Below are 55,088 nucleotides of genomic sequence, written 5' to 3'. Positions count from 1 at the left end.
GCGCCGTCGATCGCGGCGGCCTCGTCGAGGCTCGCTGGCAGGTTGTCGGTGTAGCCCTTCATGAGCCACGTGTTGTACGGCAGGGCGGCGGCGATGCTCACCAAGGCGAGGCCGGTGAGCGAGTCGAGCAGCCCGAAGTTGAGGAACAGCATGTAGACGGCGATGGCGGTGAGGAAGGTCGGGAACATCTGGAGGATGAGGATCCCCAGGAGCCCGGCCTTGCGGCCCCTGAACTTGATGCGGGAGAACACGTAGCCGCACAGGGCGGACAGGACGACCGAGCCGACCATGTTGAGGGTGGCGACGTACAGCGAGTTGAGGTACCAGCGGCCGTAGTCGGTCTCGGTGAAGAGGCTGACGTAGTGGTCGAGGGTCGCGTCCTCGGGGATGGGGCTGGCGTTGGCCAGGCCGGTGCCGGGGCTGAACGAGGCGCCGACGATCCACATCAGCGGGAACACCACGATGACGGCGACGACCAGCAGTTCCAGGTGGAGGAAGGCGCTGGCGACGCGTTCGCCGCGCGGCGGGCGGTGCCGGCGCTTGCGGGCCGCGCGGGCCCGCCCGGTTGCTTCGAGTGTTGCGGTCATTGGTTCACAGCTCCCGAATCGCCTTGGAGCGGTTGAGGTTCCACACGGAGATGGTGCCGACGATGACGAAGATGAGCATGCTCATCACCGCGCCGATGTTGTAGAGGCGGTTGTCCAGGGTGAGGTTGAACAGCCACGTGATGAGCAGGTCGGTGCTCCCGGCGAACCGGTAGTCGGCGTTGTCGGGGCCGCCCTGGGTGAGGAAGTAGATGACGCCGAAGTTGTTGAAGTTGGAGACGAACGCCAGGATCAGGAGCGGCGAGACGGTCCGGTGCACCACCGGGAAGGTGATGTGGCGCAGCTGCTGGAGCGGTCCGGCCCCGTCCATGCGGGCGGCCTCGTAGTAGCTGTCGGGGATGTTGGTGAGGACGCCGCCGACCAGGGCCATGAAGAACGGGAAGCCGAGCCACAGGTTGACCAGGAGCGCGACGGCGCGGGCGAGGTTGGGGTGGGACGGGTCGGTGAACCAGTAGATCCGCTCGTCGGTGAGGCCGACGTCCACGAGCCATTGGCTGATCGGTCCGAACTGGCCGTTGAACATGGAGCGGAACACCAGGGCCGAGACGATGCCCGGGACGGCCCACGGCAGCAGGAAGACCGAGCGCCACACGCGCGGGTACTTGACCTTGCGGTTGGCGAGCAGCACGGCCTGGAGGAATCCGGCGGCGTAGGTGGTCGCGGTGGCGAGGATCGCCCACACGAAGGTCCAGCCGAGGACGCCGATGAACGTGGCGGTCCAGGAGGGGACGGCGAAGATGGTCGCGAAGTTCTCGAAGCCGACCCAGTGGACGAGGTTCTTCGGCGGGAGGTTGTCGCGGTTGTAGTCGGTGAACGCGACGAGGATGCCGAAGAGCACCGGCAGGACCGACATGAAGACGATCAGGACCAGGCCCGGCGAGAGCACGATGTACGCGAACGCGCCGTCCCAGATGCGCCGCAGGTACTGGCGGGTGGTCTCGCGCGGCGCGCCGGCCTCGAGCCGGCGGCGGTAGCCGACGGCGTCGCGGATGTTCCAGATCCACACGACCGCCATGAGCGCGAGCGTGAGCAGGGCGATGAGGCCGTTGGCCATGAGGACGATCGAGTTGTCGCCCTCGGTCAGGCCGGTGACGGTCATCTGGCGCGGCTGCGTGCCGAGGGTGAACAGGCCCCACAGGCCCTTGACGAAGAACCCGCCGTTGGAGCGCGGCGTGAAATCCATCCCGGCGTAGTAGTTGCCGGATCCGACCTCCCAGCCGATGAGGGCGGCGTAGAAGGCGAAGAAGAAGGCGGCCTTGCCGGCCTGGCGGTTGAGGAGCTGGCCCGAACCCCACACCAGTGCCGAGGCGAGGCCCGGCACCGGTGCGGGTGGCCCTTGGTGAGCGGTGCTCATCAGCGGCGTCTTTCCTTCGGACACGGGACCTCAGAGTCCGGCGAGCTCGTCGTAGCCGGCGACCGCCGCGGCGGCGGCGTCAGCCGAGGACGACAGGTCGTCCCAGACGGCGACGGTCATCTCGTTGGCGGTGGACCAGAAGTACTCGGGCAGCTGCGGGAAGAGGTCGGCCTGCGAGGACTGGGCGACGACGCCAGCGACGTGCGGGTCCTCGGCGAGGCCCGCGATGTTCGCGAGGAGGTCGGTGTTCAGGGCCGGGATCTGGCCGGTGGTGGCGTAGAGGGCGGCGGCGCCGGCGTCGGAGGCCATGAAGTTCGCGAAGACGCGGGCCGCGGCCGGGTACTTCGTGTACGCGGAGACGGCGATGACGTGCATGCCCGCGAAGGAGGAGGCCGGGTCGCCGGAGGCGGCGGCCGGGATGGTGGTGACGCCGTACTCGAAGCCGTTCTCGGCCGCGCCGGCGTCGAACGCGGAGAACGCCCACGGGCCGGTGATGATGTACGGCGTGTTGCCGGCGGCGAACTCGGCCTCGACGGTCTCGGGGGTCGCGTCGGCGGAGGGGACGTTCCAGATCTCCCGGAGTCCCTTGTAGTACTCGAGGGCCTCGGCCAGCGCCGGGTCGTCGAAGCCGGGCTCGGCGACGTCGCCGCCGGGGTAGGCCTGCCAGCCCATGGAGGACAGCACCGAGTAGGAGTAGTAGATCTCGCCCGGGACCCAGCGGATCGTCCACTTGTTGGCGGACGGGTCGTTGTAGGCGCCGGCGAGGGTCTTGATGTCCTCCCACGTGGCGGCCGGCTGGTCGGAGCCGGTCTCGGCGGCGAGGAGGGTCTTGTTGTACATGAGCGCGATGGACTCGGTGGTGACGGGCACGGCGTACATCTGGCCGTCCTCGCCGGTGACGACGCCGGTGAAGGTGTCGCTCATGCGGCTCTTGAGGACGGACTCGTACTCGCCGAGGGGCGCGGCGGTGCCCTCTTCGATCGCGCGGGCGACCTGGTCGTAGAAGGTCATGAAGACGTCGCCGCCGTTGCCGGCCTCGCCGGCGAGGGACATCTCGGCGACGGCGTCGTTCTGGGCCACGAGCTCGTACTCGAACGCGATGTCGGGGTAGACGTCCTTGAACGCCTCCTTGAACGCGGCGATCTGCGCCTTGGCCAGGTCCTCGTTCTCGAACCAGAGCTTGAGCGGGACCTCGCCGGAGGCGATCTCCTCTTCGATGACGTACTGCTGGGCGTCGGCGTCCCATTCGAGGCCGCCGGAGGTCTCCTCCTCCTCGGGGCCGCCGCAGGCGGCGAGGGCTCCGGCCGCGGCGACACCGCCGCCCGCGGCGAGGAGGTGGCGCCGGTTCATCGAGGATCCCGCGAAAGCACCTTTGCTGCGCATGTCAAGTCCTTGTCTCGGTGAGAGGGGTCCGGTGGGAGCGTCGCCCGAGAAGGTGCGCCACCGAACTGTGAACGTTTACACGAATCTAGCGACTCACGCCTCACTTAGCAACATGCATATGTCCTTCAGCATCCTTTTCAGGAGGATCGTGCTTCATGAAACGATCACAATTTCGAAACGGGAGCCGAGCAGATCACAGGTTGCGCGTGCATGCCGCGTGGAGTACTGTGCACGTTCACAGGCTTTGTTGCAAGGAACCTCACAGGAGACCGCGTGCAGACCATTCGCTACGGAGGCGACTACAACCCCGAACAGTGGCCCGAGGAGACCTGGCGGGAGGACGTGCGCCTCATGCGGGAGGCGGGCGTCAACCTCGTCAGCCTCGGCGTCTTCAACTGGGGGATCATCGAACCCGCCCCGGGCGAATACGACTGGAGCGGCCTCGACGAGGTCATCGGGCTCCTGCACGAGGGCGGCATCGGCGTCGACCTCGGCACCCCGACCTCCTCCCCGCCCGCGTGGCTGCGCAAGGCGCACCCCGAGATCCGCCTCGTCGACCGCGAGGGCCGGACCCTGGCCGGGGGCTCGCGCCACGGGGTGTGCCCCTCGGCGCCGGCCTACCGCGACGCCTGCGCGTCCATCGTGGAGCAGCTCGCGGCCCGGTACGGCGGGCACCCGGCCGTCGAGCTGTGGCACGTGCACAACGAGTACGGCTGGGCCAATGTGGAGTGCTACTGCGAGGCCTCCACCGCGGCGTTCCAGGCGTGGCTGGCCGCGAAGTACGGCGACGTCGACCGCCTCAACGCCGCGTGGGGCACCGCGTTCTGGGGCCTGGTGTACCGCTCCTTCGACCAGATCGAGGCCCCCGCGGTCGCGCCCCCCGGCGTCAACCCCGCGCTCCAGCTCGACTGGAAGCGGTTCTCCAACGACGAGCACATCGCCAACTACCGGCTCCAGCGCGAGATCATCGCCCGCCGCTCGAAGGCCCCGGCGACCACCAACTTCATGATCCCCAACTGCGAGGGCATGGACTACTGGCGCTGGGCGGGCGAGGTCGACGTGGTCGCGAACAACCACTACCTCATCGCCGAACGCGAGGACCACCAGATCGAGCTGTCCATGAGCGCCGACCTCACCCGGGCCGTCGCGGGCGGGCCGTGGATGATCATGGAGCACTCCACGTCCGCGGTGAACTGGCAGCCGCGCAACATCGCCAAGACCCCCGGCGAGATGCGCCGCAACTCGCTCGCGCACGTCGCCCGCGGCGCCGACGGCCTCATGTTCTTCCAGTGGCGGGCCTCGCGGGCCGGCGCCGAGAAGTTCCACTCCGCGATGGTCCCCCACGGCGGCACCGACACCCAGGTGTGGCGCGACGTGGCCGCCCTCGGCAGGGACCTCGAGCGCCTGTCCGGCGTGGTCGGCACCGACGTCGCCGCCGACGTGGCGATGCTGTGGGACTGGGAGTCGTGGTGGGCGCTCGAACTCGAGTGGCGCCCCTCGGTCGACCTGAAGTACCGCGAGCGCGTCGAGGCGTACTACGCGGCCCTGTGGCGCCAGCACGTCACCGTCGACTTCGCCCACCCGGAGGCCGACCTCTCGGGGTACCGGCTCGTCGTCGCACCCTCGTCCTATGTGCTCACCGACGCGGCCTCGAAGAACCTGCGCGGGTACGTCGAGAACGGCGGCCACCTGGTCGTCTCGTACTTCTCCGGCATCGTCGACGAGCACGACACCGTCCACCCCGGCGCCCACCCCGGTGCGCTCCGGGAGACCCTCGGCCTGTGGATCGAGGAGTTCCACCCGCTCCGCGAAGGCGAGGAGCTCGGCCTGGACTCCGCCTCCGGCGCCGGCATCGGCGGCGGCGCCGCAGGGCGGATCTGGTCCGAGCACGTGCGCCTCGACGGCGCCCGCGCCGTGGCGCACTTCGCCGCGGGCCCCGACCGGGGGCGCCCGGCGCTCACCAGGCACGACCTCGGCCGCGGCACCGCCTGGTACGCGGCCACCGCGCTCGACGGGCCGACCGGCCTGAACGACCTCCTCGCGACCGCGATGGAGGCCGCCGGGGTCGAACGGCCGCAAGGGATCCCCGCGAACGTCGAAGTGGTGCGCCGGGGCGGCCACCGATTCCTCATCAACCACACCGCGCAGGACGTCCAGGTGCCCGGCGGCGGCGTCGACGCCCTCGACGGGACCGCCTACGACGGCCCCGTCCCCGTCCCCGCCGGCGGGGTCGTGATCCTCGCTGACGCATGAGCCTTCGCGGCCCCGCAACCCCGCGGGGCCGCCACCCCCCGAAGAAATCACCATAGGGAGTGAGATCTCAATGAAGAGAAGAACCGCCCTCACGGCCGCAGTGGCTGCCCCGGCACTCGCCGTCCTCGGCGGCGGCACCGCGGCTTCGGCGCAGACCTCGTTCGCGCGCGGCGCCGACATCTCCAGCCTCGCCAAGTCCGAAGCCAAAGGCGGCGTGTACATGTGGGCCGACGGCTGGCGGGAGGACGCCGTCTGGATCCTCCAGAAGAGCGGCGTCAACTGGATCCGGCTCAAGGTCTGGGTCGACCCGGCCGACGGCTACAACAACAAGACCCACGTCGTGAACGTCGCCAGGCGCGCCCGGGCGGCGGGCATGAACGTGCTCGTCGACTTCCACTACTCCGACACCTGGGCCGACCCCGGCGCCCAGACCAAGCCCGCCGCATGGGCGAACTACAGCGTCGCGCAGCTCAAGACCGCCGTCTACGACCACACCCGGGACGTCCTCGGCGCCATGGTCGCCGCGGGCGCCGCCCCGCAGATGGTCCAGGTCGGCAACGAGCTCAACGGCGGGATGCTGTGGCCCACCGGCCGCTACGACCAGCTCGACAACCTCGCGCAGTTCCTCATCTCGGGCGCCGGTGCCGTCCGCGCGACCGTGCCCGCCGCGAAGGTCATGCTGCACCTCGCCGAAGGCGGCAACAACTCGCTGTTCCGCTGGTTCTTCGACGCCATGAAGGCCCGCGGCGTCGCCTGGGACGCCATCGGCGCCTCGTACTACCCGTACTGGCACGGCTCGCTCTCCGGACTCCAGTCGAACCTCAACGACATGGCGTCCCGGTACGGCAAGCCGGTGTACGTGGTCGAGACCGCGTACCCGTTCAACCCGGGCGACCGGGACGGGTTCGGCAACATCATCAGCGCCGCGACCCCGGTGTCCGGCTACCCGGCGAGCTACACCGGGCAGCAGAACATGCTCACCGCGATCGCGAACGTCGTCAAGAACGTCCCGAACGGGCGCGGCGCCGGCGTGTTCTGGTGGGAGGCCACCTGGACCGCCGTCGCCGGCAACGGCTGGGACCCGTACGACCCGAACAGCAAGAACGGCTGGGAGAACCAGGCCCTGTTCGACTTCGCGTGGAAGGCCACCCCGGCCCTGCGGACCCTCGGCACCCTGTAGGCCCGCCCCGCCCCCGGTGGGTCCGGTCCCCCGGCCGCGCGCCGAGGGGCCGGACCCCGAATCCCCCGAATCCCTCACGACAGAAAGCGACCGTCCACATGAAACGTAGAACCGCCATCGGGGCCGCCGGGCTCGGCGCCCTCGGCGTCGCCGCCGCATCGGCCACGCCGGCCCTCGCCGAAGCGCTCGGCGACAAGGGCGGGCCCCGGCCCGACACGTTCGTCCGCGGCGCGGACATCTCCGGCCTGATCAAGAACGAGGACTACGGCGCGGTCTACCGCAAGGCCAACGGCCGCACCGGCGACGCGGTGAAGATCCTCGCCTCCAGCGGCGTCGACCTCGTCCGGGCGAAGGTCTGGGTCGACCCCGCCGACGGCTACAACACCGCGACCCAGGTGGTCGAACTCGGCACGCGCGCCAAACGCGCCGGCATGGACCTCATGGTCGACTTCCACTACTCGGACGCCTGGGCCGACCCGGGCAAGCAGTTCAAGCCCGCGGCCTGGGCGGAACTGCCCTTCGAGGACCTCGTGAGCGCGGTGTACGACCACACCGCGGACGTGCTCGGGGCGCTCGCGGACGCCGGCGTCGAGCCCGCGCTCGTCCAGGTCGGCAACGAGACCAACGGCGGCCTCCTGTGGCCCGACGGCCGCTGGGACCAGCTCGAGCAGATGGCCCGGCTGCTGACCGCCGGGTGCGACGCCGTGCACGACACCGCCCCCGGCGCGAAGGCGATGCTGCACCTCGCCGAGGGCGGCGACAACGGGGCGTTCCGGTGGTTCTTCGACAACGCCGTCGCGAACGGCGTGCCGTTCGACGCCATCGGCGCCTCGTACTACCCGTACTGGCACGGGCCGCTGTCGGGCCTCGAGGCCAACCTGAACGACCTCGCGGTCCGGTACGGGAAGCCGATCTACGTGGTCGAGACCGCGTACCCGTTCACGACCGGGGACTCGGACGGGTTCGCGAACATCATCACCGACCCCGAGCCCGTCGCCGGGTACCCGGCGAGCCCGGAGAACCAGTCGTACTGGCTCGAGGCCGTGGCCGAGGTCGTCAGGAACGTCCCGGACGGGCTCGGCAGGGGCGTGATCTGGTGGGAGGCCACCTGGACCGGCGTCGAAGGCGCCGGCTGGGACCCGGCCGACCCCGCGAGCGGGAACGGCTGGGAGAACCAGGCGCTGTTCGACTTCGACGGCAAGGCGCTGCCTGGGTTGCGGACCTTGGGCAAGCTGTAAGGACCTCGAACCCCCGCCCGGCCCTCGGCCGGGCGCTCTCCAAGGGCGGCCGCGCCGTCCGACCGACCGCTCCAGTGGGGTCAAGCACCGGAGCCGGCAGGCCGGGCGGCGCGGTTCACTGCGTCCCGGGGGCGTGTGTCCGAGTACCCGCTGGGCGGCGTCGCGGCGCCGGTCGCGGCACACGGTCGCGGTCAGCCCGCGGCGAGTTTCGCGGCGAAGCCGATCATGACCGCGCCCACGAGGCCGTTGCCGGCGGCGGCGAGTCGCCGGCGCCTGCGGAACGTCTGGGCGAGCCCGTCTCCGGCGAGGATCAGCGTGGTCAGGTAGGTCATGGAGATGGCCTGGATGATCACGAAGAGGACGCCGTAGCTGAGGACCGGGTAGGCGTAGTTCGGGTCGACGAACTGCACGAAGAACGAGACGAAGAACAGGATCGCCTTGGGGTTGAGCAGGCTCGCGATGAGCGCGCGGGTGAAGGGCCGCTCGTTCGCGGCGATCGCGGGGGCCGGGGCGTCCTCGACGGCGTCGCCGCGGCGGGCGGCGCGCCAGGACCTGATCCCGCCGCGGATGAGGCCGAACGCGAGGTAGGCGAGGTACACGACGCCGGCCCAGCGGACCAGGTTGTAGATGAGCGGGGAGGTGGCGAACACCGACGCGAGGCCGGCGGCGGTGGCGATCATGATGACCGAGTCGCCGCAGAAGACCGCGCCGGCGGCTTTGAAGCCGTCGCGGCGGCCGCGCCGCGAGGCCACGGAGAGCACGTACAGCGAGTTGGGTCCCGGCAGCAGGATGACGAGGACCGAGGCGACGACGTAGGTCCACAGGTCGACGGTGCCGAACACGGGCGCTTCCTCTCAGCACGGGGACGGGGGTGCGAGCCGCGCTCACGCGGCCAAACGGTCCCAGCGTACGGCTCGAACGGCGGCGCGGGCAATGCCGTTCCGAACCGCAGGACCCGCGGGGGTCCGCCGACCGCGGATCAGGGACCCGGCGGCCCCGGGTGGGGGCCGCGGCGGATCCGTCCGGTCGGCCGCCGAAGCGGGGCGCCGGGTCAGCGCTTCGGTTCGTAGCGCGTCACCACGGCGCCGCAGGCGAGGTCGAACCGCGAGGTGGGGACGAGGTCGATGTGGGCGGCCAGGCCCGCGAAGGGGGTGGGCCCGCGGCCGGCCAGCCGGGGGTGGATGACGAACTCGTACTCGTCGATGAGGTCGAGTTCGGCGAGCGCGAGCGGGAGGGTCACGCCGCCGGTGTAGAGGCTCCCGTACTCGTTCTTGAGAGCGCGGACGGCCGCGGCGAGGTCGCCTTCCACGAGCTGCGCGTTCCAGTCGACGCTCTCGAGGGTGCTGGAGACGACGTACTTCGGCTTGGCGTCGATGGTCCGGGCGAACGGGACCATCCACGGCTCCATCCACTCCGGCGGCTCACCGGACTCGGGGAGCCGCCAGGCCTCCTCCATCATCCCGTAGATCACGCGCCCGAAGAGGAGTGCCTCCGCACGCCCGATGGTCTCGGTCGCGTGCCGGTGCAGGGATTCGTCGGGAGTGACGGCCTCGTGGTCGCAGCAGCCGTCCAGAGTGGTGTTGATCGAGTATCGAAGCAGGCCCATGGGCCGAGCTTAGCGGTGCCCGGCATGCCGTGGCGGCATCTGCCCGCGACGCCGGCCGGCGGCTCGGGCAGGCGTCCCCGGCTGGAGACCGGCCGCTAGGGCCAGCGCGGGACCTCTTGGCAGGGGTGGAGGTCGGTGTCGCCTTCGGCGTGGGAGTTGACCTGGGCGACCTCGGTGCCGAACTCGAGGTAGTCGTGGACGGACCGCAGGAGCGCCTCGTCGCCGGTGAGGGCCTGCTCGCGTGCGGCGGTGTCGAAGAGCTCGACGAACCGGGCGCGCTGCTCGTCGGTGATGGCCAGGCCGCGGTGGGCCGCGAGGAGGGTGGCGAAGCCGCCGAGTTCCTCGGTGTACCGGGCGGGGCCGCCGAAGACCTCGGCGAGGAACGCGGTGAGGTGGTCGACGTGGTGGGGAGCGCCCTCGCCGAAGAGCGGCTGGAGGAGCGGGTCTTTGAGGACGGAGGAGTAGAACGCGTCGACGGTGCGGCGCAGATTCGCCTCGCCGCCGAGCTGCTCGTAGTGGGTCGCGGTGCGGGGTTCGGCCATCATGCTTCCTCAGGGGTGGTCGGAGTCGTTGGCGTCCAAGGGCTTCGGTTCGACGATAGCCGGTCCGGACCGGTGGCGGCGGTCGCGCCGGGTGCTTCGGCGGGGCGCGCGGGCCCGGGCTTGCGCGGGGCTCTTATGCTGGGAGCGAAGACGGGGCCGGTGGCGCGTGCGGGTATGCGCCACCGGCCCCGCCCCGTGTCGGGAATCCGGAGTGGATCCGGGTGTCAGGAGTTGTCGAGGCGCGGGAGGACGAGTTCCTTGCCGATGAGGCGGATCGCCGCGTAGATCGGGACCGACAGGACGATGCCGACGACGCCGAAGAGGGTGCCGCCGACCAGGACCGCGACGATCGCGGCCAGGTTGGAGACCTTGACGGCGCTGCGCATGACCGTCGGGTAGATGACCCAGTTCTCGAGCTGCTGGTAGGCCAGGAAGAAGATCGCGGAGGCGACGGCGGTCATCGGCGAGATGGCGAGTGCCACCAGGGTGACGACGACGGCGCCGATGGTGGCGCCGATCTGCGGGATCAGGTCGAGCAGGGCCACCAGGAGCGCGAGGAGCGCGCCGTAGGGGATGCCGGCGATCGCCATGAAGATCCACGAGGAGATCCCGGCGAAGAGTCCGATCGCGAGCGCGCCGATGAGGTAGGCGCCGACCTGCTTGAGGATGCCGTCGAGGATGCGGCCGGTCTGCTCGCGCTTGGAGGCGGCGACCAGGCGCAGCGAGCCCTGGCGGAGCTGGGTGTAGGACGCGAGGATGAAGATCGTCAGCAGGATCGTGGTGATGGTCCAGACGAGCCCGTTGGCGGCGGAGGCCGCGCCGCCCGCGACGCCGCCGAGGGCCTTGGTGACGTTGCCGGCGGTGAGGACGTCCTGGGCGCGTTCGAGCAGGCCCGATTCGCCGCCGAACTGCTTGGCGAGGTCGCTGGCCATGACGGTCTCGTAGTACCCGGGGACGTTGTCGACGAACTGCGCGGTCTCGCGGACGAGCGCGGGAATGATCGCGGCGATGCCGCCGCAGAACACCAGGACCAGCCCGAGGAAGAGGATGGTCATGGCGAGCCAGCGCGGCATGCCGCGGTTGGTCATGGTGCTGATGATCCGCTCGAGGCCGACCGCGAGGAACGCCGCCACGACCAGCGCCGTGATGACCGTGCTGAGCTCCTGGAGCGACCAGACCACGCCGTACGCGACGGCGAGGCCGAGGCCGAAGAGGAGCCCCGCGGCGATGGGCGGGCTCTGGGCGAGAGTTCTGCGCAGGGGCAGTCCGGGTTTGTCAGCCATGGGCAATGTCTAGCAGATTCCACGCAGTGGCGTCACTCTCGGTGCGCCGGCGTGCGAGTCGGATCCTTCGGCGGCGCACCGGCCCGGTGCTTGGGACGCGGTCGGGTCGGATGCGGTCCGCGCGAGGGGGCAGCCCCGGCCCGCGGCCGGGGGCTGCCCCTGTGGTTCCGTTGCGTCAGAAGCAGAACCGGCGGGTGTTCTGGAACGAGGCCGCCGTGCTCGCGGACGAGGGGGTGCCGGCCGTCCCCGTGGTCGGCGCCGGCCCGAGACCGGCGGGGTACCGGCGGATCGCAGGTCATCCCCCGGTATGACCGGGGCGTCCCCACGCGCGGGCGCCCATGAGCGCCAGCGCCGCCGGGAGGAGCACGCCTCGGACGAGGGTGGCGTCGATGAGGATCGCCAGCGCCATCCCCAGGCCGAGCATCTTGTACTCGATCGCCGAGAGCGTCACGAACACCGAGAACACGCCGGTCATGATGAGCGCCGCGCTGGAGACGACCCCGGCGCTGGCGGCGGTGCCGCCGACGATCGCGTCGCGGTTCGCCGCCCCGGCGCGGCGGCGCTCTTGGACGCGGCTGAGCACGAAGATGTGGTAGTCCATGCTCAGTCCGAAGAGGATCACGAACATGAACAGGGGGATCCAGGAGACGACGCCGCCGTAGGAGGTGAAGCCGAGGAGCCCTTCGAGGTGCCCGTCCTGGAAGACCCAGATGAGGACCCCGCAGGCGGCGCCGATCGACAGGAGGTTGAGGGCGATCGAGGCGAGCGGGATCGTCCAGGACCGGAAGGCGGCGGCGAGCAGGGCGAACGCGAGCAGGAGGATGAGCGCGACCGTGTAGGGGGTGCGGGCCTGGAGCTGCCGCGTGAAGTCGTGCGGGAGGGCGGTCTTGCCGGTGACGGCGGTGTCGGCGGTTCCGAAGGCGGCCGGGAGGGCCGTCTCCCGCAGGTGGGCGAGGGCGTCGTCGGCTTCGGGGCCGGTGACCGCGCCGGCGAGGGGGACGCGGACGACGGCGGCGCCGTCGAGTTCGGTGACGGTGATCGGCTCCAGCAGGCGCCCTTCGGAAGCGGCCGCGGCGGCGTGGAGGCGGTCGAGCGCGGCGTCGAGTTCGGGGCCGTCGAGGCCGGTGACGGCGACGCGGGCGGCGGTGGCGGACCCGGGGAAGTGCCGCTGCATCTCGGTGGCGGCGTCGACGGCCGCGGAGGTGCCGGGCGGGAGGCTGGCGGTGACGGCGGCGTCCTGGAGGCGGAGCCCGAGCATCGGGACGGCGGCGAGGAGCAGTGCGACCGCGGCGAGGCCGCCGGTGGCGAGCGGACGGCGGACGGCGGCCGCGGCGACGCGGCCCCAGAAGCGGGAGGGTCCGGGGTCGATGCGGCGCTTGCCGATCCACGGGAGGCGGGCGGCGTCGACCCGGTGGCGCAGGGTCGCGAGGAGCGCGGGGAGGACGGTCACCGAGCCGAGGACGGCGAGTCCGACGACGAGGACCGTGCCGAGCGCGAGTCCCTTCAGGACGTCGATGCCGGTGACGAGGAGTCCGGTCATGCAGGCCATGACGGTGAGGCCGGAGGCGGCGATGACGTGACCGGAGGTGGCGGCCGTGGCGCGGAGGGCGTCGCGGGAGCCGCGCCCGGCCGACCGCTCCTCTCTGAAGCGGCGCAGGTAGAACAGCGAGTAGTCGATGCCGACGGCCATGCCGATGAGGAGCACGATGGCCGAGGCGGCGCTGTTGAACGGGACCCAGTGGCCGAGGAGCCCGAGGAGGCCGAAGGCGCCGGCGACGCTGGTGGCAGCCAGGAGCAGCGGGATCCCGGCGGCGACGAGTGAGCCGAAGACGGCGAGGAGGACGAGGACCGTCAGCGGCAGCGAGGTGGTCTCGGCGCGTTTCATGTCGTCCTTGATGCCGTCGTCGACCGCGCCCGAGAGTGTCGCGTCGCCGGCTTGGAGGACGTCGGTGCCGGGGTGCTCGGCGCGGACGCCGGCGACGGCGTCGAGGGCGGCGTCGGCGTTGGCCTCGTAGGCCGCGTCCGGGCCGCGGATCGCGAACGTGACGAGGGCGGCCGAGCCGTCCTCGGCGATCCAGCGGTCGCCGTCCTCGCTCAGCGGCGAGCCGATGTCCTCGACGGCGTCGGGGAGGGCGGCCAGCGCGGCGACGAGGTCGCCGACGGCGTCGCGGGCCGCCGGGTCGTCGGCGTAGTCGCCGTCGGCGGGTCTGATGAGGACGTTCTCGCGGACGGCGTAGCCGCCGCGGGCGTCGATGACGGCTTCGGCGGTGCCGGCTTCGCCGGGGTCGCGGGCGTCGGCGCCGTCGCCGAGCGGGAGGGCGCCGGAGAGGACGGCGAGGGCGATGAGGGCGAGCCAGCCGCCGATGGCGAGGGTCCGGTGGCGCGCGGACCAGTCGGCGACGGCGGCCACGGCGCCGCGCCGGGCCTTGGGACGATGCGGGGCGCGGGGGCCTGCGGTGATGTCGGACAGCACGGTCTGCTTTCCTGTTCTCGTGGGGGCGGTCCTTGGGATCTCGCGCATGCGAGGAGGGTCCGTCTCCCTGGGTGAGTGCCGCCGGGTTGCCGCTCGGCGGTCAGTGCCGGGCCCGGCCGCCGAGTTGCCGCTCGGCGGCCGGGCCGCTGTTCGATGAAGGCGCCGTTCACGGGCGCCGCGGAAAAGGCGCCGCTGCGGGCGCCGGTCGCCTACTCGACGACCTTGAGGGTCTGCTCGATCGAGGCGCTGCTGGACTCGAGGCGGGCCAGGCGCTCGTCGAGCGCCTGGAGCCGGTCGTGGAGCCTCGCCTGCTGCTCGTCGGCGCGTTCGGCGAGCTTGAGATACCGGTCGTCCTGCTCGTGCTGCATGCGGGTGCGCTTGAGGAACGCGTTCCGCCAGATCAGCGACAGGACGACGGTGATGAGCAGGACGAACATCCCGATCGAGCCGATGATCTCCTGCCAGTCGTAGGCGCTGTCCATTCCGGTCCTTTCACTGCGAGAGGGTCGCCGAGGCGCGCTTGACGGCCTCGGGGGTGAGGTGGACCGAGAAGGGGACCACCTCGTAGTAGTTCATGGCCTTGCCGTCCTCGGAGACCTCCAGGGAGGAGGTCACGAGTCCGGCCGATTCGAGCTTCTTCAGGTGGACCTGGAGGAGCGCTCGGCTGATGCCGAGTTCTCGTGCGAGTCGGCTGACGTAGTTGCGGCCGCCCGAGAGGGCGGCCACGACCCGCATGCGGTGCGGGCTGGCGAGAGTCGCCAGGATCTCGACCAGGTCGTCCCCGTCAGGGGCGCCTGCTTCCATACGGCCTCCAAACACGTGCAAGTGAATGTTAGCAGGTGCCAGATTCTGTTTGCATCGGACGAGGCGGGCACGGTCGAGGGCCGGTGGCGAGGCCACCGGCCCTCGTGTCGTGTCGGGCGGGTTGAGCAGTGGAGTTCCAGCAGGGCGGCCGGGCAAGGCCGCCGGCCAGGGGCCGCAGGGCAGTGCGGCCGGGCGGTTCAGGCGGTCTTCTTGAGGCCGTCGGAGAAGAGGCGCCGGGTCTCGTAGCGGCGGCCCCACGCGATGACCGCGAAGAGCACCAGCAGGATCAGCGGCGTGTAGACCGGGAAGTCCAGGATGGTGGCGTTGAAGATCGCGGCGCCGATCATCAGCAGCCCAAGGCAGGTCGCGGCCAGACCGGACAGGCGCGGGATCAGCAGGCCCACACCGCCGGCGAGCTCGCAGGCGCCGATGAAGTACATGAACCAGTCGCCCCAGCCGATGAGGTCGAACCCGGCGGCGGCCGACTCGTGGCCGACCAGCTTCGGGGCGGCGGACGCGATGATCATGAACGCGGCGAGCAGGGCCTGCAGGACCCAGAGGGCGACGTGCGGTCCGCGCCCGGGGCGCTCGGCGTCGACGGTCTTCTCAGTGGTGATGTCGTTGGTGCTCATGGGGTTTCGTTCCTTCCGGGAGTATCGGGCTCTCGTGTATGAAGACGACGGGTCCGCCGCGGATTCATCGCCGGCGCGAAGGTTCTTTTCGGCGCGGGTGTCGGTGCGCGCGGCTACCGTGAAGGCATGATCGACAGCCGCCGCGTGGTCCGGTACCGCACGCACGTCCAGCAGCTCGACCGCGAGCGGGGCTCACTCGCCGACACGGCGGTCCTCGACCTCGGCGTGCAGGAGACCGGCCCTGACGGGGCGATGTGGGCGCTCGCGATCCGCGGCGCCGAGCCGGACGAGGCGGACCTGGTGTGGCTGTGGACGCTTCGCGGCGCGCCGCACGCGTACCGGCGCTCCGACGCCGCCGCCGTCGCGGCCGCGGTGGCCCCGTGGTCGGACGCCGACGCGGCCAAGCGGATCTTCGACGCCTCCAAGCCGCTCAAGGCGGCGGGGATCCCGATCCTGGAGGCGCTCGACACCGTCGCCGCGGAGATGCGGTCGACGGTGACGGCGCCGATGGCCAAGGGCGAGGTGTCCACCCGGCTCCACGAGGCGCTGCCGGAGGCGTACCAGCGGTTCTGCCGCTCCTGCAACGCGGTGCACCTGTACGAGATGCCGTTCCGGCTCTCGGCGGTCCGCGCCGGGCTGGAGCTGGAGCCGCACACCTCGCCGCCGGTCCTCAAGCGCATCAAGGGGTTCAAGGCGGTGTCCGCGTTCCCCGAGCGGCTCGACCCGGTCCGCGCGTACCTGCACCTGTGCGGGCCGGCCACGGTCAAGGAGGCCGCCGAGTACCTCGACTCCCCCGTCAAGGAGGTCAAGGCGCACTGGCCCCATGACGCCGTCGAGATCGACGTCGCCGGCGAGCGCCGCTGGATCCTCGCCGGGGACGAGGCGGCACTGCGCGAGGCCGACGCCGCGCCCGTCCGGCTCCTCGGCCCCTACGACCTGCTGCTCCAGTCGCGGGACCGGGGGCTCCTCGTCGACGACCCCGCGAAGGCGAAGGCGCTGTGGCCGGTCCTGGGCCGCCCCGGCGCCGTGCTCGCGGACGGCCGGATCGCGGGGCTGTGGCGGCCCCGCAAGTCCGGCAGGAAGTTCACCGTCAACGTCGAGCCGTGGGGCAGGCTGACCGCGGCCGAGCGCAAGGCCGTCGAGGCGGAGGCCGAGCGGCTGGCCGGGTTCCGGGGCGTCGCGCTCACCGCCGTGGACGTCGCCGGCTGAGGCCGGCCGGGCGCGGCTACTCCCCCGTCTGCCCGTCGATCGATTCGCGGATGAGGTCGGCGTGGCCGTTGTGGCGCGCGTACTCCTCGATCATGTGGACGAGGATCCACCGCAGCGACGGGGTACGGCCGTCCGCCCAGGCGCGGGCGGCGGGGCGGTCGAGGCCGCCGTCCGCGAGGGCCTCGGCGGTGAGGGCGCGGGCGCGCTCGACCTCGCGCTCCCAGAGGCCGACCAGCGCCTCCGCGGAGTCGTCGGCGGCCGAGTGCCACTCCCAGTCGCGGTCGGCCTTCCAGTCCACCGAGTCCCACGGCTCACCGAGCGGGCGGTCGAACAGGCTGCCGGAGAACCAGCTCACCTCGACGAGGGCGAGGTGCTTGAGCATCCCGCCGAGGGTCATCGCGGAGGCGCCCACGGTCTTCTGGAGGCCGCCGGCGTCGAGGCCGCGGACCTTCCAGGCGAGGGTGGCGCGGTGGAAGTCGAGGAAGCCGAGCAGCGTCGCCGTCTCGTCGCCGTCGACCGGGGGCTCCGGGCGGCCCTGCGCATCGATGATCGTCATGAACGGACTGTATCGGTCCGTGCCGGCGGACCCGGCCGCACGGCCGCGCCCGAAACTTCCGGCGCCGGCCACAGCGGTGCGAGCTATTTACATGCCTCGATGTTTATCGGTAACCTGGTCCTGCGGTGCGGGCCATACCGGAAATCCCTGAAACTTTCGGACCCGGGCCGCGAATGCGATGTACCGCAACGAGAGAGGCGAACCATGGCAATTCCGATCCGATCACGGCTCAAGGCGGTGCGCGTCGCGCTGCTGGCGGCCGCCCTCGCCGCCACGATGGCGGCCGCCGCCCTCAGCGCCAGTGCCCAATCGGCGGACTCGACCGACCCGGTGCAGGCCGAGGCGCTGCCGACCAGCTTCGCGTGGAGCTCGAGCGGCATCCTCGCGGGTCCGAAACCCGATGCGGCCCACCCGAACATCGCCGGGCTGAAGGACCCGTCGGTGGTCTTCCACAACGGCAGATGGCACGTCTTCGCGAGCATCGCCAGCTCGGCCGGGTACAACCTGGTGTACTTCAACTTCACGGACTGGTCGCAGGCGGCGAGCGCGACCCACCACTACCTCGACCGGTCCGCGATCGGCACCGGCTACCGGGCCGCGCCGCAGGTGTTCTACTACGAGCCGCAGGGCCTGTGGTACCTGGTCTACCAGACGGGGAACGCCTCATACTCGACGAACCGCGACATCGCCGATCCGAACGGGTGGACGGCGCCGAAGCACTTCTACTCGGGCATGCCGCAGATCATCGAGGACAACATCGGCTCGGGCTACTGGGTCGACATGTGGGTCACCTGCGACGACGTCAACTGCCACCTGTTCTCCTCCGACGACAACGGGCACCTGTACCGGTCGCAGACCTCGGTCGCGAACTTCCCCAGCGGCATGAGCGAACCGGTCATCGCCATGCAGGAGTCGAACAAGTACGACCTGTGGGAGGCCGCGAACGTCTACAAGATCCAAGGCGAGAACCGGTACCTGCTCCTGGTCGAGGCGTTCGGCGACGGCGGCCGGCGCTACTTCCGGTCCTGGACGGCGCCCAGCATCGCCGGCCCCTATACGCCGCTGGCCGCCGACCTCGGCAACCCGTTCGCCGCGCAGTCCAATGTGACCTTCCCCGGCGGGCAGTGGACCCGGGACATCAGCCACGGCGAGATGATCCGCAGCGGCGTGAACCAGAAGCTGGAGATCAGCTCCTGCAATATGCGCTACCTCTACCAGGGGGTGGATCCGAACGCCGGCGGCGACTACAACAACCTCCCCTGGCGGCTCGGGCTGCTGACGCAGACCAACCAGAGCCCCGGCTGCGGGGGCGGCGAGGAGACCACCCCGCCTGAGACCACGCCGCCGCCGACCGGCGCGTGCAGCGCGACCGTGTCGGTCGTCGGGAGCTGGAGCGGCGGCTGGCAGGGGAAGGTCACGGTGACCGCCGGGCAGGCCGCGATCGGCTCGTGGAAGGTGACGTGGACCTGGCCGGGATCGCAGACGATCGGCTCGGCGTGGAACGCCTCCTGGTCGCAGACGGGAGCGGCGGTGACGGCGTCCGATGTGGGCTGGAACGGCACGGTCGCGGCCGGCCAGTCCCGTGAGGCGTTCGGCTTCATAGCGAACGGCGCCACCGCGACTCCGCAGGCGACCTGCACGACCGCCTGAGACGCGGCGCCCGCCCCCGTCCCGGGGCGGGCGCCGCCGATGGCCCTGCGGCCGTGTCGCGAAGGGAGCGCGGCCGGTCGGGACCCCGCCGACCGGCCCGGGCCACTGCACGACCCGCGGTTGCGCACAAGTGGTTGAATCTCGGGGTGACCCCCGAACCGGCCCCCGCGCGCGACCTCCGACGCCTGCGCCTCTACACGTTCTTCACCGTGATCGGCTCCGGGCCGCTCGCCCTCTTCGTCGCCGCCATGTTCCTGGCCGGCAGCCGCGAAGCGGTGCTGCCCCTGACCGCCGGCGCGGTCACCGCCTCGGTCGTGCTGTGCACCGCGGGACTCGCACTCCACTGGCACGGGCAGGGCCCCTGGCGGCGCCGCCTCCTGTGGTTCGCCTCGCTCGCCGTCCTCCTGGGCGGCGCCGCCGCCGAAGCCGCGGCGGGCCCGGTCAGCGCGGCGTGGGCGGCCCCCGCCGGCCTGCTCGTCGCCGAGGCGGCCCTGCTGTGGTCGCGGCCCGGCCGGCGGACGCTGGCGCTCCTCGCCGGCACCGGCGCAGCGGTCGCATCGGCGGCGCTGGCCGCACGGCTGGGGTACATGGAGCCGGGCATCGTGTTCATGACGGCGGTCCTCGTGCCCTCGATGGCAGCGGGCATCGTGTGCCAGCTGTGGCACTACCGGGTCGCGCAGGAGCTCGAACAGGCCCGGGGGCTCGCGGCGGACCTCGCGGTCGCCGAGGAGCGGCTGCGCTTCGCGGGCGAGCTGCACGACATCCAGGGCGGCCACCTCCAGGCGATCATGCTCAAGGCCCAGGTGGCGCGCCGGTACCGGGAGAGCGACCCCGACCTGGCGGCCGAGGAGATCCGGGCGGTCGAGGAGCTCGCACGGGAGGCGCTGCGCGACATGCGCGCCGTCGTCGGCGGCTACCGCAAGACCGCGCTCGCCGACGAGATCGGCTCGGCCGCGAGGATCCTCAAGTCGGCCGGGGTCGAGGCGAGCGTGCCCGACGCCGCGCCGAGCCTGGACGAGGACACCGAGCGGCTCCTGGGGCTGCTCGTGCGCGAGGCGACCACGAACCTGATCCGCCACGCCGAGCCGACCTCCGCGAACGTCTCCATCGTGGAAGTCGACGCGGAGGTCACCGTGACGGTGGTGAACGACGGCGCCGCCGAGCCCGCCGAGGGCGGCAACGGCCTGTCGATGCTCGCCCAGCGGTTCGGCGAGGCCGGCGGCCGCGTCGAGCACGCCCTCGACGGCGACCGGTGGACCATCAAGGGGACCCTGCCGAAGCCGGCGCCCCGCCCGCACCGGCAGCCCCGCACCCGCACCAGGCGGGCCCGGCGCTGACCGGCGGCCGGCGGGGCACCGGTGCGGCCGTCAGGCCCCGAACGTGTAGGACTCGAGGTGGTCCAGGAGGATCCACTCCGACTCCGGGCTCGCCTCGGCGACCAGCTCACCCAGCTTCGCCGCGCCGAACAGGTCGACGGCCGGCTCCTCCAGCGGCGCCTCGTAGTCGTCCCAGTGGGTCGGCACGATGTACGGCGGATGGCCGGTGGCCGCGAGCATCCGCTCCACGTAGTTCGGGTAGTTCGGGTTCGGGCCCTGCATGAACAGCACCGTCGGCCGCACGCCCTCGACCTCGCGCTCGTGGAAGGACGGCAGGCCGTTGAAGAACAGCGAGGTCTCCCCGAACGTCACCAGGTAGGCGAGGCTGCCGCCTTCGACGAGGTCGCGGATGACCTCGGGCCGCTCGGGGACCGGACCCGGCCGGGTGCCGGGGAACAGGAGCGTCTTGTGCTTGCCCGAGACGCCGTGCGAGGAGCGGAAGACCTCGACGGTGTAGCCGTCGAACTGGTACAGCTCGCCGCCGGCGACCTGCGAGAGCTGCTCGTCCGGGGTGTCCATGGCGCGCAGCAGGTTCAGGTGGGTCTCGGTGCCCAGCACCGTGGCGCCGGTGCGCTGGGCGACGAGCGGGACGTCCGCGATGTGGTCGAAGTGGGCGTGCGTGACCAGGATCGTGTCGGCGGCGCCGATGTACGTCTCCACGGCGGCTTCGTCGACCGTGATCGGCGTGTCCGGGTCGAACTCCCCGGGGACGGTGGCGCCGGTGTACGTGCGCGAGACGTACGGGTCGACCAGGACCGTCGCCCCGGCGCCGGTGATCTCCCAGGCGTTGGTGCCCAGCCAGCGGACGGTGACCTCAGAACTCATGGCTCTCCAGGTGGTCGATGAGCAGGAACTCGGTGTCGGGGCTCGCGGCCGCCACGCGGTCGCGCAGGGCCTCCCAGTCGCCGCCCTTGACGGCCGGCTCGGTCAGCGGCCGGTCGAAGTCGTCCCAGTGCGAGGCGACCACGTACGGCGGGAAGCCGGTGGCCTCGAGGGCGCGCTCGACGAACCGGGGCGTGTGGCCGCCGCCGGGCTGGAGGAACAGCACCGTCGGGCGGATGCCCGCGATCTCGTGCTCGTGGAAGCTCGCCGACCCCATGTTGAAGAACGAGACGCCGCCGAAGTCGATCAGGTAGGTGAGGCTGCCGCCCTCGACGAGGTCCTTGATCTTCTTGGGGCGCTGGGGGACCTCGCCGGGGAGGGTGCCGCCGAAGGTGATCCGCTTGTGCTCGCCGCTGGCCGAGTGGGAGGAGCGGAAGACCTCGACGGTGTAGCCGTCGAACTGGTACAGCTCGCCGCCGGCGACCTGCGAGAGCTGGCCTTCGGGGGCGCCCATGGCGCGCATGAGGTTCAGGTGGGTCTCGGTGCCCAGTACCGTGGCGCCGGTGCGCCCGGCGAGGTAGGGCACGTCGGCGATGTGGTCCCAGTGCCCGTGCGTGACGAGGATGGTGTCGGCCTTCGGCAGGTGCTCGTCGATGACGTCCTCGTGGACCTCGATGCGGGTCTCGGGGTCGGCGCCCCCGTCGGTGTAGGCGCCGGTCGGGAAGCGGCTCACCCACGGGTCGATGAGGACCGTCGCGGTCTCGGTGGTGAACTCCCAGGCGTTCGTGCCGAGCCAGCGCAGCGTCACGCCGGCGGTGTCGTTCTGGGCCGCGGCCACGCCGCCCCCGGCGGCCGCGGCCGCGACGGCGGCGACGCCGGTGCCTTTCAGGAGGTTCCGGCGGCGGAGCGCCGGGGTCCGGTCTCGTTGCTCGTTCATGGCGAACAGTCAAGCCCGAGGCGTCCGCGCTGTCCAATATCAACGCGCTCATCGCCTCATACGCGCATTGATATCGTGGCTCGGTGGACATCATGCGGCATCTGGAGTGCTTCCTGGCGGTAGGTGAAGAACGTCACTTCGGCAGGGCCGCCGAGCGGCTGGGGATGGAGCAGCCGCCGCTGAGCCAGCGGATCCGCCGGCTCGAGAAGGAGCTGGGCGCGGAGCTGTTCGACCGCAGCGGCGGGCAGGTCGCGCTGACAGCCGCCGGGCACGTCCTCATGCGGGAGGCGCCGGCGCTGCTGCGCCAGCACCAGCGGATGCGGTCCCTGGTCAAGCGGGCGGCCGAGACCGACCCGGCGGCCCCGCCGCGGCCGTGGACCTCGATCTACTGACTGATCGCGTCGGTGAGCGCGAGCGCGGCCCGGCTCATCGCGCGCTCGATCTCGCGGAAGTTGCGGCGGGTGGGCTGGGCGAACACGGCTATCGCGTGCCGGCGCCCGTCGGGCCACTCCCAGACGGCGACCTCGTTGAGCCAGCCGGGCAGGGACCCGGAGCGGCCGTGGACGACCACCTCGCTCGGGGCGAGGCGCGAGAGGCGGCCGCCGGTGAGCTGGCGGCGCATCCAGGTGCGCATGTCGGCGGCCACGTCCGCGGGCCCGTTCCAGACCTGCCGCAGGAACGCGGTGAGGTCCGCGGGCGTGGAGACGTTGGTGCGGTGCGGGTCCCAGGCGCTGGTGGCGCGCAGTTCGGCCGTGGAGACCGAGCCGCTGTCGAGGACGTGCGCGAGCGCTTCGAGGTCGGCGATGCCGAGGTCCTTGGCGACCTCCTCGAGGATGGTGCGCGGCGAGCCGATGAGCCGCGTGCGCTTGAGGCCCGCGCGCGCCGGGAGGCTCCGCAGGGACCCGAGCCCGATGTGGCGGGCGACGAGGTCGGCCGCGGAGTTGTCGGACACCTCCATCATCAGGGCCGCGAGGTCCCAGACGCTGATCTGGGCGTCGTGGAGGAACCCGGCGGTGCCGGTGCCGCCGAGCCGGTCGGCGGCGGTCACCCGGATCATGGCGGCGGGGTCGACGAGGCCCTCGGCGACCTGGCGCCGGAACTCCCAGGCGATGAAGAGCTTGACGACCGACACGAGGATGACCGGCTCGTCCTCGCGCACGCCGATGCCGCGGCCGTCGGCGAGGTCGCGGATGTGCGCGTGGGCGCGGGCCCCGAGCGGCGCGAAGAACCGGTCGATCACCGCTCGGTCCAGCCGGTGAGCCAGACGACCGCGTCGGCGATCTCGGGGACGGACCGGTCGTCGGTGGGGACGCGGTGGACCCAGTCGGGGGTGTTCGCGTCGAGGTGGCCGGCCATGAACGCGCTGCGTCGCAGGTGCGGTTCGAGGAGGCTGCCGGTCTCGCGCGCGCGCAGGCGCTCGCCCGCGGCGGCGTCGCCGGCGGTGAGGAGGACGCCGATCGGCGTCACGGAGCCGCCCATGGCCGCGGTGATCATGTCGGCTTCGAGGACGGCGACGGTGTTGCAGTAGACGAGGCGGGTCTGGCCGAGCTCGCGGTAGTTGCCCCACACGGCCGCGAGGTTGCGGGCGGTGATGGCGGTGCGGGAGGGGTCGCCGGGCGGCGCCGGGTGGACCTGGTCGAGGAAGTCGCCTTCGATGCACGCGTGGGCAACGCCGAGGTCCTGGAGGCGGCTGGAGACCTCCCAGGCGACGGTCGACTTGCCGACGCCGGAGCGGCCGCCGATGAGGAGGACTTCGCAGGCGGGTTCTGGTGCGGTTCCGGTCAACAGGCGTCCCTTCGTCGGCTGACACGGTACCCGGAGCGGATCGGGGCGCCAGCGCGTTCCCGGGCGCCTCGGCCGAGGGCGGGGGCGGCGGCCGGTTCTAGAATCGGGCTCATGGAGGACGAGGGCCCGCTGCTGCGCGAGGTGTACCCCGACCTCGTCGACGAGCTGGCGCGGCTGCTGGAGGACGAGGGCGAGCGGTACCTGTCGATCGCGGTGCGGGACTTGCGGATCGTGGCCGAGTGCGGGTGCGCGGACGACTTCTGCCAGAGCGTGCGGACCGCGCCGCACCCGCCCGGCGAGCCGTACGGGCCCGGGCACCGGAACGTGATGCTCGACCCCGACGAGGGCATGCTCGTCCTGGACGTGCTGAACGAGCGGATCGTCTACGTCGAGATCCTGTTCCGGCCCCCGATGGCCCGCCGGGACGTCAGCCGGTAGCCGGCTCCAGGTGCCACAGCGCCTCGCCGCCGCCGTCCTCGGGGGCGGCGTTCGCGACCGCCAGCGCGAAGTCCTGGCGGAGCCCGCCGGTGGGGGCGGCGCCGGGCGAGTGCTGGGTGACCGAGACGCCGCGGACGCGGAGCGTGTAGGCGCCGGCTTCGGGGGCGGCGACGGTGATCTGCTGGACGTTGTTGGTGACGCGGGTGACGGGGTTGTCGTCCCAGTTGAGGATCGCGCCTGACGGGGTCTCGAGTTGGAGGTACAGCTCGTTGACGAGGCCGCCGAGCCCTTCGAGGGCGGGCGCGTCGGTCCAGGCGAGGGTGGCTTTGAGCGGCTGCCCGGGGTCGGCGGCGCGGAGCCGGAAGGCGCGGATCTCGCCGGTGGCGACGGCGTGGGCGGGCGCGTCGGCGAAGCCGATGCGGTGCCGCGCGTCCGTGTCCGCGGTGCCGCCGACGGCGGCGGCGACGTCGACGCGGCCGAAGCCGGAGACGGGGTTGGGTCCGGCGGGGACCTCGCCGGGGTACTGGCCGCCGATGGGGACCGAGCCGTTGACCAGGAGCGCCTTGAGGAGCGCGCCGGAGGGGCGGCGGCCGTCTTCGAGGTGGCCGGCGGCGGCGAGGCGCTGGCGCACGAGTGCGGCGGCGCCGGCGACGAGCGGGGTGGCCATGCTGGTGCCGCCGCTCCAGCAGTAGCGGTCGCGCAGCGGGTGGTCGTCGGGCAGGCGGCCCCAGAGCGGTTCGCCGTCGCCGTCGTACACGGAGGACAGGAGCGAGAGGACGTTGGTGCCGGGGGCGACCACGTCGGGTTTGATGCGGAGGTCGTCGGTGGGGCCGCGGGAGGAGAACGCGGCCATGCCGTCGATGTTGTCGGAGACGTGGCCGGCGGCGGCGAGCTTGGGGTAGGCCGACCAGTCGCTCCAGTCGCGGTCGAGGCCGGGTTCGGGGTCGGAGCCGGCGGGGCGGTCGTTCTCGGTGGCGCCCACGGTGAGGCAGTTCTTGGCGGTGCCCGGGGAGCCCATGGAGTCGCGGTCGATCTGGCCGTCGGCGTCGGCGTCCTCGCCGTCGTTGCCGGCGGCGAAGAGGACGAGCATGTCGGGGTGGGTCCAGGTGAAGGCGTCGACGGCGCGGGCGTTCTGGCTGTACTCGCCGGCGAGGGGCGCGCCCCAGGAGTTGGTGTGGATGCGGGCGCCGGCGTCGTAGGCCTCGGCGAAGAGGGCGGCGATGTCGCCGGGGATGCCGTAGAGCCCGGACTCGGGCGGGGGCCAGGGGAACGTGAAGGGCTGGAGGCCGGCGGCGGCGAGTTCGGCGCGGGTCTTCCACCTGACGCGCTGGTTGACGGCCTGGAAGAAGACCTGGGCGCCGGGGGCGACGCCGGCGGGGACGGGTCCGGCGCCGGCGAGGCGGGCGGCTTCGCCGTTGCCGACGGCGGAGCCGGCGACGTGGGTGCCGTGGCCGGAGTCGATGTCGGCGGGGCCGTCGTCGTGGCCGGGCGGGTCGTTCGTGAAGGGCGCCAGGACGGTCCGGGTGGGCCAGGAGGTGATTCCGGCGATGCGGCCGCGCACGTCGGGGTGGGCGGTCTCGGGGTCGCCGTTGTCGAGGCCGGTGTCGGCGACGGCGACGATCTGGCCTTCGCCGGTGAGGGCGAGGCCGGAGAAGACGCGGTCGTCGGGGACGCCCATGACGGCGGTGGCGCGGTCGTTGCTGGTCTGGGAGAACGTGTAGGGGACGATCGCCTGCACGCCTTGGAGGCCGGCGAGGTCGGCGATGACGGTGCGGGGCAGGCTGGCGACGACCGAGGAGGGCAGGACGGTGAGGACGGTGCCGCCGGACCGGCGGATGCGGCGGACGAGTTCTCCGGTGTCCTCGCCGGGGAAGACGGCGACCTCGACCATCTGGAGGACGTCGTCGGCGAAGGCGCCGGGGTCGACGGCGGCGAGGTGGGCGGCGTCGAGTTCGCGGCGGGGCCGGTCGTGGAGTTTCGGGGAGACCTTCATGGCGGGCCGGTACGGGGTGACCTCTTCGACGCGCGGGAGGGCGCGGATCGCGTCCACGTGTTCGGGGAGCGCGCCGACGAGCAGGGTGAATCCGGAGAGGCTGCCGTGGATCTCGGCGCCGGCGTCGGCGAGCTCGGCGAGCCAGTCGGCGGTGGGCGGGCCGATGAGCTTGACGAGCCAGTAGGCGGTGCGGCCGGGTTCGGGTTCGAGGGTGACGCGTTCTTGGGCGCCGACCGCGGCGTCGAACGCGAAGACGGCGCCTGCGGTCTGGACGGGCTGCTCGGGGAGCGGGGCGGTCTCGACGCCGCGGTCGGCGAGGTCGCGGGCCTGTGCGGCGGTGGTGGAGACGAGGAGGGTGTCGGGGTATTCGGCGAGGACCTCGGCGCCGGTGTCGCGGACGGCGTCGCGGTCGTCGGCGGCGCGGAGGGTGACGAGCAGCTTGGGCATCGGAGCCTGCCTCCTAAGGGGATCGTCGGGCGGCGGAGTGCGGCCTCCACCTCAGGCTACGCGCGATGGGTGACGACTCGGGTGCGCAACGTATCCGCCGAACGGCTGAATGTCAGGCGGCCGCCAGGACCGGTTCGGGGCGCGCGGCGGCGGCGTGGGCGGGGAGGAACCGCTCGGTGCACAGGAGGATGAGTCCTCCGGCGAGGACGGCGGCGGCCAGGACCGCCCAGAGCTGCCATGTGCCGGCGTCGAGGAGGAGCCCGAGGACCATGGGGGCGACGGTGCGGCACAGGGACCAGGAGAGCTGGTAGACCGAGAGGTAGCGGCCCCGGATGTGGTCGCGGGCGGCGTGGACCGAGAGGCTCTGGGCGGGCGCGGAGTGGATCAGCTCCCCCGCGGTGTAGACGACGGCGATCGCCAGGACCGCCGCGGCGCCGCCGCCGAGCGCGGGCAGGAATGCGAAGGCGGCGAAGGAGAACGCGAAGACGGCGGTGCCGAGCGCGGCGCCGCGGGCGCGGCGGGCCCGGGCCATGGCGCGGGCGACGGGCACGCCGAAGACGGCGACCAGTGCGGTGTTGGCGGCGAAGACCGCGCCCGCGAGCGCGTCGGGGAGGCCGACGTCGCGGGTGAGGAACACCGGGAGGGCGATGGCCTGGGCGGTGTACCCGAAGCCGATGAGGAAGTTCGCGGCGGTGATGGCGAGGTAGGGCCGGTCGGCGAGGACTTCGCGGTAGCCGCCCGGGGCGTCCTCGGGTTTGGGCGCGGTGCGGCGGGCGACCGGGATGGAGGCGACGATGAGGGCCGCGGCGGCGCAGGCGGCGGCGAGGAGCGCGGCGGCCGCGAGGAAGCCGGCGGTGGCGTCGACGGCGAGCATCCCGGCGGCGGCGAGGCTGCCGAAGCCCATACCGCCGTTGCGGAGGCTGCGGTCCCAGGAGAGGAGGCGGTCGCGTTCGGCGCCGTCGGCCATGTCGCCGATGAGGGACTGCTGGCTCGGCGGCGCGGCCCACATGGCGACGGCGACGAGAAGGGCGACGGCGAGGAACGCGGCGTAGGAGTGGGCGAGCGGGTAGAGCGCGAAGCCGACGGCGCGCACGGCGAGCGCGCCGATGTAGACGCGTTTGCCGCCGAAGCGGTCGATGAGGGAGCCGACGGCGGGCATGGAGGCGAGCGCGCCGAGCCCGGCGAGGGTGAGGCCGGTGCCGATCGCGGTGAGGGACTGGCCGGTGAGGGCGTGGACGAACAGCATGGTGAGCGGTACATAGACGCCTTGTCCGAGGGCGTCGACGAAGCTGGCACCGATGAAGCGGCGCCGCGCGCCGTCAGGAGAAGTCGAGCGCATCGCGGCCTCGTTTGAGTTCGGCGAAGGCGCGCTGCCCGGCGAGGGTGCGCACGGCTTCGAAGAGGCGGACGGCGTCGTCCCCTGCCGGGATCGCGGAGAGGACGGGGCCGAAGAAGGCGGTGCCGTCGATCGCGACGACCGGGGTGCCGGCCGCTTCGCCGACGGCCGCCTGGCTCTCGGCGTGGGCGGCGCGCAGGAACGCGTCGTGGGCGTCGGTCGCGGCGGCGTCGGCGAGGTCTGCGGGGAGGCCGGTCTCGGCGAGGGCGGCGGCGATGACGGCGGGGTAGTCCTTGTCGCGCCCGGGGTGGATGCGGGTGCCGAGGGCGGTGTAGAGGCCGCGCAGGACCTCCGGGCCGAACCGGCGCACGGCGGCGGCGCAGACGCGGGCGGGGCCCCAGGCGCGGTCGTTGAACTCGCGGTACCAGGGTTCGAGATCGCGGCCTTCGTTGAGGACGGCGAGGCTCATGAGCTTGAAGCGCAGGTCGATCGGAGTCTGCCGCTCGACTTCGATGAGCCAGCGGGAGGAGATCCAGGCGAAGGGGCAGGCGGGGTCGACGTAGCAGTCCACGGGCAATTTATCTTCCATGGAAGACATAATATCTTACTTGGAAGCTAGAATGCAAGCCATGGGGAACGACAACACCACTCGGAACGGCCGAGCCATTCGGAACGACGGTGTCGCCGACATGGTCGGCCAGTGGCGGCGCGAGCGCCCCGATCTGGACGCCTCGCCGATGCTCGTGGTGGGCCGGCTGTTCCGGCTCGTCGACGAGTTCGACCGGCGGCTGCGCCCGCCGTTCGCCGAGGCCGGGCTCGGCAACGGCGACTTCGACGTCCTCGCGGCGCTGCGGCGCTCGGGCGAGCCGTACGCGCTCTCGGCGGGCGAGCTGAGCCGCACGGTCCTCGTCACGACCGGCGCGATCACCAAGCGCGTCGACCGGCTCGAGGCCAAGGGGCTCGTCGCCCGGTCGGTCGCCGACGACGACGCCCGCGGGCGGCAGATCGCCTTGACGCCCAAGGGGATCGAGCTGACCGACCGGCTCATCGCCGAGCACCTCGAGAACCAGCGGCGGCTCCTGGATGGCCTCACCGAGCGGGAGCGGGCCACCCTCGCGATGCTCCTCGGGAAGCTCGCCGCGGACGGATAGCGGTGCGATCGCCGCCGGCGGTGAGGCCCGCGGACGGCGGCAGACCGGCGCCCCCGGGGAACGAACGGCTGCGGCGGCGGCCCGCAGGCCCGTTCTGCGGATCCGGCCGACGCCATCTGCTCACCCGCTCCGAAGAGCGCCGGCGTCGCATCAAAGCGATCGTCGCAGCCGCCGGGAGTGAGCCGGTCCGGCCGGACTCACAGGACGGGCACTAGGCGCTCAGCAGCCGCTCAGCGAGGGCCCGCAGCTCCGCTCGCAGTGCTTTCGGTTCGTCCACAGTGAACGGAAGATCGAGACCGGCGGTGTACCGGGCGAGATCGCGCAGGGAGTCGCTTCCGGTCTCCCACAGGCATTCGCGTCCGTCCAGGGGCTCGAGCAGGCCGCTGTCGGGCGGCAGCCGCTCGGCGGCCTCCTCCAGCGGCACCTGGAAGCGGATGCGGGCGCGGTGGCGCCACGCCGACTGCCCGACGCCTCTGAGGACGTGCGCGACCGCCTCCTCCGGCGGCTCCTTCGGCGCGAACCGCGGGCCGTTCGGGGTCCGCGGCCGGACCCGGTCGGCGCGGAACGTCCGCCAGTCCGACCGGTCGGCGTCCCAGGCCAGCAGGTACCAGCGACGTCCGGTGTAGACGAGCCGGTGGGGTTCGGCCCGGCGGCGCGTCCACTCCCCCGCGCGGTCGAGGTAGTCGAACCGGAGCTGCTCGCTCCGGTGCACGGCCTCGGCGATCGCGGTCAGGACCGCCGCGTCCACGGCCGGGCCGGCCGCCGGGGCCGACACGGTCGCCGAGCGCAGCACGTCGATCCGGCGCCGCAGCCGCGAAGGCATCGTCTGCTCCAGCTTGGCGAGGGCCCGCAGCGAGGTCTCCTCGATCCCCGACACCGAACCGGAGGCAGCCGCGCGCAGGCCGAGGGCGACCGCCACGGCCTCGTCGTCGTCCAGGAGCAGGGGCGGCATGGCGTTCCCGGCTTCGAGCCGGTAGCCGCCGGCGCTGCCGGTGGTGGAGGCGACCCGGTACCCGAGCTGCCGCAGCCGGTCGACGTCGGCGCGCACGGTCCGGGTGCTCACTTCCAGGCGCTCGGCCAGCGCCGCACCGGTCCAGTCGCGGCGGGCCTGGAGGAGGGCCAGGAGGCGCAGCAGCCGCGCCGAGGTCTCCAGCATTCTCCGATTCTCCCACGCATTGCGGAAGCGAATCTTCCGCAATGGCCCATAGCGTGGGGTGCAGCGACAAAGAAGGAGAGAGCCATGTTGCGAGGATTCGCCACCGTCACCTATTTCGCCGACGACCTGGACGCCGCCAAGGCGTGGTACGCCGAGCTGCTCGGCATCGAGGCGTACTTCGAGGTCGCCGGCGGGTACGCCGAGTTCCGCGTGGGCGACTACGGGCACGAGCTGGGCCTGGTCAAGGGGAGCTGGGCGCCGCACGACATGAGCGCGGCCCCGGGCGGGCAGATCGCCTACTGGCACGTCGACGACCTCGACGCCGCCATCGAGCGCCTGACCGCCCTGGGCGCCGAGGAGCACGAGCCGAAGACCGTGCGCGGCGACGGGTTCGTGACGGCGTCCTTCGTGGACCCGTTCGGGAACGTCCTCGGCGTCATGTTCAACCAGCACTACCTGGACGTGCTCGCCGGCGCCGCGGAGGCGCGGGCGTGAGCGCCCTCGAGTTCGCCGACCTCGCGGCCTGGGAGGCCTGGCTCGAGGAGCACCATGCGAGCGCGCCCGAGGCGTGGCTGCGGATCGGCAAGCGGCGCTCGCCGCTCGCGCTCATCGGGATCGAGGACGCGCTCGACGCGGCGCTGTGCTTCGGCTGGATCGACGGGCAGCGCAAGGCCCTCGACGGCGACTCGTTCCTCCAGCGGTACTCGCCGCGCCGGGCGAAGAGCCCCTGGTCGCAGGTGAACCGGGCCAAGGCCGAAGCGCTCACCGCCGCCGGGCGGATGCGCCCGGCGGGGGCGGCGCGGATCGCGGAGGCGAAGGCCGACGGCCGCTGGGAGGCCGCGTACGAGCCGCAGCGCACCGCCGCGGTCCCGCCGGAGCTCACCGCCGCACTCGCGGCTGACCCGGCGGCCGGGGCCGCCTTCGCGGCCCTGCCCAGGAGCGAGCGGTACGCGCTCATGCTGCCGCTGCTGCAGGCGCGCACCGCCGCGTCGCGGGAGCGCATCGCAGCCCGCATCGCCGCCGGGCTCGCCGGCGGCGATGCGGGGAGGGCGCGTTCGGCCCGGAACGGGTGAGCCGCGATGATGGCCGGGTTCGCAGAGGAGGAACCCATGGACCGATCGGGCCCGGCCGCACCGCAGACCACCATCTTCACCGTCATGTCCGCGCTCGCGCAGCGGCACGGGGCCGTGAACCTCGGGCAGGGCTTCCCTGACGAGTCGGGCCCCGACTACGTCATCGAGGCCGCCGCCGCCGCGATGCGCGAGGGCCGCAACCAGTACCCGCCGCTCGCCGGCGTCCCCGAGCTGCGCGAGGCGATCGCGGCCCACCAGCGCCACTGGTACGGGCTCGATCCTGCCGTGGAGGACGAGATCGTGGTGACCGCCGGCGCGACGGAGGCGATCGCGGCCGCGATGCTCGCGTTCGTGCGGCCCGGCGACGAGGTCGTGGCGATGGAGCCGTTCTACGACTCGTACAAGGCGTCGGTGGAGCTGGCGGGCGGGACGATCGTGCCGTGGCGGCTCGAGGCCCCCGGGTTCCGGCCGGACCTCGAGCGCCTGGGCGGCCTCGTCACCGACCGCACCCGGATGCTGCTCGTGAACTCCCCGCACAACCCGACCGGGACGGTCCTCGACCGCGCCGAACTCGAGGCGATCGCGCGGGTCGCGGCCGAGCGGGACCTGGTCGTCGTCACCGACGAGGTGTACGAGCACCTGGTGTTCGAGGGCGAGCACCTGCCGCTGGCCGCGCTGCCGGGCATGTGGGAGCGGACGGTGAGCATCGGCTCGGCCGGGAAGACGTTCTCGGTGACCGGCTGGAAGATCGGCTGGGCCACCGGCCCGGCCGCGCTCATCGACCGCGTCAAGGGCGTCAAGCAGTACCTGTCGTTCGCCTCGGGGACCCCGTTCCAGTACGGGATCGCCGCCGCGCTCGCGTCCGGGCCGGAGTACTACGAGGACTACCTCGCCGGGTACGCCGAGCGGCGCGGACTGCTCGCGGCGGGCCTGGCCGAGCTCGGATTCGCCGTGTACGAGCCGCAGGGCACATACTTCATCACCACCAGCGCCGCCCCGCTCGGATACGGGGACGGCATGGCGTTCTGCCTCGACCTGCCCGAGCGGTGCGGGGTCGTGGCGATCCCGAACCAGGTGTTCTACGCGGACCCCTCGGCGCCCCGGCCGGAGGTCCGCTTCACGTTCTGCAAGCCCCGGGCCGTCCTGGAGGAGGGCCTGGAGCGGCTGCGGAAGGGCCTGCGCTCGGGCTGAGGCCGCGGCCTAGCTGATGATGACCATCAAGAGCACGAAGAACACCACGAGCAGGACGATGACGGCCGCACCGGTGACGAGGACGGCCGGCTCCTGCGTCAGCGGCCGCTTCGCGGTCTGCTGCTGGTAGCTCGGCTGCGCGGCCGGGGACGGCTGGTAGTTCGTCTGCGGCGGCAGCATCTGCGGGGCCTGGACCGGCGGCGCCTGCACGGGCGGGCGCGGCGCCGACATGTGCCCCGCGGGCGAGACGGGCCCGCCCGAGGTCGGGCGGGTCATCGGCTGGTCGGCCGGCGCCGGCCCGGAGGCGGCGCGGACCGCGCCTTCGACGACGACGGTCTCGGGCTGCTCGAACGTCTGCGGCGGCACACCCAGTTTGGAGTGGATGAGCTGCGAGATCATCGGGATGCGCGAGGAGCCGCCGACGAGGAAGATCCCGACGAGGTCAGCCGGGTTCATGCGGGCCGAGCTGATGGCCCGCTGGAGGCAGTCCACGGTCCGCTCGAGCGGCGGCCGGGCGATGTCCTCGAACTCGGCGCGCGTCAGGTGCGCGTCGACCTCGAGCGCGGGCAGGTGGATGTCGGCGCTGGCGGTGCGCGAAAGGGTCTCCTTGGCGCCGCGCACGTCCTCGTAGAGCATCCGGCGGTAGCGGCGGTCGCGGTCGTCGGAGGGGGTGAGGAGCCGCTGCCATTCGGCGGGGTGGGAGGCGCCGTAGGTCTTGCCGAGGTGCTCGACGATGCCGTGGTCAAAGTCGAGGCCGCCGATGTCGCCGATGCCCTCCTCGGCGAGGACCTCGAAGCCGGTCTGGGTGCGGCGCACGACCGTGGCGTCGAAGGTGCCGCCGCCGAGGTCGTAGATCGCCAGGGAGCGCCCGGGCGGGACGGCGGTGCCGAGCACCGACGTGAAGTAGGAGGCCGCGGCGACCGGCTCGGGGATGAGCTGCGGGGCGGGCAGCCCCGCGAGGCGCGCGGAGTCGACCAGGATCGAGCGGCGGCGCTCGCCCCAGCGGGCGGGGTGGGTCAGGCGGACCTGCCCGGGCATCTGGCCGGCCTGGCGCTGGGCCTCGAGGGCCACCTGTTGGAGCACGTACGCGAACACCTGGGGCACCGGGATCTCGGAGGTGCCGAGGAACAGCGAGCCGTCGTCGATGCGGCGCTTCGGGTTCGGCTCGAACCTCGCGGGGTCCATGCGGGCGTTGCGCTCGGCGTCGCGGCCGACGAGCATGCGGCCGTCGGAGTTGTAGTAGACCGCCGAGGGCAGGATCGGAGCGCCGTCGAACAGCAGCGGGCGTACGCGTCCGTCGGCCGAACGCAGCACGGCGACGGTGTTCGAGGTTCCGAAGTCGATTCCAAGCACGTGCATGTGAGAACTCCTTGTCTGATGCACACCATACTGGGCCCGTCCACGCCTGATGCGACCCGATCGGCGTTCACGCGTCGCTCACGCACCGTTCGCACCGCCTTCGCACGGGTCGCGAGCGGCATCTCACGTGCTCGCCCGCGCGGATCGGGCCCGGTGTTGTGTCACACTTCAAGGGGACGTCCGTGGCCGCCGTGCCCGAAGCCGGGCCACACTTGGGGGTCCTCGCTCAGGGCGCCCCCGGGAAGGATCCGGGCTCGCCCGGGCGTTGTACGAAGCGAAACCCCGCGAATCGGCGTGATCGGCCGGGGATGGAACCGTTCGGCCAGAGCGACGGCCGGCAGCGTGGTGCAAGTGCTCAAAGGAAGTGCAGGGGAACATGGGCGACAGAATGCTGAGAGGCTCGCGTCTCGGCGCCGTCAGCTACGAATCGGACCGCAACACGGAGCTGGCTCCCCGCCAGACCCGCGATTACGTGTGCCCGCAGGGCCACCGCTTCGAGGTGCCCTTCGCCGTCGAAGCGGAGATCCCGCTCACATGGGAGTGCCGTCTGGACGGCACCACCGCCAAGCTCGTCGACGGCGAGGAGCCGGAGACGAAGAAGGTCAAGCCGCCGCGCACCCACTGGGACATGCTGCTCGAGCGCCGCTCGATGGAGGAGCTCGAGGAGATCCTCGACGAGCGCCTCCAGGAGATGCGCGCCCGCCGCGGCGAGCGCTAGCTCGGCGAGTCTCGCGCGCGAGACCCTGACAGGACTTACGGACCCTGGTCGATCGACCGGGGTCCGTTGTCGTACTTGCGGGGCTCGTCGTCGAAGTCGCCCGGGTCGACGTAGTCCCGCTCGTCGATCACCTGGCCGTCGATGACGTCGCCGCCGCCGAAGCGCATCACGGGCGTGCGGGCCGCGATCCAGCGGCCCAGGCCCCGGAAGATGAACCGGGTCGGCGGGAACAAGAGCAGCAGCCCGACGAGGTCGGTGACGAAGCCGGGGATGATCAGGCAGAACGCGCCCGCGAGCGCGTACCCGTTCGGGGGTTCGCGGGACGGGTCGCCGCCCGAGTTGAGGTAGTCGCGGGCGGCCCGGAAGGACTTCCTGCCGACATGGCCGACGAGCGCGACGCCGAGGGCGGTCGTGCCCGCGAAGATCAGGAACGTGTAGAAGAACCCGATGAGGTAGACGAGGCCGAAGAAGGCGGCGGCCTCCGAGACGACCCACACCGCCAGCGCGAGCCTGAGTGCGAACGGGGCCCGCTTCGATGCCTGCGGCGGATGCTGGTGCGTCACCCCTCGATTCTGCCACGGGAGAAGACCCGCCGGAGTTGCCGTGCGCGGTGGGCGAACCCCCACCTCGTCACATTCCACAGGGCCTCGACCGTGATGGCGCCGTTCATCTTCGAGGCGCCGGCGCGGCGCTCGGTGAAGACGATCGGGACCTCGCTGATGGTGAACCCGGCCCTGACCGCCCGCCAGGTGAGGTCGATCTGGAAGCAGTAGCCGACGGAGTTGACGGTGTCGAGCTGGAGCTTCTGGAGCGCGTCGAGGCGGTAGGCGCGGTAGCCGGCCGTGACGTCCTGGACGTGCAGGCCGAGCATGACGCGGGTGTAGATCCCGGCGCATCGCGAGAGCGCGAGCCGGTGGAGGGCCCAGTTTCGGACGGAGCCGCCGGGCACGTACCGGGACCCGAGCGAGAGTTCGGCGCCGTCGTCGATGGCCTTGAGGAGCCGGGGCAGGTCGGCCGGGTCGTGGGAGCCGTCGGCGTCCATCTCGACGACGATGCGGTAGTCGCGGTCGGCGGCCCATGCGAACGCGGCGAGGTAGGCCGCGCCGAGCCCCTGCTTCTCGGGCCGGTGGAGGACGTGGACGTTGTCGTGGGCGTCGGCGAGCGCGTCGGCGATCGCGCCGGTCCCGTCGGGCGAGTTGTCGTCCACGATGAGCACGTCGATGCCGGGGCAGCCGTCGAGGGCCGCCGCGACGGTGGTCTCGATGTTCTCCCGCTCGTTGTACGTGGGTATGGCCACAATGGCCGGACCGACATCGCTGCCGGGGACGTTCCGGTCCGGTGGTGGTGTCATGGCGTCGGCTTTCTAGGTCTGGCTGCGGCGGTGCCGGATGTTGAAGGCGATTGCGCAGGCCAGGGCCACCAGTGCCGCTCCGGTGAGGACCGCTTCAGGCAGAATACCCATTGTGGTCGCCGGCGTCGAGGTGTCGGACGGCGTCAGGTCGGCCTGGATGACGGCCGCGGTGTTGAACTCGGTCGCCTGGGAGACCGCGCCGGTCTCGTCCGTGAAGCCGGAGACGCCGACGGTGGAGGCCATGAGGCCGTCGCGGCCGTGCTCGATCGAGCGGATCTGGACCATCGCGAGCTGCTGCTGGGCCTCGTTGGTGTCGAAGGTGGCGTTGTTGGTCTGGACCACGATGAGCTGGGAGCCGGCGAGGACCGAGTCGCGGGTCTCGGCGTCGAAGGCGATCTCGAAGCAGATGAGGCCGGAAATGTCGGTGTCCCCCACCGGGATGAGGCCGACGCCGTCGCCGGCCTCGAAGCCGGCGACGCTGTCGAGGCCCTCGGACATGCGCGGGTCGATCCAGCCGGCGACGGTGCTGAAGAAGTCCTTGTAGGGCACGTACTCGGCGAAGGGCACCGGGTGGCGCTTGGAGTACATGTGGACCGGGCCGTCCTCGGGGTCCCACACGATGCTCATGTTGGAGACGGTGCCGTCGTCGTTGTGGACGATGCCGCCGAGGACGATCGGCGCGCCGATCGCGGCCGCGGCCCCGCTGATGAGGTCGTAGGCGTCCTCGTTCTCGATCGGGTCGATGTCGGAGGCGTTCTCGGGCCAGACGACGAAGTCGGGGCGCTCGGCGCGGCCCTCGTTGACGGCGTCGGCGAGGTCGAGGGTGGCCTGGACGTGGTTGTCGAGGACGGCGCGGCGCTGCTCGTTGAAGCCGAGGCCCAGGCGCGGGACGTTGCCCTGCACGACGGCGATGTTCACCGTCTCGCCTGCGGGGGCGGTCGATCCGGTCGGCAGCGCGAGCGGGGCGACCGAGGCGACGGCCGCGGCCGCGACGAATGCGGCGGCTGTTCGGAGTCCGCCGAGGCGGCGGGTCGCCAGGGCGCAGCCGGCGGCGAGGAGGAATCCGCCGGAGAGGGCCACGACGAAGCTGAGGAGCGGGACGCCGCCGAGCCAGGCGGCTCCTGCGGCGGGCGCGTCGGCCTGGCTGAAGCCGAGGCGGCCCCAGGGGAACCCGCCGAAGGGCTGGCGGGAGCGCAGGGCCTCTTGGGCGACCCAGGCGACGCCGGTGAGCGGGGCCCAGATCCAGGGGCGGCGGTCGATCAGGCGCGAGCAGACGGCGAGCCCGGCGCCGAGGATGCCGGTGCCGAGCGCTTCGAGCGCGGACAGGAACAGCCAGGGCCACTGGCCGACCTGCGTCGAGGACCAGGCCAGGAGCGGCAGGAAGAACGCCATGCCGTAGACGAAGCCGATACCGAGGCCGCCGCGGAGGCGGCGGCGGTGGACGGCCGCGCCGAGCCCGGCGACGGAGACGGCCGCGAGCGGCCAGGCCCCGTAGGGCGGGAACGCGAGGACCGCGAGGAGGCCGGAGGCGGCGGCGAGGACCAGCGCGGCGGGGAGGCTCAGGCGGCGCCCGAGCGGCGAGGCGACCAGGAGGGCGAAACGGCGGCGCGCGGGGCGCCGGGGCGCGGGGGCGTCACCGGCCGGAGGGGCGTCGCGTTCGTCGTCGATCACGGTGCTCAAGTGGGGCGCTCCTCGCTCATGCGCTGGCCGGGCGTGCGCACCGGCGCGAGGAGTGCTCGCGACCGGTGGGGCTCTAGCGTACTGCGGCGACGGCAAAGGGGCGTAGCTGTGTCCGGCTACGCCCCTCGCACGGGTTTCTCCCAGTCCCTGTACGGCCGGTGTCCCCTGCCGCGTTCACTGGTGATCTTCGGACCAACTCGCACCCGTCTGGCTGAGCGTCTACGAGTTGTTGTCTAGGGATCACTGGCGTCCGCCGCGGGTCCACCACCGGCGACCGGCCCGCCTTCCTCCGCCGACCCCCGCGATCTGGACCTGGCCGCCGGTGGCAGTGCGGCCGCGCTGCCACCTTGTCCAGTCTGCGTGGGAGCAAAGCAAGTCGAGTCGCCCCCGACGTTCGGCGGGCCACCGTTTCAGGTCTTCCGCCGAGGACCAGACCACCGTAAGCCAATCAGCGCCGATGGCGTCAACCGGGTCGGAATTTTGTCCCGGCAAAATTTCTCGCATCGGCGCCGCCGCGAGCGCAGGGCCAGGTCACGCGCGCGAGTAGACGAGCGACCCGGCGGCGACCGTGAGGTTGCACTCCGGTTGCGGGGCGGCGGGGTCACTCAACTCGGGGAGCCGCCCGGCGGTGAGGTCCCACACTGTGAAATTGGCTCGTGTGTTCGGGACGAGAGACCCGGAGTCGTCGATCCCCAGGGCCCTCCAGCCACCCCTGGTGGCCGCCGCGAAGGCCGCGGCCATCGGAAGGCGGGAGACCGGGTTCCAGTGGCGTACGGCGGCTCTCACGCCGCCCCACGGGTCCAGTGCGGTCACCGGCGAGTCCGATCCGAAGGCGAGCGGGACGCCGACGCCGGCGAGCTTCGAGAGCGGGTTCGCCGCCAGCGCGCGCTCGCGCCCGAGCCGGGCCGCGTACATGCCCTTCGGGCCGCCCCAGGCGGCGTCGAAGGCGGGCTGCACGGAGGCGTGGACGCCGTGGTGGACCATGCGGGCGATGAGCGCCGCGTCGAGGAGCTCGGCGTGCTCGATGCGGTGCCTGGCGCGGCGGATGGCGTCGACGCCGAGTTCCGGCTCGACCGCGTCGAGGCCGTCGAGGACGTTGGCGATCGCGCCGTCGCCGATGGCGTGGAAGGCCGCGGAGAGGCCGACGCGGTGGCATTCGCGCAGGTGGTCGGCGATCTCGGCGGCGGTGAGGTATTCGGCGCCGAGCGTGTCCGCGTCGTCGTACGGCGTACGGAGGAATGCGGTGCGGGCGCCGAGGGAGCCGTCGGCGGAGAGGTCGCCGCCGCAGCCGTGGGCGCCGAGGTCGCGGGCCTTCTCGGCGGCGCGCAGTTCGCCCCACCAGCCGTACACGGCCGGATTGCCGGGTTCCTTGCCGAGGGCGACGAGGCCGGCGAACTCGGCTTCGGTGAGCGGGTCGGCGTCGTTGGGGATGGAGTGCTCGACGACCGCGGCGATGCCGAGGCTCGCGGCGTGCGCGAGGCCGGCCCGGGCGGCCGCGAGGCGCTGGGAGACGGGCACGGCGGCGTTGACGGTGGCCCGCGCGGCGCGGTGGGCGGCGCGGGTGAGGAGCCCGGAGGGGTCGTAGCCGTCCAGGGCGGCGAACTCGGGGTGCTCCGCCAGGAGCCGGGGCCCGGCGACGCCGATGTGGCCACAGGCGCGCGAGAGGTACGCCAGGCGGCCTCCGGCGGCGTTGCCGACGGCTTCGGAGGTCGGCGGTGCGGCGTCGTCCCATTCGGTCTCGTCCCACCCGTGGGCGAGGACGATCGCGTCGGGCGGGAGGGCGGCCGCGAAGTCGGCGACCCGGTCGAGGACGACCGCGGCCGAGGGCAGGCCGGCGAGGTGGAGGCCGGTGAGCGAGGCCCCGGTGCCGGTGAGGTGGACGTGCGAGTCCACGAACGCCGGGGTCACCAGGGCCCCTTCGAGGTCGACGGTGCGGTCGGCGGCGGGCGCGTCCGCGTCCTCGCCGATCCAGGCGATCGTGTCGCCGGAGGTGAGCAGGGCGGTGGCGTCCGGGTGGGTCGGGCTCAGGATCCGCCCGCCGCGCCACAGCGTCGTTTCGCGGGTCGTGTCATGGCGCGGTCGCTCGGTGTTCTCGAGGAGGCTCATGCCTCCAATGATGTCAGTCGACCGGGTGGAGGACGCGGTGGAGGAAGCTGCGCGCCCGCTCGGTCTTGGGGTCGGTGAGGACCTCGGCCGGAGGGCCCTGCTCGACGATGACGCCGCCGTCGAGGAACAGGACCCGGTCGGCGACCTCGCGGGCGAAGGCCATCTCGTGGGTGACCACGAGCATCGTCATGCCTTCGGCGGCAAGGCCCTTCATGACCGAGAGGACCTCGCCGACGAGTTCGGGGTCGAGGGCGCTGGTCGGCTCGTCGAAGAGCATGAGGCGCGGCTTCATCGCCAGCGCGCGGGCGATGGCCACGCGCTGCTGCTGGCCGCCGGAGAGCTGGGAGGGCCGCGCCCGCTCCTTGCCTTCGATGCCGACCTGGGCCAGGAGCCGGCGCGCCTCGGCTTCGGCCTCGGCGCGGCCGGTCTTGCGGACGCGCCGCTGCGCGATCGCCACGTTGTCGAGGATCGACAGGTGGCTGAAGAGATTGAAGTGCTGGAAGACCATGCCGATGTCGCAGCGGGCCGCGTCGAGGTCGGCGTCGGGGCCGGTCATGTCGTGCCCGGCGGCGGTGATCGTGCCTTCGGTGGGCTCCTCGAGGAGGTTGACGCAGCGCAGCAGGGTGGACTTGCCGGAGCCGGAGGGCCCGATGAGGCACACCACCTCGCCTTCGGCGATCTCCAGGTCGATGCCGCGGAGCACCTCGTTGTCGCCGAAGCGCTTGTGCAGGCCCTCGATCCGGACGATCGGCGCGTCCCCGGCCGCTTCGCGCGTGGTCATCGGGCGTCTCCTTTGTGCTCGAGGCGGCGGGCCAGCAGGCCGAGCGGGATCGTCAGCAGCAGGTAGAGCAGGCCGCCGACGAGCAGCGGAGTGGCGTTGGCCGAGTCGGTGAGCTCGTTGCGGGCGAACTTGGACAGTTCCATGGTGGCGGTGGTGACGCCGAGGACGAACACGAGCGAGGAGTCCTTGGTGAGCATGACGAGCTCGTTCGTCAACGGCGGCACGACGATCCGCAGTGCCTGCGGGAGGACCACGGTGATCATGGTGCGGGTGTGGCTCATGCCGAGGGATCGGGCGGCCTCGACCTGTCCCTTGGGGACGGCCTGGATGCCGGCGCGGACGCTCTCGGCGATGTAGGCCGAGGAGGTGAGGCCCAGGCCGATGGCGACCTGCCCGTAGACGCCGCCGGGGTACTGGATGCCCGGGAACGCCTGGGGGACGCCGAAGCCGACCAGGAAGAGCACGAGGAGCGCGGGCAGGCCGCGGAAGACCTCGACGTATCCGGTGGCGAACCAGCGGTAGGGGGCGAAGGAGGAGACGCGCATGAGCGCGATCGGCACGCCGACGACCATGCCGAAGACGAACGCGAGGACGGTGTAGACGATCGTGTTCCAGAACGAGGTCCACACCGCCGGGAACATGGCGGCGGCGATGTCGAGCTGGAAGAACGACTCGGCGATCCGGCCCCAGTCGGCGACGGCGGCGAGGACCGCGACGACGGCGATGACGACGGCGTACTGGATGCCGCGCGCGAGGCGGCGCCGCTGCCGGGGCGTCATGCGGCGGCGGGCGGGCGCGGTGGCGGTGGTGTCCACTACTGGCCGAGGTCCCCGGTGTACGGCTCGCCGATCCACTTCTCGTACAGCTCGGCGTAGGTGCCGTCCGCGAAGATCTCGTCGAGCATGGCGTTGACCTCGTCGAGGAGCTCGGTGTCGTCCTTCTGGACGGCGAAGCCGTAGTGCTCGGCGGTCTCGATGGTCTGCACGAGCGAGAGGTCGGTGGCGGTCTCGACCATCTGCTGCCAGGTGGCGAGGTCGGCGATGGAGGCGCCGACGCTGCCGGCGGTGAGCGCGGAGGCGATGTCGCCCATGGACTCGAAGGCGACGACCTCGTAGCCGTACTGCTCGGCGTTGTCGTTGGCGTACGCCTCGCCGGTGGAGCCGGACTGGACGGCGACCTGGAGGCCGCCGAGGTCGTCGAGGGTGGCGACGGCGGAGCCGGAGGGCACGACGAGGGCCTGGTCGGCGCGGTAGTACGCCTGGGACATGCCCATGGCGGCCTGGCGCTCCTCGGTGATGGTGAGCCCGGCGGCGGCGATGTCGCAGGTGCCGGCGTTGAGGGCCTCGCCGGAGCTGATCGACTCGAAGCCGATCTCGACAATCTCGACCTCCTGGTCGAGGCGTTCGGCCAGGAGGTTCATGAGGTCGATGTCGAAGCCGGCGTACTCGCCGTCCTGTTCGAACTCGAAGGGCTCGAAGGGGACGTTGGTGCAGACGGTGAGGGTGGCGTCGTCCTCGGCTCCGGACGTGCAAGCGGCGGCGGCGAGCCCGGTCCCGATCAGGGCCAGGGCGGCCGCGGCGCGGCGGGTGCTGATGTTCACCTGAAGGCTCCTCGTATTTCGCTGATGCGCCGATCTTTCCGGTCGGACCCTCTCATAGTTGTGCCGACCGGGCCGCAATGTGGCAGGTTTCGCAGTACGGACGGGTGAATCGGCGACGGCCCGCAGTGTCGTCCGCTCGTGAGAGAGTGGTGCGCATGCTGATGCTCATCGACGCCGCCTCGCTGTGGTACCGCGCCTACTACGGGCTCCCCTCCTCGATCAAGGCCCCGGACGGACGGCGCTCGGGCGCGGTGCGGGGCTTCTTCGACGGCCTCGCGGTCCTGGCGAAGCGCTTCTCCCCCACCGGGATGGTCTGCTGCCTCGAAGGGAACTGGCGGCCGGCGTGGCGCCTGGAGCAGCTCCCCGCGTACAAGGCCGAGCGGGCCCTGCCGGACGGCTCCGAGGACACCCCCGAGGGCCTCGACGACCAGGTCGCCGCGATCGAGGCGCTGCTGCCGGCCCTCGGCGTCGCCACCGCGGCCCACCCCGAGTACGAGGCCGACGACGTGATCGCGACCCTCGCGGCCCGCACCGCCGAACCGGTCCTCATCGTCACCGGCGACCGCGACCTGTTCCAGCTCGTCGACGACGAGCGCCGCCGCCACGTGGTGTACCTGGCGAAGGGCATCACCAAGGCCGAGCTGTTCGACGGCGAGGCCGTCGCCACCAAGTTCGGGGTGGACCCCGGCCACTACGTCGACTTCGCGGTCCTGCGCGGCGACCCCTCCGACGGCCTGCCCGGCGTCAAGGGCATCGGCGCGAAGACCGCGGTGGCGCTCGTGAACGCCTACGGCGGCATCTCGGGCATCCGGGCCGCCGCGGCGGATCCGGCCTCCGAGCTGCCCGACCGCCACCGCAGCGCCGTCAACGGCGCCGGCGACTACCTCGAACGCGCCGTCAAGGTCTCCTCGGTGGTCGCCGACGTAGACGTGCCCCTCGTCGACGCGACGCTCCCGACCGCATGGAAGGACCCCGCGGCCGTCGAGGAACTGGCCGCGCAGTGGAACGTCGCCTCGGCCCTCAAGCGCTTCCAAGAGGCGCTCGCCGCCACCGCCGCGTAAACCCATGCCGCGCAAGCGAACCGAGCCGTTCCTGCGGGCGGTGCGGGCCGAGGGGCTCCCCGAGCGCGGCTGGCCGTGGGAGCTGCCGGCCGTGCGCGCGCTCGAGTCCGGCCTCGACCTCGACGCGCCGGTGGTCATGCTCTGCGGCGACAACGGCACCGGCAAGTCCACGATCGTCGAGGCGCTCGCGGCCGAACTCGGCATCAACGTCGAAGGCGGCTCGCGGAACTTCCGGTTCGCCACCCGCGAGACGGCCACGCCGCTCGCCGAGCACCTGGTCGTCGTGCGCCGGGCCGGGCCGCGCCCGGTGGACTCGTTCTTCCTGCGCGCCGAGACCTACTTCAACGTGGCCACCGAGGTCGAACGCCTCGGCGGGCCGCTGGACGCCTACGGCGGCGTCTCGGCGCACGAGCGCTCGCACGGCGAAGGCTTCCTCGATCTGGCGACCCACCGGTTCCGCCCCGGCGGGCTGTACCTGCTCGACGAGCCCGAGTCGGCCCTGTCCGTCCACGGCTGCCTCGCGCTGCTCGCCGTCATCGCCGACCTCGCCGCCTCGGGCGCCCAGTTCATCGTCGCGACCCACTCGCCGATCCTGCTCGCCTGCCCGGGAGCGCTGCGCTACGAGACCGGCGCCGACGGGGTCGCGCCGGTCGGGTACGACGAGGCCGGCCCCGTGCGGCTCACCCGCGACTTCCTCGACGACCCGCAGCGGTTCCTGCACCACCTGCTCGCCGGCGGCGACCGCTGAGGGCGCCTACTCCCAGACGTTCGCCGCGGCCTCGAACTCGGCGCGGTCGGAGTGGACCGGGATGACGCAGACGATGTGGCCGCCCGGGACCCGCAGGGTCCGGCATTCGAGCCAGCGCGAGACCTCCACCGCCCCGAGCGCCTTGAGCCGCTCGGTCTCGGCGTCGAGGTCGTCGGTCTCCATGTCCACGTGGAAGCGCGGCTCGCCGTCGTCGAGGCGCTGCACCGCGGTCACCAGGCCCGGCAGGGCCCCGGGCAGGGACGTGAACTGCGGTTCGCCCTCGACCGGGCGGGCCTCGACGCCGAGCGCGGCCGACCAGAACGCGGCGGCAGCGTCGGCGTCGGGGGTGTCGATCAGGACCGTCGAGATGCGGCTGCGGTGCATCGGGGCTCCTTCCGGGGCGGCACGGTTCGGCAGCGGCGCTGTCCGGGGGCGCGCCGCGGGCGTACCCCGGTCGGCCGGCGGGGCTCAGACGTCGGCGACGACGCCGCGGCGGATCGAGTCCACCGCGTCGAAGGCCGCATCGGCGAGCTTGTTCGAGGACTCGGTGCCGATGAACCTGGCGGCCGTGCCCATCTGGTGCAGCAGGTCGGCGGTGCGGCGGGCCCAGCGGACGAAGTCGCCGCCGGGCATCGGCCACGGGCCGTCGGCCGCGGCGAGGGCCTTGGACAGCTCCTCGCCCTTGGTCCACCGGTAGATCGGCCAGGCCAGGCCGAGCTGCGGCCGCGAAATCAGCGAGAGGCCGCGCTGGTTCTCGGCCCGCCGGATGGCCTCCCAGCGCCGCTGCACCTTGGCGACGTGCTCGGTGATCGGGCCGGGGACGGCCACGAAGAACTCGTCCTCCTCGAAGCGGGACTCGTAGATCACCGTGGACGCGGTCGCCGCCAGCGACGCGGGGTCGAGGCCCTCCCAGATGCCGTCGCGCAGGCACTGGGCCACGAGCAGGTCGGTCTCCACGAACAGGTTCCGCAGCAGCCGCCCGGCCTCGGTGACGGTCTCGCCTTCGAGGTATCCGAACTCGGTGAGGACTTCGCGCACGGCCGTGAACTGGCGGGCCAGCGAGTGCTCGCGGCGCTCGGACCGGCGCCGCAGCGCCTCTTCCTCGCGTTTGAGACGCGACCAGCGGGACGCGTGGACGGTGTGCTGACCGGCATCGGGGCAGGTGCGGCACGGGTGGCCCTTGACCTCCTCGCGCAGCCGAGCGATCTCGGGGGTCTCGGCCGCGCCGCCGCGGCGGGTCGGACGCGACCGGTCCCGAGTGGCCTCGCGCAGGCTCGAGGCCAGGTCGGCGCGGGCCTTGGGGTCGCGGCGGTCGAAGCGCTTGGGCATGCGCAGCTTCGTGACGACCTCGAGGCCGCCGTCGAACGCCGAGGTCTCCAGGGTCCCGGCCCAACCGTCGGCGGTGAGCACCGACCAGCGCGGGTCGTGGTGGCGCGAGCCGCCCGTGGGCCGCAGGAACACCGCCCAGCCGGTGCGCTTGCCGCGGGAGATCCAGATGACGTCGCCGGGGCGGAGCTCCTCGAGGTTGGTGCGGGCCTCGTCGCGCAGTGCGCCCTTGCGGCGCTTCTGGTTCGCGCGCTCGGCCTGCGAGAGCTGGTGCGTCAGTTCGTAGTAGGCGAGGAAGTCGCCCTTGTGGCACTCGGCGCCCTTGGCGGCCTCGGCGGCGCGCCGGCCCAGGGCCCGGGCCTGCTCGGCGATGTGGACGGCCTCGGAGTCGGACTGGAACTGCGCGAACGAGGAGGCCAGCACCTCCTGGGCGCGCTCGACGCCGGCGGCGCCGATGAGGTTCACGGCCATGTTGTAGGACGGCGCGAACGACGAGTTCAGCGGGTAGGTGCGCTTGGAGGCGAGGCCCGCGAGCTCCTTGGGGCGCACGTCCTCTGCCCAGACGGTGACCGCGTGGCCCTCGACGTCGATGCCGCGCCGGCCCGCGCGGCCGGTGAGCTGCGTGTACTGGCCCGGGGTGAGCATGACGTGGTCGGAGCCGTCGTACTTGATGAGCCGCTCCAGGACCACCGACCGCGCGGGCATGTTGATGCCCAGCGCGAGCGTCTCGGTCGCGAACACGGCCTTGAGCAGGCCGCGCTCGAAGAGCTTCTCGACGACCTCCTTGAACACCGGCAGCAGCCCCGCGTGGTGGGCGGCGATGCCGGCCGCGAGCCCGGCGAGCCACCGGTCGAAGCCGACCGCGTCGAGGTCGGCGGGGTCGATGTGGGAGACCGACGCGGTCGCGTAGTCGACGATCTCGTCGCGTTCGCGCCCGTCGGTGAGCCGCAGGCCGGCGCGCACGCACTCGTCGACGGCCGCGTCGCAGCCGGCGCGCGAGAAGATGAAGTAGATCGCCGGGAGCAGCGCCGCCTGGTCGAGGCGGGAGACGACGCGGCCCCGGTCCACATGGGGCCGCCCGCGGCGGCGGCCGCCGCCGGCGCGCTCGCCGCGCTCGCGCATCCGGGCGTCCTTCTTGAGCAGCTCCTTCGAGACGAAGTCGCCGTCGGGCTCGAACAGGTCGAGCAGGGCGCCGCCGATCATCATGTGCTGCCACAGCGGGACCGGGCGGGTCTCGGAGACCACGACCTCGGTCGAGCCGCGCACGCTCTTGAGCCAGTCGCCGAACTCCTCGGCGTTGGAGACCGTCGCCGACAGCGAGACGACCCGCACCTCCTGCGGGAGCTCGATGATGATCTCCTCCCAGACGGCGCCGCGGAACCGGTCGGCGAGGTAGTGCACCTCGTCCATGACCACGTACCGGAGCCCGTGGAGGGTGGACGAGCCCGCATAGATCATGTTCCGCAGGACCTCAGTCGTCATGACCACGATCGGGGCCTCGCCGTTCACGACCGTGTCACCGGTCAGCAGGCCCACGTTCTCGGCGCCGTGCGTGTCGGCCAGGTCGTTGAACTTCTGGTTCGACAGCGCCTTGATCGGCGTCGTGTAGAAGCATTTCGCGCCTTCGGCCAGCGCCAGGTGCACGGCGAACTCGCCCACCACGGTCTTCCCGGCCCCGGTGGGGGCGCACACGAGCACCCCGTGACCGGATTCGAGGATGCGGCACGCCTCGACCTGGAAGTCGTCGAGCTCGAACGGGTAGTCCCCCGCGAATGCCGCCAGCTGCGGCCATTGCCGTCGCGCCTGGGCGGCGGCGTGGCGTTCGGCCGGGGAGCGGTCGTCGGCGTAAGGCACGTCGGCGTTAACCATGGTCTCAACACTAGTCTGCCGCCCCGACAAGAGCATCCCGGTAACGCGCCCTCGCACCCGGCTGTGACGACGCCTACACGGCCGGGTATCGTCCCGGATGTGCACCGTGATTCCTCACCAGGAGACGACGATGCGGGACGCGGAGGGGTCGACGCGGTCCTGTTCGACTTCCACGGCACCTTGGCACAGCTCGAACCCTTGACCAGGTCGGTCGCGCTGGCCGCCGAGGCGTGCGGGAAGCAGCTGTCACCGCTCGCGGTGACCGCCCTGGCGGACGCCATCGGCGCCCAGGGTTGGCTCGGTTCGGGCATGGAGCCGCGCGTGCGGCCGCACTTCGCGGAGGCGTGGGCGGACCGCGACCTCGACGAGGACGCCCACCGCGAGGCGTTCACCGAGCTCGCGGCGCAGGCGCACGGCGTGTTCGACGGCCTCGCGACCGCCCTGTACGACCGGCTCGCCTCCCCTGAAGGATGGGTGGCGTTCGCGGACACGCTCTCGACCCTGGTGTCGCTCAAGGCGCAGGGGTTCCCGATCGCGCTGGTGTCGAACATCGGGTTCGACGCGCGCCCGATCCTGCGGCGCCTGGGGATCGACCGGTTCATCGACGCGTGGGTGCTGTCGTACGAGGTCGGCTACTGCAAACCGGACGAGAAGATCTTCTACGCCGCCTGCCATGCGCTGGACGTCGAGCCGAGCCGGGTGCTCATGGTCGGCGACACGATGGCCGACGCGGGCGCGGCCCGGATCGGCGCGCGCTGCTATCTGGTGCCGCACGCCGAGGCGGGCCGGACGGTCGGCCTCGAGGCGGTGCTGCGGCTGGTCCGCAGCTGCTGACCCCTGAAGACGCCGGAAGGGCCCCGATGCGGCTGCATCGGGGCCCTTCCGTTTCGCTCGTCGTCCGACCTTACCGGACAGTGCCTTCTCAGAGTGCCTTCTCAGAGTGCCTCTCAGCGACCACGACTCTGAAAGACCGCGCCTCTCAAGAACGTGACTTCAAGAGAGCGTCTGCAAAGGACCGTGCCCTTACGGGACTCACGTGATGTCGTCGTAGCCGTCGACCCGCCGGCCGAGGCGGTTGCGTCGCTCGTCCGGGTAGTCCTCGTCGTCCAGGCTCCCGGCGGCGATCGAGGAGGCCACCTCGACGTCGTCGACCGGGCCGATGTCGCCGGCCTCGTCGTCGTCCCACTCGTCGTCGTACCGGATGCCGCGCCGCTTGTCGTTGAGGTAGGCGACACCGCACGCGCCGAGGTAGAGGATGAGCATGCAGATGGCCAGGGCCGTCATGCCGAACGGGTCGGGTGTGGGGGTGAAGATCGCGGTGAAGGCGAAGCTCACCACCACGACGATCCGCCACCAGCCGAACATCCGCTTGGCGTTGACGAGCCCGATGACGTTGAGCATCAGCATGATCAAGGGGAACTCGAACCCGATGCCGAACACCATCATCACCGAGATGAAGAAGTTGAGGTAATCCTCGAGGTTCAGCAGGATGACGAAGTCCTGGCTCGCCAGCAGCATGATGAACTCCATGCCGTGGGCGACCACGAAGTAGGCGAGGATCGCGCCCGCCAGGAACAGCGGCGCCGCGATGCCGATGAACAGGTACGCGTACTTGCGCTCGTTCCGGTGCAGACCGGGTGCGACGAACGCCCAGAGCTGGTACAGCCAGATCGGGGCCGTGCCGACCAGCGCCGAGTACAGCGAGATCTTGAGCATCAGGGCGATGTGCGAGATCGGCGAGTTGAGCACCGCCTCGCATTTCGCGCCGTCGCCTGATTCCTCGACCGTGCCGGTGCCGAGCGCGCTGCAGTACGGGTCCGACAGGAACTTGATGAGGTCGTCGGCGAAGTAGAACGCGACGGCAGTTCCCACGATGATTGCGATGATCGCGATCAGCAGACGCTGCCGCAGGTCCTGCAGGTGCTCCATGAGCGTCATGGAGCCGTCGGCGGCGCGCTGGAACTTGGTCTTGCGTTTATTGGCGCGCCGCGGAGGTTCGTCCGCCATGTTCGTAACGGCCGTATCCCGGCTAACGGGTGTGCTTGCGGTCGACCGACTCGCTGTCGATCACGGTCTCGTTGACCGGCGCCGGCGGGTCGAGCGGCTCGCGGGTGTGCTTGGGCTCGGCGCGGACGTCGCCGTCGTCGTCCGGGTTGCTCGAGTCCTTCTTCATGGCCTCGGTCTCGGACTTCAGGATGCGCATGGATCGACCCAGGCCGCGGGCCATGTCCGGGAGCTTCCGGGAGCCGAACACCAGCAGGATGACAACGACGAGAATGATGATGTGCCAGGGCTTCAGTGCACCCATTGTTCGGTCCCTCCGGATATATGTCGGTGACGTAACCATCGTATGCCTCAGTCGAGGCGGCCGCCACGGAGCCTGAGACCGGGTTCACCCGAGGTCACCGGCGATACGAGCGGCTACGACATCGTCGAGCCGGACAAGCATGACCGACGGTTGACACTTCCGTCAACACTGGAGCCTTCGGGATCGCCGATCTTTATCAGAATGTGCTGACTGCGGGCGGGAAGTGTCACTTCTCGGGCCGCGCGGCGGTCGCGCGCTGCACTTCCGCCAGCGTCAGGTTCAAGCGTTCCTGCAGCTCCTGAGCTTGCTCGGCGCGTTCTTGGACGCGTTCGAGCCCGTATCCCAATTGCTGCAGCCCGCCGCGGAGGCGCAGCGCCGCGACGGCGAGGAGCACGAGTCCGGCGAGTGCCAGCACGACCGATATCGCCCAGATCATCGGGCCATTCTATGCAGGCCGGGGCCCGGCTCAGGCGGCCGGGGCGTACCGGGCGAGCGCGGCGCGGGCGGTCTGGCGGACGGCGTCGCGCAGTTCGGTCGGGGCGACCACCTCGGCTTCGCCGCCGAGCCCGAGCACGAAGCGGCGGGCCCAGTCGAGGTCGCGCACGCGCATGACGACGCGGCGGCGGCCGTCGGGCTCGCCAAGGACCGCTTCGCACGGGTAGGAGTCGGCGACGCCCTTCGCGCCGGCACCGAGGAGCAGCTCGATCCGCGGCAGTTCGGAGGCGAGGAACGCGGTCGGCGCCGGCTGGTTGGTCAGCCGCAGCGGCTCGGACGGCTCGTCGAGCTCGGTGCACGCGTCGATCCGGTCGATGCGGAACTGGCGGATCTCCCCCGCCGTGCGGCACCAGGCCCGCAGGTACGCGTGGCCGTCGGCGACGACGATCTCGATGGGGTCGACGACCCGCTCGGAGGTGGTGTCGCGGCTTGCCGAGTAGTAGGTGATGCGCGCGGCGTGCCCGGAGGCGACGAGCGCGGCGTACTTCTCGACCTGCGGGTCGGTCACGGTGTCGCGGACGGCCACGTCCGCGGGCGCCTCGCCCGCGGCCGCCGCGAGCTTGTCGAGCGCGGAGGCGATGGCCGCGCGGTCGCCGACGCCGGGCGTGTCGGCGAGGACCCGCAGGGCCACGGAGAGCGCGAGGGCCTCGTGGGCGGCGAGGCGCACCGGCCGGTCCATGCCGGCGGCGAACAGGACCCGCACGGCGTCGGCGTCGAACGCGATGTCGATGAGGTCGCCGGGCCCGTACCCGGGCAGGCCGCACATCCACAGCATCGTCAGGTCGGCCTGGATCTGCTCGACGTCCACGCCGAAGTCCGCGGCGATCTCGGCCATCGGCACGCCCTCGGGACGGGCGACCAGGTACGGGACGAGGTTGAGCAGCCGGGCCAGGCGGTTCGTGGTCATGTCAGCTCTCTTCTTCGTCGGCGAGGGCCTGCAGGCAGGCGACGGTCTCCTTGACCAGCTCGGGCGGGTCGACGACCAGCACGTCGGCGCCGAAGGAGGCGAGCCAGGCGGCGGTCGGGGCCGTCTCGGTGTAGGAGAAGCAGACCTGGTCGCCTTCGGGCGTGCGCGGCCCGATCTGGTCGGCGCGCCGGCGCACGCCCCAGGCGCGCTTGGGCCGGACCAGGACGGTGGCGCGGATCGGCCGCTGGCGGGCCTCGGACTCCGAGGCGAACGCGAGCACGTCGACGTCCTCGGGGATCGCGAAGGCGCCCTCGGGGCCGGTGAGCCGGACCTTCCCGGTGATGCGCGAGAGCCGGAAGCACCGCTGCGCGCCCCGGTCGAGGTCGAGCCCGGCGACGTACCAGCGCCCGCGCCAGGCCGCGCAGCCCCAGGGCTGGATGCGGCGCGGCTGCGGCGACTCGTCGCGCGAGCCCAGGTAGTCGAAGGCGACGGCGCGTCGCGCGGCGATGGCCTCGAAGAACGGCGACAGCGCGGCCTCGGCCCCGGGCAGGGACTTCACGGTCGCGGTCGCGGCGTGCGACTCGACGTCGATGCCGGCGGCGCGGAGTTTGAGGAGGGCCTCGGCGCTCCCGGACTGGAGTTCGGGCTGCTGCCACAGTCGCGCGGCGGCCGCCACGGCGGCGGCTTCGGCGTCGGTGAACTCGATCTGCGGCAGCTCGAAGTCGGAGCGCGCGATCCGGTAGCCGGGCTCGCCGTCGGCGAGGTAGTCGATGCCGGACTGCAGCGGGATGCCGATGCGGCGCAGCTCGGCCTTGTCGCGTTCGAACTTGCGCTGGAACGCCTCGTGCGCCTTCTTGTCCTCGAGGTCGTGCTCGTAGCCGGGGACGGTCCGGGCGATCCTGCCGGCGGTCTGGAAGCGCCGCGAGGACAGCAGGCAGAGCACCAGGTTCACCAGTCGTTCAGTGCGATCGTTGGACACCCGCCCAGCCTATGCCAGCGCCCTGGCCGCCTGCCATCACGCCCGGGCGTGTACCGCGGGCGGCGCGCCTCGCGCCAGGAGCCGCGGCAGCGGCGGGGTTCGAGCGCGCGGCCGGCGGCCTGTCCGAAGCGGCCGGTGCGGCCGGCGGCATGCGGACCCGGGGGTGCAGCCGGCCGGGGCGCGGTCGTCGGGGCCGCGCGGCCCCGTCCACCGAAACGTCAAGGCGCCTCATCGCTTTGGTACTGTCCGGGCGTGATCAGATGGCGATACGGGACCGTCACCGGCGTGCGCGGCGGCTGGCGCGGCTGCACCGAGCTGGAGGTCGACGTCGAGGCCCGCGAGGGCGAGGACGCCTTCTCGTGCCGGGGCCTCGCCTACGACGAACTCGTCGGCACCCCCGAGGCCGGCGACCGGGTCCTGCTCAACTGCAACGCCATCGCGAAGGGCCTCGGTACGGGCGGGTACGCACTGGTCATCGCGGTCCCCGACCGGCTCCCGGCGGACGTCGAGGGCCCGGGGCACATCGTGAAGGCCCGCTACACGCCGATGCAGGCCATGCGTCTCGCCGTCGACGAGGACGACTCGCCGCACCGCGCCGCCGTGGAGGCGTGCGAGGACCTCGGCGGGATGCCGGTGGTCGTGGCCGATCTGCACTCGGCGCTCGCGCCGGTCCTCGCGGGCGTCCACGCGACCGCCCCTGACGCGAAGGTCGCGTATGTGATGACCGACGGCGGGGCGCTCCCGGCGTGGTTCTCGCGCCAGCTCGACCAGCTCTCGGACCGGATCTGCACGGTCGTCACCGCAGGCCAGTGCTTCGGCGGCGACCTGGAGGCCACGAACATCCACAACGCGCTCATCGCGGCCCGCGTGGTCGGGGGCGCCGACATCGCGATCGTGGCCCAGGGGCCCGGCAACCTCGGCACCGGGACGGTCTGGGGCTTCTCCGGCACCGCCGCGGGCGAGGCCGTGAACGCGGCGGCCGTGCTCGGCGGCCGGCCGGTCGCGAGCCTGCGGATCTCCGAGGGCGACGCCCGCGAGCGCCACCGCGGCATCTCGCACCACTCGATGACCGCTTACGGGAAGGTCGCGCTGGCCGCGGCCGACATCCCGGTTCCCGACGAGCTCCCCGCCGACCTCGAAGCGAAGATCCGCGCCCAGCTCGCCGAGCTCCCCGAGCGCCACCGCCAGATCGAGATCGACTGCTCCGGGCTCGCCGAGGCCATGGAGGCCCTCCCGGTCAAGCTCTCGACGATGGGCCGCGGCCTCGACCGCGACCGCGTCTACTTCATCGCCGAAGCCGCCGCCGGCCGCCACGCGGCCCAGATCGCCAAACGCCGCGACTGACTTCAGCTCCCCTTCAGGAACCCCCGCTACCTTGGAAACCGGGGGCCCTTTTCCAGCGCGGTGCCTCGCCGTCGGCATGCCGTCGGCTCGCCGCACGTCCCGTCGGGGACCCGGGAGCGAGCCTCGAAACGGAGGCCCCGACCGAGGACGGGCGTTCAGCGGCGCCCGGGCTCGCTTCAGCTCCCCTTCAGGAACCTCCGGCTATGTTGGAAATCGGGGGCCCTCTCCCAGGGCGGGACCGCGCCGGCGGCGTGCGCCGATTCGGGTCGGTTCACAGCACGAACAGCACCAGGATCCACACACCGATGACCGCCGCCAGGGCGAGCGCGAGCACCCAGGTCGGGACCGTGTACTCGCCGCGGCGGTTGCGGGCGATCTCTTCGCGGATGCGGGTGGTGCGCCGCTCGTAGGCGGCGACGGGGTCGAACGAACCGAGCAGGCCGGACCGGCCGGCCCGCTCGCGTTCGTCGGGCCGCCGGTCGGCGGCGCTGTCGGTCTCAGGCGGTTCGGACACGGGCCGGTCTCACATGCTGGCGATGAGCTTGTCGACGCGCTCGTCGCGGGAGCGGAACGGGTCCTTGCACAGGACGGTGCGCTGCGCCTGGTCGTTCAGCTTCAGGTGGACCCAGTCGACGGTGAAGTCGCGGCGCTTCTCCTGCGCCTTGCGGATGAACTCGCCGCGCAGGCGCGCGCGCGTGGTCTGCGGCGGCACTTCCTTGGCCTCGAAGACCTCGACGTCGTGCGTGAGGCGCTCGGCCTCGCCGCGGTTCTCCATCAGGTGGTGGAGGCCCCTGCCGCGGCGGATGTCGTGGTAGGCCAGGTCGAGCTGGGCGATGCGCGGGCTCGACAGCGGCAGGCCGCGCTTCTCGCGGTACCGCTCGATGAGCTTGAACTTGGCGACCCAGTCGATCTCGCGCGAGACCGCGTCGAGGTTGCCGTCCTCGACGGCCTGGAGGACCCGGCCCCACAGTTCGATGACGCGCTTGGTGGTCGCGTCCGCGCCGCGCTGGTCGACGAAGTCCATCGCCTTCTCGAGGTATTCGCGCTGGATGTCCAGGGCGGAGGCCTCGCGGCCGCTGGCCAGGCGCACCAGGCGCTTGCCGGTCGTGTCGTGGCTGATCTCGCGGATCGCCCGGATCGGGTTCTCCAACGTGAGGTCGCGCATCGTCACGCCGGTCTCGATCATCCGGAGCACGAGGTCGGCCGAGCCGATCTTGAGCATCGTGGTGATCTCGTTGATGTTGGAGTCGCCGACGATGACGTGGAGGCGCCGGTAGCGCTCGGCGTCGGCGTGCGGCTCGTCGCGCGTGTTGATGATCGGGCGCGAGCGGGTCGTCGCGGAGGAGACGCCCTCCCAGATGTGCTCGGCGCGCTGGGACAGGCAGAAGCGGGCCCCGCGCGGGGTCTGCAGGACCTTGCCGGCGCCGCAGATGAGCTGGCGGGTGACCAGGAACGGGATGAGGACCTCGGCGAGGCGCCCGAACTCGCCGTGGCGGCTGACGAGGTAGTTCTCGTGGCAGCCGTAGGAGTTCCCTGCCGAGTCGGTGTTGTTCTTGAACAGGTAGATGTCCCCGGCGATGCCTTCGTCGTGGAGGCGCTTCTCCGCGTCGATCATGAGGCCTTCGAGGATCCGCTCGCCGGCCCGGTCGTGCTTGACCAGGTCCTCGACGGAATCGCATTCGGGAGTGGCGTACTCGGGGTGCGACCCCACGTCGAGATAGAGGCGGGCGCCATTGCGGAGGAACACGTTGGAGGAGCGGCCCCAGGAGACCACTCGCCTGAAGAGGTAACGGGCCACTTCGTCCGGAGACAGGCGGCGCTGTCCCCTGAATGTGCAAGTGACCCCGTATTCGGTCTCCAGTCCGAAAATGCGCCTGTCCATGTCGAAACCCTACCCCGATTCGGTTGAGGAGAACACCCCTCGCGGTCGAACGGTTTCGCTCCGCGACGGGCGTGATGACGGTCTGTGCGGGGTCGCGGGGG

General features: G+C 72.1%; 54 protein-coding genes and 1 pseudogene (1 of these 55 running past the window's edge). 18 read left to right on the top strand and 37 right to left on the bottom strand.

The window, feature by feature from the left end; genetic code table 11:
* The 3 genes in view from GFD30_RS19675 to GFD30_RS19665 are tightly spaced (at most 30 nt apart) and all read right to left on the bottom strand, a layout consistent with a single transcriptional unit that may run on beyond the window.
* On the bottom strand, positions 1-587 hold the 5' portion of the coding sequence (locus tag GFD30_RS19675; protein WP_153026884.1) for a sugar ABC transporter permease. 304 nt of this gene lie to the left of the window's left edge; the window shows 587 of its 891 coding nt (coding positions 1-587); it begins with the start codon at positions 585-587; the stop codon falls past the left edge of the window.
* A gap of 4 nt (positions 588-591) precedes the next feature.
* Positions 592-1,959 (bottom strand): carbohydrate ABC transporter permease, encoded by a 1,368-nt coding sequence (locus GFD30_RS19670; protein WP_153026883.1) that lies wholly within the window; start codon positions 1,957-1,959, stop codon positions 592-594.
* 30 nt (positions 1,960-1,989) lie between these two features.
* On the bottom strand, positions 1,990-3,342 hold the full coding sequence (locus tag GFD30_RS19665) for an extracellular solute-binding protein (RefSeq protein ID WP_153026908.1): 1,353 nt from the start codon (positions 3,340-3,342) through the stop codon (positions 1,990-1,992).
* A gap of 273 nt (positions 3,343-3,615) precedes the next feature.
* Between GFD30_RS19665 and GFD30_RS19660 the strand changes: the two genes are divergently transcribed.
* The 3 genes from GFD30_RS19660 to GFD30_RS19650 all read left to right on the top strand — a co-directional run bounded on the left by GFD30_RS19660 (position 3,616) and on the right by GFD30_RS19650 (position 8,013).
* Complete coding sequence (locus tag GFD30_RS19660; RefSeq protein WP_322633432.1) at positions 3,616-5,595, top strand: beta-galactosidase; 1,980 nt, start codon at positions 3,616-3,618, stop codon at positions 5,593-5,595.
* Positions 5,596-5,665: 70 nt separating this feature from the next.
* The gene (locus GFD30_RS19655; RefSeq protein ID WP_153026881.1) at positions 5,666-6,775 is read left to right on the top strand and encodes a glycoside hydrolase family 53 protein; all 1,110 of its coding nucleotides are present in this window, start codon (positions 5,666-5,668) and stop codon (positions 6,773-6,775) included.
* A gap of 98 nt (positions 6,776-6,873) precedes the next feature.
* Positions 6,874-8,013, top strand: coding sequence for a glycoside hydrolase family 53 protein (locus GFD30_RS19650; RefSeq protein WP_153026880.1), 1,140 nt, complete (start codon positions 6,874-6,876; stop codon positions 8,011-8,013).
* A gap of 191 nt (positions 8,014-8,204) precedes the next feature.
* On the opposite strand, the gene leuE is transcribed toward GFD30_RS19650, so the two are convergent.
* From leuE to GFD30_RS19610, 8 genes are all read right to left on the bottom strand, one after another.
* A complete protein-coding gene (leuE, locus tag GFD30_RS19645) occupies positions 8,205-8,855 on the bottom strand; it encodes a leucine efflux protein LeuE (RefSeq protein ID WP_322633431.1) in 651 nt (216 codons plus the stop codon).
* A gap of 209 nt (positions 8,856-9,064) precedes the next feature.
* Positions 9,065-9,619, bottom strand: coding sequence for a dihydrofolate reductase family protein (locus tag GFD30_RS19640; protein WP_153026879.1), 555 nt, complete (start codon positions 9,617-9,619; stop codon positions 9,065-9,067).
* Positions 9,620-9,714: 95 nt separating this feature from the next.
* Positions 9,715-10,161 (bottom strand): group II truncated hemoglobin, encoded by a 447-nt coding sequence (locus tag GFD30_RS19635; protein ID WP_153026878.1) that lies wholly within the window; start codon positions 10,159-10,161, stop codon positions 9,715-9,717.
* Between the two features lie 224 nt (positions 10,162-10,385).
* Positions 10,386-11,444: an AI-2E family transporter gene (locus GFD30_RS19630; protein WP_153026877.1), complete on the bottom strand. Its 1,059-nt coding sequence runs from the start codon at positions 11,442-11,444 to the stop codon at positions 10,386-10,388.
* A gap of 295 nt (positions 11,445-11,739) precedes the next feature.
* Complete coding sequence (locus GFD30_RS19625; protein ID WP_153026876.1) at positions 11,740-13,965, bottom strand: MMPL family transporter; 2,226 nt, start codon at positions 13,963-13,965, stop codon at positions 11,740-11,742.
* 161 nt (positions 13,966-14,126) lie between these two features.
* Positions 14,127-14,399: a hypothetical protein gene (locus GFD30_RS19620; protein ID WP_153026875.1), complete on the bottom strand. Its 273-nt coding sequence runs from the start codon at positions 14,397-14,399 to the stop codon at positions 14,127-14,129.
* A 10-nt stretch (positions 14,400-14,409) separates the two neighbouring features.
* The gene (locus GFD30_RS19615) at positions 14,410-14,721 is read right to left on the bottom strand and encodes an ArsR/SmtB family transcription factor (protein ID WP_153026874.1); all 312 of its coding nucleotides are present in this window, start codon (positions 14,719-14,721) and stop codon (positions 14,410-14,412) included.
* 197 nt (positions 14,722-14,918) lie between these two features.
* Positions 14,919-15,353 (bottom strand): DoxX family protein, encoded by a 435-nt coding sequence (locus GFD30_RS19610; protein ID WP_153026873.1) that lies wholly within the window; start codon positions 15,351-15,353, stop codon positions 14,919-14,921.
* A gap of 126 nt (positions 15,354-15,479) precedes the next feature.
* Here GFD30_RS19610 and GFD30_RS19605 point away from each other — a divergent pair, with 126 nt between their 5' ends.
* Positions 15,480-16,562, top strand: a complete 1,083-nt coding sequence (locus GFD30_RS19605; protein ID WP_153026872.1) for a winged helix DNA-binding domain-containing protein — start codon at positions 15,480-15,482, stop codon at positions 16,560-16,562.
* Between the two features lie 16 nt (positions 16,563-16,578).
* Here the strand turns inward: GFD30_RS19605 and GFD30_RS19600 are convergent, their stop codons facing one another.
* Positions 16,579-17,118 carry a DinB family protein gene (locus GFD30_RS19600; RefSeq protein WP_153026871.1) on the bottom strand — a complete coding sequence of 180 codons (540 nt, stop codon included), beginning with the start codon at positions 17,116-17,118 and terminating at the stop codon, positions 16,579-16,581.
* A gap of 336 nt (positions 17,119-17,454) precedes the next feature.
* Between GFD30_RS19600 and GFD30_RS19595 the strand changes: the two are divergent.
* The 3 genes and pseudogenes from GFD30_RS19595 to GFD30_RS28065 form a co-directional block, all read left to right on the top strand.
* A pseudogene (locus GFD30_RS19595) lies at positions 17,455-18,414 on the top strand (non-reducing end alpha-L-arabinofuranosidase family hydrolase); the annotation flags it as partial.
* A 75-nt stretch (positions 18,415-18,489) separates the two neighbouring features.
* Entirely contained in the window at positions 18,490-18,768 is a 279-nt protein-coding gene (locus tag GFD30_RS28305; RefSeq protein WP_407649105.1) for a cellulose binding domain-containing protein, read from the top strand.
* 146 nt (positions 18,769-18,914) lie between these two features.
* Positions 18,915-20,105, top strand: a complete 1,191-nt coding sequence (locus GFD30_RS28065) for a sensor histidine kinase (RefSeq protein WP_153026869.1) — start codon at positions 18,915-18,917, stop codon at positions 20,103-20,105.
* A 30-nt stretch (positions 20,106-20,135) separates the two neighbouring features.
* On the opposite strand, the gene GFD30_RS19585 is transcribed toward GFD30_RS28065, so the two are convergent.
* Entirely contained in the window at positions 20,136-20,969 is an 834-nt protein-coding gene (locus tag GFD30_RS19585; RefSeq protein ID WP_153026868.1) for an MBL fold metallo-hydrolase, read from the bottom strand.
* The gene (locus GFD30_RS19580) at positions 20,959-21,903 is read right to left on the bottom strand and encodes an MBL fold metallo-hydrolase (RefSeq protein WP_153026867.1); all 945 of its coding nucleotides are present in this window, start codon (positions 21,901-21,903) and stop codon (positions 20,959-20,961) included. Before GFD30_RS19580 ends, GFD30_RS19585 begins: the two co-directional genes overlap by 11 nt.
* 92 nt (positions 21,904-21,995) lie before the next feature.
* Here GFD30_RS19580 and GFD30_RS27620 point away from each other — a divergent pair, with 92 nt between their 5' ends.
* Positions 21,996-22,295: a LysR family transcriptional regulator gene (locus tag GFD30_RS27620; RefSeq protein WP_153026906.1), complete on the top strand. Its 300-nt coding sequence runs from the start codon at positions 21,996-21,998 to the stop codon at positions 22,293-22,295.
* On the opposite strand, the gene GFD30_RS19570 is transcribed toward GFD30_RS27620, so the two are convergent.
* Together GFD30_RS19570 and GFD30_RS19565 are read right to left on the bottom strand one after the other, a co-directional pair.
* On the bottom strand, positions 22,289-23,143 hold the full coding sequence (locus GFD30_RS19570) for a serine hydrolase (RefSeq protein ID WP_194202028.1): 855 nt from the start codon (positions 23,141-23,143) through the stop codon (positions 22,289-22,291). The two genes, GFD30_RS27620 and GFD30_RS19570, sit on opposite strands and share 7 nt — an antisense overlap.
* Entirely contained in the window at positions 23,140-23,688 is a 549-nt protein-coding gene (locus GFD30_RS19565; RefSeq protein ID WP_153026865.1) for a hypothetical protein, read from the bottom strand. The genes GFD30_RS19570 and GFD30_RS19565 overlap by 4 nt, the downstream gene beginning before the upstream one ends.
* A gap of 111 nt (positions 23,689-23,799) precedes the next feature.
* Between GFD30_RS19565 and GFD30_RS19560 the strand changes: the two genes are divergently transcribed.
* On the top strand, positions 23,800-24,126 hold the full coding sequence (locus tag GFD30_RS19560; protein WP_227996685.1) for a hypothetical protein: 327 nt from the start codon (positions 23,800-23,802) through the stop codon (positions 24,124-24,126).
* Here the strand turns inward: GFD30_RS19560 and GFD30_RS19555 are convergent.
* The 3 genes from GFD30_RS19555 to GFD30_RS19545 all read right to left on the bottom strand — a co-directional run bounded on the left by GFD30_RS19555 (position 24,116) and on the right by GFD30_RS19545 (position 28,491).
* A complete protein-coding gene (locus tag GFD30_RS19555; RefSeq protein WP_153026864.1) occupies positions 24,116-26,566 on the bottom strand; it encodes a S8 family serine peptidase in 2,451 nt (816 codons plus the stop codon). The two genes, GFD30_RS19560 and GFD30_RS19555, sit on opposite strands and share 11 nt — an antisense overlap.
* Positions 26,567-26,678: 112 nt before the next feature.
* Positions 26,679-27,905, bottom strand: coding sequence for an MFS transporter (locus tag GFD30_RS19550; RefSeq protein ID WP_153026863.1), 1,227 nt, complete (start codon positions 27,903-27,905; stop codon positions 26,679-26,681).
* A complete protein-coding gene (locus GFD30_RS19545; protein WP_194202027.1) occupies positions 27,886-28,491 on the bottom strand; it encodes a mycothiol-dependent nitroreductase Rv2466c family protein in 606 nt (201 codons plus the stop codon). Before GFD30_RS19545 ends, GFD30_RS19550 begins: the two co-directional genes overlap by 20 nt.
* Before the next feature lie 40 nt (positions 28,492-28,531).
* On the opposite strand from GFD30_RS19545, the gene GFD30_RS19540 reads away from it, so the two are divergent.
* On the top strand, positions 28,532-29,053 hold the full coding sequence (locus GFD30_RS19540; RefSeq protein WP_153026861.1) for a MarR family winged helix-turn-helix transcriptional regulator: 522 nt from the start codon (positions 28,532-28,534) through the stop codon (positions 29,051-29,053).
* A gap of 211 nt (positions 29,054-29,264) precedes the next feature.
* Here the strand turns inward: GFD30_RS19540 and GFD30_RS19535 are convergent, their stop codons facing one another.
* The gene (locus tag GFD30_RS19535) at positions 29,265-30,209 is read right to left on the bottom strand and encodes a helix-turn-helix transcriptional regulator (protein WP_153026860.1); all 945 of its coding nucleotides are present in this window, start codon (positions 30,207-30,209) and stop codon (positions 29,265-29,267) included.
* Positions 30,210-30,293: 84 nt separating this feature from the next.
* On the opposite strand from GFD30_RS19535, the gene GFD30_RS19530 reads away from it, so the two are divergent.
* Genes GFD30_RS19530 through GFD30_RS19520 form a run of 3 tightly spaced genes read left to right on the top strand, consistent with a single transcriptional unit; the run spans position 30,294 to position 32,473 of the window.
* Entirely contained in the window at positions 30,294-30,704 is a 411-nt protein-coding gene (locus GFD30_RS19530) for a VOC family protein (protein ID WP_153026859.1), read from the top strand.
* Positions 30,701-31,282: a YdeI/OmpD-associated family protein gene (locus tag GFD30_RS28060; protein WP_322633430.1), complete on the top strand. Its 582-nt coding sequence runs from the start codon at positions 30,701-30,703 to the stop codon at positions 31,280-31,282. Before GFD30_RS19530 ends, GFD30_RS28060 begins: the two co-directional genes overlap by 4 nt.
* Positions 31,283-31,318: 36 nt before the next feature.
* Complete coding sequence (locus tag GFD30_RS19520) at positions 31,319-32,473, top strand: aminotransferase class I/II-fold pyridoxal phosphate-dependent enzyme (RefSeq protein WP_227996683.1); 1,155 nt, start codon at positions 31,319-31,321, stop codon at positions 32,471-32,473.
* Positions 32,474-32,482: 9 nt separating this feature from the next.
* On the opposite strand, the gene GFD30_RS19515 is transcribed toward GFD30_RS19520, so the two are convergent.
* Positions 32,483-33,832 carry an Hsp70 family protein gene (locus tag GFD30_RS19515; protein WP_153026857.1) on the bottom strand — a complete coding sequence of 450 codons (1,350 nt, stop codon included), beginning with the start codon at positions 33,830-33,832 and terminating at the stop codon, positions 32,483-32,485.
* Positions 33,833-34,208: 376 nt separating this feature from the next.
* On the opposite strand from GFD30_RS19515, the gene GFD30_RS19510 reads away from it, so the two are divergent.
* Positions 34,209-34,550 (top strand): RNA polymerase-binding protein RbpA, encoded by a 342-nt coding sequence (locus GFD30_RS19510; RefSeq protein ID WP_091028371.1) that lies wholly within the window; start codon positions 34,209-34,211, stop codon positions 34,548-34,550.
* A 35-nt stretch (positions 34,551-34,585) separates the two neighbouring features.
* Here GFD30_RS19510 and GFD30_RS19505 read toward each other — a convergent pair whose 3' ends face one another.
* From GFD30_RS19505 to GFD30_RS19475, 7 genes are all read right to left on the bottom strand, one after another.
* On the bottom strand, positions 34,586-35,113 hold the full coding sequence (locus GFD30_RS19505) for an FxsA family protein (RefSeq protein WP_153026856.1): 528 nt from the start codon (positions 35,111-35,113) through the stop codon (positions 34,586-34,588).
* Entirely contained in the window at positions 35,110-35,901 is a 792-nt protein-coding gene (locus GFD30_RS19500) for a polyprenol monophosphomannose synthase (RefSeq protein ID WP_153026855.1), read from the bottom strand. Before GFD30_RS19500 ends, GFD30_RS19505 begins: the two co-directional genes overlap by 4 nt.
* Positions 35,902-35,913: 12 nt before the next feature.
* A complete protein-coding gene (gene lnt, locus GFD30_RS19495) occupies positions 35,914-37,572 on the bottom strand; it encodes an apolipoprotein N-acyltransferase (RefSeq protein ID WP_322633435.1) in 1,659 nt (552 codons plus the stop codon).
* 540 nt (positions 37,573-38,112) lie between these two features.
* Entirely contained in the window at positions 38,113-39,687 is a 1,575-nt protein-coding gene (locus GFD30_RS19490) for an amidohydrolase (RefSeq protein ID WP_153026854.1), read from the bottom strand.
* A 13-nt stretch (positions 39,688-39,700) separates the two neighbouring features.
* Positions 39,701-40,468: an amino acid ABC transporter ATP-binding protein gene (locus GFD30_RS19485; protein WP_153026853.1), complete on the bottom strand. Its 768-nt coding sequence runs from the start codon at positions 40,466-40,468 to the stop codon at positions 39,701-39,703.
* Positions 40,465-41,247 (bottom strand): amino acid ABC transporter permease, encoded by a 783-nt coding sequence (locus GFD30_RS19480; RefSeq protein ID WP_153026902.1) that lies wholly within the window; start codon positions 41,245-41,247, stop codon positions 40,465-40,467. The genes GFD30_RS19485 and GFD30_RS19480 overlap by 4 nt, the downstream gene beginning before the upstream one ends.
* 35 nt (positions 41,248-41,282) lie before the next feature.
* Positions 41,283-42,068, bottom strand: coding sequence for a transporter substrate-binding domain-containing protein (locus GFD30_RS19475; RefSeq protein WP_194202025.1), 786 nt, complete (start codon positions 42,066-42,068; stop codon positions 41,283-41,285).
* A gap of 155 nt (positions 42,069-42,223) precedes the next feature.
* Between GFD30_RS19475 and GFD30_RS19470 the strand changes: the two genes are divergently transcribed.
* The gene (locus GFD30_RS19470) at positions 42,224-43,129 is read left to right on the top strand and encodes a 5'-3' exonuclease (protein WP_227996677.1); all 906 of its coding nucleotides are present in this window, start codon (positions 42,224-42,226) and stop codon (positions 43,127-43,129) included.
* A 4-nt stretch (positions 43,130-43,133) separates the two neighbouring features.
* Positions 43,134-43,877: an AAA family ATPase gene (locus tag GFD30_RS19465; RefSeq protein ID WP_153026851.1), complete on the top strand. Its 744-nt coding sequence runs from the start codon at positions 43,134-43,136 to the stop codon at positions 43,875-43,877.
* Between the two features lie 6 nt (positions 43,878-43,883).
* On the opposite strand, the gene GFD30_RS19460 is transcribed toward GFD30_RS19465, so the two are convergent.
* On the bottom strand, positions 43,884-44,261 hold the full coding sequence (locus GFD30_RS19460; RefSeq protein WP_153026850.1) for a VOC family protein: 378 nt from the start codon (positions 44,259-44,261) through the stop codon (positions 43,884-43,886).
* A gap of 84 nt (positions 44,262-44,345) precedes the next feature.
* Positions 44,346-47,072: a DEAD/DEAH box helicase gene (locus GFD30_RS19455; RefSeq protein ID WP_153026849.1), complete on the bottom strand. Its 2,727-nt coding sequence runs from the start codon at positions 47,070-47,072 to the stop codon at positions 44,346-44,348.
* A gap of 15 nt (positions 47,073-47,087) precedes the next feature.
* On the opposite strand from GFD30_RS19455, the gene GFD30_RS19450 reads away from it, so the two are divergent.
* Positions 47,088-47,906, top strand: a complete 819-nt coding sequence (locus tag GFD30_RS19450) for an HAD family hydrolase (RefSeq protein WP_407649104.1) — start codon at positions 47,088-47,090, stop codon at positions 47,904-47,906.
* A gap of 198 nt (positions 47,907-48,104) precedes the next feature.
* Here the strand turns inward: GFD30_RS19450 and tatC are convergent, their stop codons facing one another.
* The 5 genes from tatC to GFD30_RS28055 all read right to left on the bottom strand — a co-directional run bounded on the left by tatC (position 48,105) and on the right by GFD30_RS28055 (position 51,761).
* On the bottom strand, positions 48,105-49,079 hold the full coding sequence (gene tatC, locus GFD30_RS19445) for a twin-arginine translocase subunit TatC (RefSeq protein WP_153026848.1): 975 nt from the start codon (positions 49,077-49,079) through the stop codon (positions 48,105-48,107).
* A 22-nt stretch (positions 49,080-49,101) separates the two neighbouring features.
* Positions 49,102-49,380 (bottom strand): Sec-independent protein translocase subunit TatA, encoded by a 279-nt coding sequence (gene tatA / locus GFD30_RS19440; RefSeq protein ID WP_153026847.1) that lies wholly within the window; start codon positions 49,378-49,380, stop codon positions 49,102-49,104.
* Between the two features lie 226 nt (positions 49,381-49,606).
* Entirely contained in the window at positions 49,607-49,816 is a 210-nt protein-coding gene (locus GFD30_RS19435; RefSeq protein WP_153026846.1) for a hypothetical protein, read from the bottom strand.
* Between the two features lie 30 nt (positions 49,817-49,846).
* Positions 49,847-50,782: a helix-turn-helix transcriptional regulator gene (locus tag GFD30_RS19430; RefSeq protein WP_153026845.1), complete on the bottom strand. Its 936-nt coding sequence runs from the start codon at positions 50,780-50,782 to the stop codon at positions 49,847-49,849.
* A 1-nt stretch (position 50,783) separates the two neighbouring features.
* Entirely contained in the window at positions 50,784-51,761 is a 978-nt protein-coding gene (locus tag GFD30_RS28055; RefSeq protein WP_322633427.1) for a helix-turn-helix transcriptional regulator, read from the bottom strand.
* A gap of 252 nt (positions 51,762-52,013) precedes the next feature.
* Here GFD30_RS28055 and GFD30_RS28050 point away from each other — a divergent pair, with 252 nt between their 5' ends.
* The gene (locus GFD30_RS28050) at positions 52,014-53,105 is read left to right on the top strand and encodes a DUF3866 family protein (protein WP_322633426.1); all 1,092 of its coding nucleotides are present in this window, start codon (positions 52,014-52,016) and stop codon (positions 53,103-53,105) included.
* A gap of 271 nt (positions 53,106-53,376) precedes the next feature.
* On the opposite strand, the gene GFD30_RS19415 is transcribed toward GFD30_RS28050, so the two are convergent.
* Complete coding sequence (locus tag GFD30_RS19415; protein ID WP_153026844.1) at positions 53,377-53,619, bottom strand: hypothetical protein; 243 nt, start codon at positions 53,617-53,619, stop codon at positions 53,377-53,379.
* Positions 53,620-53,628: 9 nt separating this feature from the next.
* Positions 53,629-54,987: a Pup--protein ligase gene (pafA, locus tag GFD30_RS19410; protein ID WP_153026843.1), complete on the bottom strand. Its 1,359-nt coding sequence runs from the start codon at positions 54,985-54,987 to the stop codon at positions 53,629-53,631.
* Positions 54,988-55,088 lie beyond the last annotated feature (101 nt).

Origin of the sequence: Glycomyces albidus (assembly GCF_009451885.1) — a bacterium.
In the GTDB taxonomy this organism is placed as follows: domain Bacteria; phylum Actinomycetota; class Actinomycetes; order Mycobacteriales; family Micromonosporaceae; genus Glycomyces; species Glycomyces albidus.
Note: the sequence above shows the minus strand (reverse complement) of the source record. Positions and strands in the feature narration are given on the sequence as shown.

What these genes read in the sequence shown, in the direction of transcription:
- GFD30_RS19625 (WP_153026876.1), bottom strand. Translation starts at nt 13,965, where the DNA reads ATGCGCGAGATCCCAAGGACCGCCCCCACGAGAACAGGAAAGCAGACC.
- GFD30_RS19605 (WP_153026872.1), top strand. Translation starts at nt 15,480, where the DNA reads ATGATCGACAGCCGCCGCGTGGTCCGGTACCGCACGCACGTCCAGCAG.
- GFD30_RS19500 (WP_153026855.1), bottom strand. Translation starts at nt 35,901, where the DNA reads ATGACACCACCACCGGACCGGAACGTCCCCGGCAGCGATGTCGGTCCG.
- GFD30_RS19620 (WP_153026875.1), bottom strand. Translation starts at nt 14,399, where the DNA reads ATGGACAGCGCCTACGACTGGCAGGAGATCATCGGCTCGATCGGGATG.
- GFD30_RS19515 (WP_153026857.1), bottom strand. Translation starts at nt 33,832, where the DNA reads ATGCACGTGCTTGGAATCGACTTCGGAACCTCGAACACCGTCGCCGTG.
- GFD30_RS19430 (WP_153026845.1), bottom strand. Translation starts at nt 50,782, where the DNA reads ATGACCACGAACCGCCTGGCCCGGCTGCTCAACCTCGTCCCGTACCTG.
- GFD30_RS19585 (WP_153026868.1), bottom strand. Translation starts at nt 20,969, where the DNA reads ATGAGTTCTGAGGTCACCGTCCGCTGGCTGGGCACCAACGCCTGGGAG.
- tatA (WP_153026847.1), bottom strand. Translation starts at nt 49,380, where the DNA reads ATGGGTGCACTGAAGCCCTGGCACATCATCATTCTCGTCGTTGTCATC.
- GFD30_RS19610 (WP_153026873.1), bottom strand. Translation starts at nt 15,353, where the DNA reads ATGAGCACCAACGACATCACCACTGAGAAGACCGTCGACGCCGAGCGC.
- GFD30_RS19470 (WP_227996677.1), top strand. Translation starts at nt 42,224, where the DNA reads ATGCTGATGCTCATCGACGCCGCCTCGCTGTGGTACCGCGCCTACTAC.
- GFD30_RS19535 (WP_153026860.1), bottom strand. Translation starts at nt 30,209, where the DNA reads ATGCTGGAGACCTCGGCGCGGCTGCTGCGCCTCCTGGCCCTCCTCCAG.
- GFD30_RS19555 (WP_153026864.1), bottom strand. Translation starts at nt 26,566, where the DNA reads ATGCCCAAGCTGCTCGTCACCCTCCGCGCCGCCGACGACCGCGACGCC.
- GFD30_RS19655 (WP_153026881.1), top strand. Translation starts at nt 5,666, where the DNA reads ATGAAGAGAAGAACCGCCCTCACGGCCGCAGTGGCTGCCCCGGCACTC.
- GFD30_RS19640 (WP_153026879.1), bottom strand. Translation starts at nt 9,619, where the DNA reads ATGGGCCTGCTTCGATACTCGATCAACACCACTCTGGACGGCTGCTGC.
- GFD30_RS19435 (WP_153026846.1), bottom strand. Translation starts at nt 49,816, where the DNA reads ATGATCTGGGCGATATCGGTCGTGCTGGCACTCGCCGGACTCGTGCTC.
- pafA (WP_153026843.1), bottom strand. Translation starts at nt 54,987, where the DNA reads ATGGACAGGCGCATTTTCGGACTGGAGACCGAATACGGGGTCACTTGC.
- GFD30_RS19665 (WP_153026908.1), bottom strand. Translation starts at nt 3,342, where the DNA reads ATGCGCAGCAAAGGTGCTTTCGCGGGATCCTCGATGAACCGGCGCCAC.
- GFD30_RS19480 (WP_153026902.1), bottom strand. Translation starts at nt 41,247, where the DNA reads ATGACGCCCCGGCAGCGGCGCCGCCTCGCGCGCGGCATCCAGTACGCC.
- GFD30_RS19550 (WP_153026863.1), bottom strand. Translation starts at nt 27,905, where the DNA reads ATGCGCTCGACTTCTCCTGACGGCGCGCGGCGCCGCTTCATCGGTGCC.
- GFD30_RS19635 (WP_153026878.1), bottom strand. Translation starts at nt 10,161, where the DNA reads ATGGCCGAACCCCGCACCGCGACCCACTACGAGCAGCTCGGCGGCGAG.
- GFD30_RS19650 (WP_153026880.1), top strand. Translation starts at nt 6,874, where the DNA reads ATGAAACGTAGAACCGCCATCGGGGCCGCCGGGCTCGGCGCCCTCGGC.
- GFD30_RS19455 (WP_153026849.1), bottom strand. Translation starts at nt 47,072, where the DNA reads ATGGTTAACGCCGACGTGCCTTACGCCGACGACCGCTCCCCGGCCGAA.
- GFD30_RS19580 (WP_153026867.1), bottom strand. Translation starts at nt 21,903, where the DNA reads ATGAACGAGCAACGAGACCGGACCCCGGCGCTCCGCCGCCGGAACCTC.
- GFD30_RS19490 (WP_153026854.1), bottom strand. Translation starts at nt 39,687, where the DNA reads ATGAGCCTCCTCGAGAACACCGAGCGACCGCGCCATGACACGACCCGC.
- GFD30_RS19560 (WP_227996685.1), top strand. Translation starts at nt 23,800, where the DNA reads ATGGAGGACGAGGGCCCGCTGCTGCGCGAGGTGTACCCCGACCTCGTC.
- GFD30_RS19460 (WP_153026850.1), bottom strand. Translation starts at nt 44,261, where the DNA reads ATGCACCGCAGCCGCATCTCGACGGTCCTGATCGACACCCCCGACGCC.
- GFD30_RS19540 (WP_153026861.1), top strand. Translation starts at nt 28,532, where the DNA reads ATGGGGAACGACAACACCACTCGGAACGGCCGAGCCATTCGGAACGAC.
- GFD30_RS19670 (WP_153026883.1), bottom strand. Translation starts at nt 1,959, where the DNA reads ATGAGCACCGCTCACCAAGGGCCACCCGCACCGGTGCCGGGCCTCGCC.
- GFD30_RS19465 (WP_153026851.1), top strand. Translation starts at nt 43,134, where the DNA reads ATGCCGCGCAAGCGAACCGAGCCGTTCCTGCGGGCGGTGCGGGCCGAG.
- GFD30_RS19530 (WP_153026859.1), top strand. Translation starts at nt 30,294, where the DNA reads ATGTTGCGAGGATTCGCCACCGTCACCTATTTCGCCGACGACCTGGAC.
- tatC (WP_153026848.1), bottom strand. Translation starts at nt 49,079, where the DNA reads ATGGCGGACGAACCTCCGCGGCGCGCCAATAAACGCAAGACCAAGTTC.
- GFD30_RS27620 (WP_153026906.1), top strand. Translation starts at nt 21,996, where the DNA reads ATGCGGCATCTGGAGTGCTTCCTGGCGGTAGGTGAAGAACGTCACTTC.
- GFD30_RS19520 (WP_227996683.1), top strand. Translation starts at nt 31,319, where the DNA reads ATGGACCGATCGGGCCCGGCCGCACCGCAGACCACCATCTTCACCGTC.
- GFD30_RS19630 (WP_153026877.1), bottom strand. Translation starts at nt 11,444, where the DNA reads ATGGCTGACAAACCCGGACTGCCCCTGCGCAGAACTCTCGCCCAGAGC.
- GFD30_RS19615 (WP_153026874.1), bottom strand. Translation starts at nt 14,721, where the DNA reads ATGGAAGCAGGCGCCCCTGACGGGGACGACCTGGTCGAGATCCTGGCG.
- GFD30_RS19510 (WP_091028371.1), top strand. Translation starts at nt 34,209, where the DNA reads ATGGGCGACAGAATGCTGAGAGGCTCGCGTCTCGGCGCCGTCAGCTAC.
- GFD30_RS19545 (WP_194202027.1), bottom strand. Translation starts at nt 28,491, where the DNA reads ATGGAAGATAAATTGCCCGTGGACTGCTACGTCGACCCCGCCTGCCCC.
- GFD30_RS19600 (WP_153026871.1), bottom strand. Translation starts at nt 17,118, where the DNA reads ATGACGATCATCGATGCGCAGGGCCGCCCGGAGCCCCCGGTCGACGGC.
- GFD30_RS19485 (WP_153026853.1), bottom strand. Translation starts at nt 40,468, where the DNA reads ATGACCACGCGCGAAGCGGCCGGGGACGCGCCGATCGTCCGGATCGAG.